The sequence below is a fragment of the Stakelama portus genome (assembly GCF_003171655.1).
Classification (GTDB): domain Bacteria; phylum Pseudomonadota; class Alphaproteobacteria; order Sphingomonadales; family Sphingomonadaceae; genus Sphingomonas; species Sphingomonas portus.
In genome coordinates, this window is the sequence record NZ_QFZL01000001.1 from 515394 (window position 1) to 572828 (window position 57435).

Annotated in this window: 54 protein-coding genes and 1 pseudogene (2 of these 55 running past the window's edge); 42 read left to right on the plus strand and 13 right to left on the minus strand. The window is 64.9% G+C overall.

The genetic code is table 11. The features are described 5' to 3' along the window. The 6 genes from DKB74_RS02315 to DKB74_RS02340 all read left to right on the plus strand — a co-directional run. A protein-coding gene (locus DKB74_RS02315) for a hypothetical protein (protein ID WP_109806478.1) crosses the window boundary here: on the plus strand, positions 1–115 show its 3' portion. Its footprint begins 470 nt before the window's first position; only the last 115 of its 585 coding nucleotides appear in the window; the start codon falls outside the window, past its left edge; the stop codon is at positions 113–115. A gap of 150 nt (positions 116–265) precedes the next feature. Beyond that, positions 266–994, plus strand: a complete 729-nt coding sequence (locus DKB74_RS02320) for an HAD family hydrolase (protein ID WP_145960882.1) — start codon at positions 266–268, stop codon at positions 992–994. After that, complete coding sequence (locus tag DKB74_RS02325) at positions 991–2736, plus strand: thiamine pyrophosphate-binding protein (RefSeq protein ID WP_109806480.1); 1746 nt, start codon at positions 991–993, stop codon at positions 2734–2736. Before DKB74_RS02320 ends, DKB74_RS02325 begins: the two co-directional genes overlap by 4 nt. Next, positions 2736–3728 carry an NAD-dependent epimerase/dehydratase family protein gene (locus DKB74_RS02330; protein WP_109806481.1) on the plus strand — a complete coding sequence of 331 codons (993 nt, stop codon included), beginning with the start codon at positions 2736–2738 and terminating at the stop codon, positions 3726–3728. Before DKB74_RS02325 ends, DKB74_RS02330 begins: the two co-directional genes overlap by 1 nt. A gap of 5 nt (positions 3729–3733) precedes the next feature. Beyond that, a complete protein-coding gene (locus DKB74_RS02335) occupies positions 3734–4750 on the plus strand; it encodes a glycosyltransferase family 2 protein (RefSeq protein WP_161956775.1) in 1017 nt (338 codons plus the stop codon). Beyond that, positions 4750–5142, plus strand: a complete 393-nt coding sequence (locus tag DKB74_RS02340; protein ID WP_109806483.1) for a GtrA family protein — start codon at positions 4750–4752, stop codon at positions 5140–5142. Before DKB74_RS02335 ends, DKB74_RS02340 begins: the two co-directional genes overlap by 1 nt. A 4-nt stretch (positions 5143–5146) precedes the next feature. Here DKB74_RS02340 and DKB74_RS02345 read toward each other — a convergent pair whose 3' ends face one another. From DKB74_RS02345 to DKB74_RS02355, 3 genes are all read right to left on the minus strand, one after another. Next, a complete protein-coding gene (locus DKB74_RS02345; RefSeq protein ID WP_109806484.1) occupies positions 5147–7504 on the minus strand; it encodes a putative bifunctional diguanylate cyclase/phosphodiesterase in 2358 nt (785 codons plus the stop codon). A gap of 79 nt (positions 7505–7583) precedes the next feature. Further along, complete coding sequence (locus DKB74_RS02350) at positions 7584–8735, minus strand: AAA family ATPase (RefSeq protein WP_109806485.1); 1152 nt, start codon at positions 8733–8735, stop codon at positions 7584–7586. Positions 8736–8778: 43 nt separating this feature from the next. After that, complete coding sequence (locus DKB74_RS02355; protein WP_109806486.1) at positions 8779–10548, minus strand: fatty acyl-AMP ligase; 1770 nt, start codon at positions 10546–10548, stop codon at positions 8779–8781. A 146-nt stretch (positions 10549–10694) separates the two neighbouring features. On the opposite strand from DKB74_RS02355, the gene DKB74_RS02360 reads away from it, so the two are divergent. The 6 genes and pseudogenes from DKB74_RS02360 to DKB74_RS18965 all read left to right on the plus strand — a co-directional run. Then, positions 10695–11201, plus strand: coding sequence for a regulatory protein RecX (locus DKB74_RS02360; protein ID WP_239987341.1), 507 nt, complete (start codon positions 10695–10697; stop codon positions 11199–11201). 62 nt (positions 11202–11263) lie between these two features. Beyond that, entirely contained in the window at positions 11264–11848 is a 585-nt protein-coding gene (locus DKB74_RS02365; RefSeq protein ID WP_109806488.1) for a cold-shock protein, read from the plus strand. Between the two features lie 4 nt (positions 11849–11852). Further along, positions 11853–12362, plus strand: a complete 510-nt coding sequence (locus tag DKB74_RS02370) for a DUF192 domain-containing protein (RefSeq protein WP_109806489.1) — start codon at positions 11853–11855, stop codon at positions 12360–12362. A gap of 90 nt (positions 12363–12452) precedes the next feature. Then, positions 12453–13445: an alpha/beta hydrolase gene (locus DKB74_RS02375; protein ID WP_239987342.1), complete on the plus strand. Its 993-nt coding sequence runs from the start codon at positions 12453–12455 to the stop codon at positions 13443–13445. A gap of 58 nt (positions 13446–13503) precedes the next feature. Next, positions 13504–13896 carry an NADH:ubiquinone oxidoreductase subunit NDUFA12 gene (locus DKB74_RS02380; protein WP_109806490.1) on the plus strand — a complete coding sequence of 131 codons (393 nt, stop codon included), beginning with the start codon at positions 13504–13506 and terminating at the stop codon, positions 13894–13896. 191 nt (positions 13897–14087) lie between these two features. Beyond that, a pseudogene (locus DKB74_RS18965) lies at positions 14088–14324 on the plus strand (DUF2155 domain-containing protein); the annotation flags it as partial. A gap of 35 nt (positions 14325–14359) precedes the next feature. Here the strand turns inward: DKB74_RS18965 and aat are convergent. The 4 genes from aat to DKB74_RS02405 form a co-directional block, all read right to left on the minus strand. Continuing rightward, complete coding sequence (gene aat, locus DKB74_RS02390) at positions 14360–15124, minus strand: leucyl/phenylalanyl-tRNA--protein transferase (RefSeq protein WP_109806491.1); 765 nt, start codon at positions 15122–15124, stop codon at positions 14360–14362. Between the two features lie 7 nt (positions 15125–15131). Continuing rightward, entirely contained in the window at positions 15132–15869 is a 738-nt protein-coding gene (locus tag DKB74_RS02395) for a ParA family protein (protein ID WP_109806492.1), read from the minus strand. Positions 15870–16004: 135 nt separating this feature from the next. After that, complete coding sequence (locus tag DKB74_RS02400) at positions 16005–16289, minus strand: hypothetical protein (RefSeq protein ID WP_239987343.1); 285 nt, start codon at positions 16287–16289, stop codon at positions 16005–16007. A 209-nt stretch (positions 16290–16498) separates the two neighbouring features. Further along, the gene (locus tag DKB74_RS02405; protein WP_109806494.1) at positions 16499–17836 is read right to left on the minus strand and encodes a DNA polymerase Y family protein; all 1338 of its coding nucleotides are present in this window, start codon (positions 17834–17836) and stop codon (positions 16499–16501) included. Positions 17837–17972: 136 nt separating this feature from the next. Between DKB74_RS02405 and DKB74_RS02410 the strand changes: the two genes are divergently transcribed. Continuing rightward, positions 17973–18482 carry a hypothetical protein gene (locus tag DKB74_RS02410; RefSeq protein ID WP_145960883.1) on the plus strand — a complete coding sequence of 170 codons (510 nt, stop codon included), beginning with the start codon at positions 17973–17975 and terminating at the stop codon, positions 18480–18482. 61 nt (positions 18483–18543) lie between these two features. Here the strand turns inward: DKB74_RS02410 and DKB74_RS02415 are convergent, their stop codons facing one another. Further along, entirely contained in the window at positions 18544–20133 is a 1590-nt protein-coding gene (locus DKB74_RS02415) for a vWA domain-containing protein (RefSeq protein ID WP_109806496.1), read from the minus strand. A gap of 221 nt (positions 20134–20354) precedes the next feature. Here DKB74_RS02415 and DKB74_RS02420 point away from each other — a divergent pair, with 221 nt between their 5' ends. From DKB74_RS02420 to DKB74_RS02525, 22 genes are all read left to right on the plus strand, one after another. Next, entirely contained in the window at positions 20355–21344 is a 990-nt protein-coding gene (locus DKB74_RS02420; protein WP_109806497.1) for a cysteine synthase A, read from the plus strand. Between the two features lie 188 nt (positions 21345–21532). After that, a complete protein-coding gene (locus tag DKB74_RS02425) occupies positions 21533–21847 on the plus strand; it encodes a hypothetical protein (RefSeq protein ID WP_109807072.1) in 315 nt (104 codons plus the stop codon). Between the two features lie 419 nt (positions 21848–22266). Then, entirely contained in the window at positions 22267–22776 is a 510-nt protein-coding gene (locus tag DKB74_RS02430) for a division/cell wall cluster transcriptional repressor MraZ (protein WP_239987344.1), read from the plus strand. Further along, positions 22773–23711, plus strand: coding sequence for a 16S rRNA (cytosine(1402)-N(4))-methyltransferase RsmH (gene rsmH, locus DKB74_RS02435; RefSeq protein WP_193504342.1), 939 nt, complete (start codon positions 22773–22775; stop codon positions 23709–23711). The genes DKB74_RS02430 and rsmH overlap by 4 nt, the downstream gene beginning before the upstream one ends. Before the next feature lie 22 nt (positions 23712–23733). Beyond that, entirely contained in the window at positions 23734–24294 is a 561-nt protein-coding gene (locus DKB74_RS02440) for a hypothetical protein (protein ID WP_145960884.1), read from the plus strand. Next, positions 24291–25991, plus strand: a complete 1701-nt coding sequence (locus DKB74_RS02445; protein ID WP_109806500.1) for a peptidoglycan D,D-transpeptidase FtsI family protein — start codon at positions 24291–24293, stop codon at positions 25989–25991. The genes DKB74_RS02440 and DKB74_RS02445 overlap by 4 nt, the downstream gene beginning before the upstream one ends. After that, positions 25988–27403 carry a UDP-N-acetylmuramoyl-L-alanyl-D-glutamate--2,6-diaminopimelate ligase gene (locus DKB74_RS02450; RefSeq protein ID WP_109806501.1) on the plus strand — a complete coding sequence of 472 codons (1416 nt, stop codon included), beginning with the start codon at positions 25988–25990 and terminating at the stop codon, positions 27401–27403. Before DKB74_RS02445 ends, DKB74_RS02450 begins: the two co-directional genes overlap by 4 nt. Further along, complete coding sequence (locus DKB74_RS02455; RefSeq protein WP_109806502.1) at positions 27400–28776, plus strand: UDP-N-acetylmuramoyl-tripeptide--D-alanyl-D-alanine ligase; 1377 nt, start codon at positions 27400–27402, stop codon at positions 28774–28776. Before DKB74_RS02450 ends, DKB74_RS02455 begins: the two co-directional genes overlap by 4 nt. Next, complete coding sequence (mraY, locus tag DKB74_RS02460; protein WP_109806503.1) at positions 28776–29843, plus strand: phospho-N-acetylmuramoyl-pentapeptide-transferase; 1068 nt, start codon at positions 28776–28778, stop codon at positions 29841–29843. Before DKB74_RS02455 ends, mraY begins: the two co-directional genes overlap by 1 nt. After that, the gene (gene murD / locus DKB74_RS02465) at positions 29840–31210 is read left to right on the plus strand and encodes a UDP-N-acetylmuramoyl-L-alanine--D-glutamate ligase (RefSeq protein ID WP_109806504.1); all 1371 of its coding nucleotides are present in this window, start codon (positions 29840–29842) and stop codon (positions 31208–31210) included. Before mraY ends, murD begins: the two co-directional genes overlap by 4 nt. A gap of 5 nt (positions 31211–31215) precedes the next feature. After that, on the plus strand, positions 31216–32430 hold the full coding sequence (locus DKB74_RS02470; RefSeq protein ID WP_239987388.1) for an FtsW/RodA/SpoVE family cell cycle protein: 1215 nt from the start codon (positions 31216–31218) through the stop codon (positions 32428–32430). After that, the gene (gene murG, locus DKB74_RS02475) at positions 32427–33578 is read left to right on the plus strand and encodes an undecaprenyldiphospho-muramoylpentapeptide beta-N-acetylglucosaminyltransferase (protein ID WP_109806505.1); all 1152 of its coding nucleotides are present in this window, start codon (positions 32427–32429) and stop codon (positions 33576–33578) included. The genes DKB74_RS02470 and murG overlap by 4 nt, the downstream gene beginning before the upstream one ends. Next, entirely contained in the window at positions 33575–35005 is a 1431-nt protein-coding gene (murC, locus tag DKB74_RS02480) for a UDP-N-acetylmuramate--L-alanine ligase (RefSeq protein WP_109806506.1), read from the plus strand. The genes murG and murC overlap by 4 nt, the downstream gene beginning before the upstream one ends. After that, a complete protein-coding gene (locus DKB74_RS02485) occupies positions 35002–35238 on the plus strand; it encodes a hypothetical protein (RefSeq protein WP_109806507.1) in 237 nt (78 codons plus the stop codon). The genes murC and DKB74_RS02485 overlap by 4 nt, the downstream gene beginning before the upstream one ends. Next, positions 35235–36161: a UDP-N-acetylmuramate dehydrogenase gene (murB, locus tag DKB74_RS02490; protein WP_420822392.1), complete on the plus strand. Its 927-nt coding sequence runs from the start codon at positions 35235–35237 to the stop codon at positions 36159–36161. Before DKB74_RS02485 ends, murB begins: the two co-directional genes overlap by 4 nt. After that, positions 36158–36652, plus strand: a complete 495-nt coding sequence (locus DKB74_RS02495) for a DUF4262 domain-containing protein (protein ID WP_161956776.1) — start codon at positions 36158–36160, stop codon at positions 36650–36652. Before murB ends, DKB74_RS02495 begins: the two co-directional genes overlap by 4 nt. After that, positions 36649–37584 (plus strand): D-alanine--D-alanine ligase, encoded by a 936-nt coding sequence (locus DKB74_RS02500; RefSeq protein WP_275658156.1) that lies wholly within the window; start codon positions 36649–36651, stop codon positions 37582–37584. The genes DKB74_RS02495 and DKB74_RS02500 overlap by 4 nt, the downstream gene beginning before the upstream one ends. Further along, entirely contained in the window at positions 37581–38498 is a 918-nt protein-coding gene (locus tag DKB74_RS02505; protein WP_239987345.1) for a cell division protein FtsQ/DivIB, read from the plus strand. Before DKB74_RS02500 ends, DKB74_RS02505 begins: the two co-directional genes overlap by 4 nt. A gap of 107 nt (positions 38499–38605) precedes the next feature. Beyond that, positions 38606–39865, plus strand: a complete 1260-nt coding sequence (gene ftsA / locus DKB74_RS02510; RefSeq protein ID WP_109806511.1) for a cell division protein FtsA — start codon at positions 38606–38608, stop codon at positions 39863–39865. A 113-nt stretch (positions 39866–39978) separates the two neighbouring features. Then, on the plus strand, positions 39979–41487 hold the full coding sequence (gene ftsZ / locus DKB74_RS02515) for a cell division protein FtsZ (RefSeq protein ID WP_109806512.1): 1509 nt from the start codon (positions 39979–39981) through the stop codon (positions 41485–41487). Between the two features lie 164 nt (positions 41488–41651). Continuing rightward, positions 41652–43442, plus strand: coding sequence for a tetratricopeptide repeat protein (locus tag DKB74_RS02520; protein WP_145960885.1), 1791 nt, complete (start codon positions 41652–41654; stop codon positions 43440–43442). Then, complete coding sequence (locus tag DKB74_RS02525) at positions 43439–44605, plus strand: deoxyguanosinetriphosphate triphosphohydrolase (RefSeq protein ID WP_109806514.1); 1167 nt, start codon at positions 43439–43441, stop codon at positions 44603–44605. The genes DKB74_RS02520 and DKB74_RS02525 overlap by 4 nt, the downstream gene beginning before the upstream one ends. 51 nt (positions 44606–44656) lie before the next feature. On the opposite strand, the gene DKB74_RS02530 is transcribed toward DKB74_RS02525, so the two are convergent. Next, a complete protein-coding gene (locus tag DKB74_RS02530) occupies positions 44657–44959 on the minus strand; it encodes a hypothetical protein (RefSeq protein ID WP_109806515.1) in 303 nt (100 codons plus the stop codon). 249 nt (positions 44960–45208) lie between these two features. Here DKB74_RS02530 and DKB74_RS02535 point away from each other — a divergent pair, with 249 nt between their 5' ends. From DKB74_RS02535 to DKB74_RS02565, 7 genes are all read left to right on the plus strand, one after another. Beyond that, positions 45209–46645, plus strand: coding sequence for a DUF1800 domain-containing protein (locus DKB74_RS02535; RefSeq protein WP_193504345.1), 1437 nt, complete (start codon positions 45209–45211; stop codon positions 46643–46645). A gap of 3 nt (positions 46646–46648) precedes the next feature. Beyond that, positions 46649–47797: a DUF1501 domain-containing protein gene (locus DKB74_RS02540; RefSeq protein WP_109806516.1), complete on the plus strand. Its 1149-nt coding sequence runs from the start codon at positions 46649–46651 to the stop codon at positions 47795–47797. A 68-nt stretch (positions 47798–47865) separates the two neighbouring features. Beyond that, positions 47866–48792: an EamA family transporter RarD gene (gene rarD / locus DKB74_RS02545; RefSeq protein WP_109806517.1), complete on the plus strand. Its 927-nt coding sequence runs from the start codon at positions 47866–47868 to the stop codon at positions 48790–48792. Positions 48793–48877: 85 nt separating this feature from the next. Further along, positions 48878–50605 carry an arginine--tRNA ligase gene (gene argS, locus DKB74_RS02550; protein WP_109806518.1) on the plus strand — a complete coding sequence of 576 codons (1728 nt, stop codon included), beginning with the start codon at positions 48878–48880 and terminating at the stop codon, positions 50603–50605. After that, on the plus strand, positions 50605–51333 hold the full coding sequence (locus DKB74_RS02555) for an SPOR domain-containing protein (protein WP_109806519.1): 729 nt from the start codon (positions 50605–50607) through the stop codon (positions 51331–51333). Before argS ends, DKB74_RS02555 begins: the two co-directional genes overlap by 1 nt. A 156-nt stretch (positions 51334–51489) precedes the next feature. Beyond that, complete coding sequence (nagZ, locus tag DKB74_RS02560) at positions 51490–52497, plus strand: beta-N-acetylhexosaminidase (protein ID WP_109806520.1); 1008 nt, start codon at positions 51490–51492, stop codon at positions 52495–52497. Positions 52498–52636: 139 nt separating this feature from the next. Beyond that, the gene (locus tag DKB74_RS02565; protein ID WP_109806521.1) at positions 52637–53050 is read left to right on the plus strand and encodes a bacteriohemerythrin; all 414 of its coding nucleotides are present in this window, start codon (positions 52637–52639) and stop codon (positions 53048–53050) included. A gap of 19 nt (positions 53051–53069) precedes the next feature. On the opposite strand, the gene DKB74_RS02570 is transcribed toward DKB74_RS02565, so the two are convergent. The 4 genes from DKB74_RS02570 to DKB74_RS02585 all read right to left on the minus strand — a co-directional run. Then, a complete protein-coding gene (locus tag DKB74_RS02570) occupies positions 53070–54596 on the minus strand; it encodes a catalase (protein ID WP_109806522.1) in 1527 nt (508 codons plus the stop codon). Between the two features lie 123 nt (positions 54597–54719). Next, entirely contained in the window at positions 54720–56060 is a 1341-nt protein-coding gene (locus tag DKB74_RS02575) for a DUF2252 family protein (RefSeq protein WP_109806523.1), read from the minus strand. A gap of 166 nt (positions 56061–56226) precedes the next feature. Beyond that, entirely contained in the window at positions 56227–57426 is a 1200-nt protein-coding gene (locus DKB74_RS02580; protein WP_109806524.1) for a sensor histidine kinase, read from the minus strand. Continuing rightward, positions 57416–57435 carry the 3' end of a sigma-54-dependent transcriptional regulator gene (locus DKB74_RS02585; protein ID WP_109806525.1) on the minus strand. The gene runs 1231 nt beyond the window's last position, so only the last 20 of its 1251 coding nucleotides appear in the window; its start codon lies beyond the right edge, outside the window; its stop codon occupies positions 57416–57418. The genes DKB74_RS02580 and DKB74_RS02585 overlap by 11 nt, the downstream gene beginning before the upstream one ends.

Consider the following 57435-nt stretch of genomic DNA (forward strand, 5'->3'; position numbering starts at 1 on the left):
GTTGGGATTGATCGTGCCCTTCATCATAAGCCTGATTGTCCGGATAGTTTCATCTCGTCGCGTATATAAGCTACAGAATGACGCGCCTCTTTCGTCGGCCGGTCCCGCCGCCTGAAATTTCGACGCGGCTTAACCCACCCTCGACGCAATCCCACGAGAACCCGGAGCCGCCGGTTAATTTTGCGTTTACCAATGGCCTTTACCGATGCTGGTGGCGGGTTTGGCACAAGGGCAAGCCGTCGCCGAAAAGCGAGGTGCCAGCGCGATGGACGTAAAGTTTATCCTCGATTTCGACGGGGTTCTCTTCAACAGCGCCTTTGAGGCGTACAGCGTTTGCGAATATGCCACCAAGGGGCAGTCGGGCTTTCGACAGGATGTCGATTTCGATGCCTTCATGGCGTTTCGCCCGGCGGTAACTGACGCCTGGCAATATCATCGCCTGTACAGCGACAGCAGCGCCGTGGCGCCCGATGCGCTTGCATCGATCGAACCGGACGAGGCTGACCGGGCGTTCGCGACGCGCTTTTTCGCTGCGCGTGCCGAGATGATGGCGGATGCCGAATGGGCCAAGGTGATGCCGCCCTATCCCTTTTTCGCGAAGCTGAAGCCGGTGATACTGGCGCATCCGGACCGGTTCGCGATCCTTTCGACGCGCAATGTCGAATCGATCCGTCGCACGCTGGCGTGGCATGGCATCGATGGAATCGCGATATTCGGACAGGAACATGTCCGCGAACAGGGCGGCAAGCTGGGCGTCGCAAAGGCGCAGGGCTGGTGCGACCGCGAACGCCATATGGCGATCTATATCGACGATATGACCGGCCATCTCGCGCCGTTCGAGGGGCAGGTGCTGCTGCCGCTACACGCCGACTGGGGCTATGACGCTGCCACGCCGACCAGCATTTCGCAAGGGCAGGCGATGCGCATCATCACGTCGCTGCTGGTGCTGGCGCAGCAGGTGCCCGAAGCGCGATGGCAGGGCATTGCCGCGTGAAATATGCCGATCAGATCGGCGCCTGGCTTCGGGCCGCCGGTTACACCCATTATTTCTATGTGGGTGGGGGCAATATCATGCACCTCACCGAAAGCCTCGACCGCTATCTGACCGGGGTGCCGGTGGTGCATGAAGTCGCTGCCGGGATCGGCGCGGAATATTTCAACGAAATCGCCGATGGCGCGAAAGCGCTGGCGCTGGTCACTGCCGGGCCGGGGCTGACCAATATCGTCACTGCGATCAGCGGCGCGTGGCTGGAAAGCCGCGAATTGCTGGTGATTGGCGGGCAGGTGAAGACCAGCGATCTGGCGCGCGGGCAAGTGCGTTCGCGCGGGATTCAGGAAATTGACGGCGTTGCGCTGGTGCAATCGACGACCAAGGTCTCGCATCGCCTGGAAGCGCCGGTTTCGGGCGGGGAATTCCTGTCGCTGATCGCGCAGAGCTGGACGCCGCGCAAGGGGCCGGTGTTCGTGGAAATACCGCTCGACGTGCAGGCGGCGAGCGTTGCGGAAACGCCGCTGCCGGCAATCGAAGCGCCGGTGCTGCCGGTTGCGACCGACGACGAAATCGCGCGGATCGCCAATCTATATGCGCAGGCCGAGCGCCCGGTGCTGCTGATCGGCGGCGGTGTCGATCGCCAGACTGCGGATGCGGTGCGTGACGGGCTGGAAGCGCTCGGCGTGCCGGTGATGACCACCTATAACGGCGCCGATCGTATCGATGGCGATGCCGCCAATTATCTTGGCCGTCCCAACACCTGGGGCCAGCGCAGTTCGAACATCGCGATCCAGCAAAGCGACCTGATCATCGCGGTCGGCACCCGGCTGGGGCTGCAACAGACCGGGTTCAACTGGCAGGAATTTGGTCGCGACGCCGCGATCGTGCAGGTCGAGATTGATCCGGGCGAACTCGCCAAGGGCCATCCGCGCGTCGATCACCCGATCCGCGCCGACGCCAATGACTTTCTCACGCGGCTGCTTGCGCATGATCTTCCGCGCAAGGACGCATGGCTGGCGCAGGCGCAGGAAATCCGCGCCGCGGTGCCGCGCGTCGAGGAGGTCAACAACACGGGGCCGGGCTATCTCTCGCCCTATGATTTCATCGTCGCACTCGAAAGCCTGACGACGCCCGACGACCTGATCATCCCCTGTTCGAGCGGCAGCGCCTTCACTTTGTCGATGCAGCTCTACAAGCAGAAGCTGGGGCAGCGGATGCTGACCAACAAATCGCTCGCATCGATGGGCTATGGCCTGTCGGGGGCTATCGGCGCGGCGCTTGCGGGGCAGGGGCGGCGGACGATCCTGATCGAAGGCGATGGCGGCTTTGCGCAGAATATGCAGGAGGTCGGCACCGCCGCGATCAACGGGCTCAACCTAAAGATCTTCATTTTCGACGATCAGGGCCATGCCTCGATCCGCATGACCCAGCAGAATTATTTCGACGGCAAATATCTCGGCTGCGACCGCAAATCGGGGCTTGGCCTGCCGCGTTGGGAAAAATTGTTCGCCGCCTGGGACGTGCCCGTCGTTCGCCTGCCGCTCGATTTTACCGAAGACGCCGAAATCCGCCGCCGTATGGCCGAACCGGGGTTGCAGGCGTTCATCGTGCCGGTCGATCCCGCGCAAACCTATTTCCCCAAGATCAGCAGCCGGATCACCGCCAGCGGATCGATGGAATCGAACCCGATCGACCGGATGACTCCCGAAATCGATTATCTGGCCAAAGCGGGGATCGGGGTCTGATGGGTCAGTTCGCTCCCTTGCCGCCGCTTGCCGAAACGCTGCGTTTCGATCCTGCGGCGCGTGAAGCGATTGCCGCCGATACGCGCCGCATCATCGTCGTCGGAGCGGGCGGCTGGATCGGTCGCATGGCGCTGGCCGGGCTGCACGATGCGCTCGGCGAAGCGGCGATGCACCGCCGCGTCGTCGCGTTCGGTTCTGCAACGCGCGGCATCGATATCGGCCTGGGGCGGTGCGTTACCCAGCATCCGCTCCACCGGCTCGGCGATCTTCCCGAAGCGCCGACGATGTTGTTGCATCTGGCGTTCCTGACCAAGGACAAGGCCGCGGGCATGGCGCCCGACGCCTATTGCGTCGCCAATCGCGCGCTGTCGAAAACCGTGCTCGGCGCGCTCGACCGGATCGGTGTCGACCGGCTGTTTCTCGCCTCGTCGGGCGCCGCTGCCCATGCCGCCGACGTTCAGGCCGATGCGGCGCTGCGCCTCTATGGCGCGCTCAAGGCAGAGGATGAGGCGCGGTTCGGCGACTGGGCGCGGGCGGGCGAGGATCGACGCGCGGTGATCGCCCGCATCTTCAATCTCTCCGGCCCGTTCATCAACAAGCATCAGACCTATGCGCTGGCTAGCTTCATTCGCGATGCGCTGGCGCACCGCCCGATCGAAGTGCGCGCGCCGGTGCGCGTCGTGCGCAGCTATGTCGCGCTGCGTGAATTGCTGTCGCTGGTGCTGGTCAAGCTGATGGCGGAACAATGCGCAGCCGTAACCCGGTTCGACAGCGGCGGCACGCCGGTCGAACTGGGCGAAGTGGCAGTGGAAGTCGCCAGCCGGTTCGGCACCCGCGTCGCGCGCCAGCCGCTCGGCGACGGTCAGGCGAATATCTATGCCGGCGATGGCGATGGCTATGCCCGGCTGCTCGAACGGTACGGCATCACGCCGGTCCCATTTCCCGACCAGATTGCAGAGACGGCGAGCTTCCTCGCCGCATATGCGGAGTAGCCGATATGGCTGAACTATCCCCGATCGATACCCGCCGCATGCTCGAACTGGTCGAGGCGCAACGCGCCGACGGCCTGATCCGCAATCCGGAAGTCACTGTCTGCGTCGCCTGCCGCAACGAAGCGGCGAATGCGCAGGCGATCGCCGCAGCGATCATCGAGAATATGGAGAGCGTCGATGCGGATTTCGACATCATCTTCATCGACAATGAATCGACCGATGAAACGGTCGAGATCGTCAAGGGCATGTGTGCGCGCGACCCGCGGATCAAGCTGATCGTCAACACACGCAATTTCGGCCAGATGCGCTCACCGACGCACGCGATATACGAAGCGGGCGGCCGCGCGATCATTTCGATGTGCGCCGATTTTCAGGATTCACCCGCATTGCTCCCCGAATTCGTCCGTCGCTGGCGCGCGGGGGTGCCCATCGTGCTGGGGGTCCGCGAAAGCGAGAAGAGCGGCATGGCGCTCACGGCCGTCCGGTCGATGTCGTACAAGCTTCAGGAAACCTTCGGCGATTACAAGATCATCCCCAATGCCACCGGCTTCGGCATTTACGATGCTGCGGTGGTCAATGCGATCAAACAGCTGAACGAGCCGGACCCGTTTTTTCGCGGGCTGCTGGTCGAAACCGGCTATCGGATCGAGACGATCCCGTTCAAACGCCCGCCGCGCGCGGGCGGCAAATCGAACAACAACTTCTTCACCTTGCTCGATTTCGCACTCAACGGCCTGGCCGGATCGTCGGCGGGCCTGCTGCGCGCGCCGCTCTATGTCGCCTTTGCCTTTGCGGTGCTGACGGTGATCTGCCTCGGCGGATCGGTGTTCGCTGCCTTTACCGGCCGGTCGGTCCAGCTCTGGCTGTTCGCGGCGATGCTCGAAGGGCAGTTCACGATGCTGTTCCTGTTCCTGGGACTGCTCGGCGTGCAGGTACGGCTGATCGCCGACCGGACGCGCAACCAGCCGCTGGTGCTCGAGCGCGAGCGCATCAATTTCCCCGACGATTACCGGCAGAAATAATGGCAGCCTGGCGCTCGCTCGCCGAATGGCAACGGATCTTCCGCTATTATCAGGCGGGTCTGGTCAACACCGTTTTCGGCTTTGGCCTTTATGCGCTGCTTGTCTGGGCGGGGCTCAACCTGTTCGTCGCGCAGATCCTGGCGCATATCGCCGGAGTGGCGTTCAACTATGTCACCTATAGCCGCTATGCCTTTGCCGGGCATCGCGCGAGCAAGCGCAATTTCGTTGCGTCCTATGCGTTCAATTATCTGCTCAATCTGGGCATTCTGTGGGCGCTGCACCGCGTGATCGCGTCGCCTTATCTGGCCGGCTTCGTCACTATCGTGATCGTTTCGGCGCTCAATTATCTGGTGCTGCGCCGCTTCGTGTTTCTGCGCGGCGAAGCGGCCTGACCGTTCAGGCGGCGACCGAACTGCCGGTCGCGCGGGTCGCCAGCGCGCGGGCTTCCTCGACGGGCAGGGGGCGTCCGAAATAATAGCCCTGGACCTTCGAACATCCCAGCGCCTGCACCAGATGATGTTCTTCTTCGGTTTCGACGCCTTCGGCCGTCGTCGCCATGCCCAGGCTCTGTGCCAGCGCGACGACGGCGCGGATGATCGCGATCGCCTCACGCTCGCCCTTTGACGCGCCCTGCACGAAGCTGCGGTCGATCTTGATCGAGGAAAAACGCGTGCGGCTGAGATAGCCGAGCGAGGAATAGCCGGTGCCGAAATCGTCGAGGCTCAGGCGCACGCCCAGATCGAGGATCTTTTCGAGCACCTGCACCGCCATCGTGCCTTCGTGCATGAAGACGCTTTCGGTGACTTCCAGCTCCAGCCGCTCGGGCGGCAGGCCTGATTGGACGAGCGCCTGTGCCACGAATTTCGCGAAGGCCGGATTGTGAAGCTGTTCGGCGCTGACGTTGACGGCGACGCGGATATTGCTGTTCCAGCGCGCGGCTTCGTGGCACGCAGCGCGCAGCACCCATTCGCCGATCGGCGCGATCAGTCGCGCTTCCTCGGCCAGCGGCACGAATTTGGCGGGGGAGACATTGCCGAATTCGGGATGCGTCCAGCGCAGCAGCGCCTCGAACCCGGTCAACTGGCCGGTTTCGGCGTTCACCACCGGCTGATAATTGAGGTGCATCTCGTTATTCTCGACCGCGCTGCGCAGCGCGATTTCGAGTACGCGGCGTTCCTCGGCGGCGACATGCAGCTTGGGCTCATAGGCGTGGAACACGCCGCCGCCCGCATCCTTTGAGCGATAGAGCGCCAGATCCGCCGAGCGGATGAGCATTTCCGCAGTGCGCCCATCGCGCGGGCCGATCGCGACCCCGACGCTGGCGCCGATATAGAGCGTGTTCTGATCGACTTCATAGGGGCGCGAGATATATTCGATGATCTTGTGCGCCAGCCGTTCGACCGCCGCCGAATCGCTCGCATCCTTGACCACCACGGCAAATTCGTCGCCGCCCAGCCGGCCCACGACTTCATTGGGCGTGCGCAATTGCTCGATCCGTTCGGCAACCCGCCCCAGCAGCCGGTCTCCGACCGGGTGGCCCAGCGTATCGTTGACTGCCTTGAAGCGATCGAGATCGATCATCATGAAGGCGCAGCGCGTACCCCATCTGTCCGCTTCCGCCATCGCGCTGGTCAGCGTTTCCTGAATCATCAGGCGGTTGGGCAGGCCGGTCAGCGCGTCGTACCGCGCCATGCGGTTGATCTGATCGGCGGAGCGGCGCGCTTCGGTAACGTCGGAGCCGACGCCGCGAAAGCCGCGAAAAACGCCGCGATCGTCGAAGCGCGGCGTGGCCGACATTTCCCACCAGCGCACTTCCTGGCCGACATAGACCGGCAGCAGCAATCCGTGAAACGCTTCGCGCCCCTTCAACCGTTCGGCCAGTTCGCGCAGGCCCGCCGCGAAATTCCCCGCTTCCCAGGTGGGGCCGGCCAGCAGCTGAAGGAACGGCATGCCGTTGATCGCCTTGGGATCGACGCCCAGCGACACGGCAAAACGCGGATTGGCGCGGACAACGCGGCGCTGTGCATCGATTTCCCACAGCCAGTCGCCGCTGTCGTCCTCGCATTCGCGCAGCAACAGGCTGACCGTCTCGTCGCGCTCCATCAGGCCGATTTCGCCCGCGCGAATGACCACCAGCGCCTTGCCGCCGCGAAACGTCGCCAGGACCAGCAGCACGGTGAAAAGCGCGGCGGCGGCAACCAGCATCGGCGAGGCGGCAAGCGCCAGCATCGTCATGATCGCGCCGCCGACGATCGTAATGAACACGATCGTTGCGAGCGGCAGCGCCGCCATGGCGACTGCCGACGCCGTCATCAGAAGCGACAGGACGATCCAGAGGCCCAGCGCGATTTCACTGGTCGCGGCGTGCCCGAATGCGAGCGGCGGCACCGACCATATGGCGCCCAGCGCAATGCCGTCGAGCACGGTATCGCGGACATGGCCCAGCGTGGCGGTAACCGCAGTGCGATGGCGCACGTGCAGCCTGCGAAACGCCACTGCCGATGCAACTGCGGCGACCAACGCGCCCCAGCTGGCGAGCTGCCATTGCGGAATCGCGTTGGCGAGCAGCAGCGCGACCATCGCCGCGCCGATCACATTGGCGCCGAGCATGAACAGCGCGAGCTGGCTGCCCGCCTGCATCTGCGCAGCACGAATCGGCCCCCAGTCGGTGGTATCCGCCGGGTCGTACAAGCCAAGCAGGGCGCGCGCATCGATGCGCGGCCGTGCGAATTGGGAAGTGGTCTGACTCGTCACCGCCCCGGCATAGCGCAGCGCAGGTTAGCGAGAGGTTAGGCGCAGCGGCGAAAGCGGTATTTTTCGTCCCGTGTTCGCCCTATCGCGACGGCCATGTCCATCGCGGGCTCTCGCCGCCGGTCGCCAGCGTCTCGCCCAGCCGCTTTTCAAGCTGAATTTCGATCGTCTGTCGATCGCCATGCAGCGATTCGCGCAGCGCGACGCTGTGCGTCACCACGATGATCTGGCTGTGGCGCGATGCCGTGAGCAACAATCGCGCGAGCGGCGGGATCAATGCCGGATGCAGGCTCGATTCAGGCTCGTTGAGCACGATCAGTTCCGAGGGGCGCGGTGACAGCAAGGCAGCGCACAACAACAGATATCGCAACGTGCCGTCGGACAGTTCGGCGGTGCTCAGCGGTCGCAGCAGCCCCGGTTGCCGCATCTCCAGCGCGGCCAGATCCTCTCCGGATATCCGCACCCTCGATCCGGGGAAGGCGTCATCGACGGCCGCACCGAAAGCCGACGCGTCGCCGATCGCCTGAATCGTCAGGATCGCTGCGGCCAGATCGGCGCCATCGGCGGCAAGTTGCGGGGTGAAGGTCGGGACTTGCGGGCGGCGCGCCGGGGCATCGCGATCGGCGCGCAGATTGTCATAGAAGCGCCAGCCGCGCATTCGTTCGCGCAGCATCAGCAATTCGATGCCGTCGCGCGGATCGGCGGCCTGAGTCATCATGCTGTCGAAACTGGCAATATCCTGGTGCACGACGCGCCATTCGCCGCTTTCTTCGCTACGCAGCCGGACCATCGGCCCGCGCCGTTCGGCGATCGCGCCCGAACGCGACAATTCCGGCCCCATCCACAGCGCCTCGGCCTTGATTTCCGGGTCGTGCGCAAACACTGCCGGCGGCACCGGCAACCCCAGATCGACCGCATAGCCATAGTCCGACGTGGAGAAACCCAGGCGCAGGTGAACCGGCGCGGTGCGGACCAGGCCTTGCACCGGGGCTTCGCCCGACAGCATGTCGCGTGAGAATTTCTCGGGCCCGGCCCATAAGGTCGAGGAGAGGCCGCCCTCGCGCGCGATCGATCCGATCAACTGGCCCTGCGCGACTTCGGCGAGCAGCCGCAGCGCCCGATAGAGGCTCGATTTCCCGCTGCCATTGGCACCGGTGATCAGCGTCAGCGGGGCAGGGGCGATCACCAGATCGCGCAACGAGCGATAGCCGGATACGGCAAGGCGCTCGATCACCGGATCGAGCGCCCCGAATTTGCGTCATGCCGCCGCAGCATGATCAGGCTGCGATGCTGTAGGGCTTGATCTCGCCGTTGAGATAGAGGTTGCGCGCCTTGGCCCGGCTGAGCTTGCCTGAACTGGTGCGCGGCAGCGTGCGCGGCGGGACCAGTTCGATGACGCAGTTCATGCCGGTCACTGACCGCACGCGCTCGCGAATTTCGTCGCGCAGGCGGATGCGTTCGCCTTCGTCCGACGTGCGGCACTGGACCAGTACCGCCGGCGTTTCCTCGCCACCCGGAGTGGTGATCGCGAAAGCGGCGATATCGCCTTGTTTGAAGCCGGGAAGCTGTTCCACGGCCCATTCGATATCCTGCGGCCAATGGTTGCGACCATTGACGATGATCATGTCCTTGGCGCGGCCGACGATATAGATATAGCCTTCGGAAATATAACCCATATCTCCGGTGTCGAGCCACCCGTCCTTCATACAGGCGGCGGTCGCTTCCTCGTCGCGGAAATAGCCGACCATGACGCTGAGGCCCTTGCACCACACCTTGCCGATCGCCTTTTCCGGAAGCGGGGTGCCGTCTTCCTCGCGGATTTCGACGATCATGTCCTTGACCGGCTTGCCGCAGTTGACGATCGCGCGGAAGCGCTGCGGACGACCTGCGCCGTGCGACCCGCCGGAAAGCTGCGTTTCCTCGACCAGTTCCACCTGAATGCCTTCGCCCGGCGGCATGATCGACACCGCCAGCGTCGCTTCGGCCAGGCCATAGCTGGGCAGGAACGCCGATGCCTGGAAACCCGCATCGGCAAATGCGTCGACGAACGACTGCATCACGTCCGGGCGAATCATGTCGGCGCCATTGCCCGCCACGCGCCAGCGGCTGAGGTCGAAACGATCGCTCGCCTTGGTCTGGCTCGACATGCGGCGCGCGCAGATATCGTAGCCGAAGGTCGGCGAATAGGAGAGGGTGTTGTCCGGGTTGCGGCTGATCATGTCGAGCCATGCCAGCGGACGCCGGGCGAAATCCTCGGTCTTGAGGTAATCGGTCGAAACCTGATTCGCGACCGGCGACAGGAAACAGCCGACCAGACCCATATCGTGATACCAGGGCAGCCAGCTGACGCAGCGGTCGCCGTCGGTCACGTGCATCCCGTGGCTGTGCGCCGACAGATTGTTGAGCAGCGCCTCATGCGTGATCGCCACACCATGCGGGAAGCGCGTCGAGCCGCTCGAATATTGCAGATAGGCAATATCGTCCTTGGTCGGGCTGGGAAGCTCTGCCGCCGGTGCATCGCGACTGCCAAACTCTTCCCAGTCGATACCCTCGACACCCAGCAGACGGGCGGCTTCGCCGGCCATCGCCGCCAGTTCGGCGGGATAGATCAGCATCTTCGGATCGCAGCTTTCCAGCTGGACGCGAAGCTGATCGATATAGGATTGCGCCCCGCCGAAGCTGGTCGGCAGCGGCAGCGGTACCGGCCATGCACCGGCATAGACCACGCCGAAGAACAGGCTGGCGAATTCCGGGCCGGTTTCGGCGATCAGCGCGATCCGATCCTCGGGTTTCACACCCGCCGCGATCAGGCGATTCGCCTGGGCCAGCGCATCCTCGCGCAGGCGCGCGAAGCTGTACGGCAATTTCAGATTGCCGCGCGCATCGTGAAAATTGAGTCCGCGTACACCGCGCGCCGCATAATCGAGCGCTTCACCGAGCGTGTCGAAATCAGCCAGACGGCGCGGCAAGCTGGCGTCGTCGGTCGGCGTCGGTGCAATCGATGTTGCCGAACTGGCTTCAGGCGATCCCGTAACGTGCAATTCCATCCTAATCCCGTGCCCCTACCGTGGCAGGCCGATTTTCCCCCACGCAGCAAACTACGCTCGGCTCTGCAACGCACTGTCGTTCAAAATCGGATGTCAGTGTGGCACAATCATGGCGCATGCGGCGCAGATCCTCTCAACCCCGTCCCTTGACCAGCCCGGCGCTGGAGCAACTCGCGCTGCGATATGTCGAGCGCTATGCGACGACCCGGGCGAAACTGGCGGCCTATCTGGAGCGTAAGCTCTATGAACGCGGGTGGGAAGGGGCGGACCAGGCCGATCCGCACGGGCTTGCCGAACGCATGGCCGAACTCGGCTATATCGACGATCGCGGCTTTGCCGAAGCGCGTGCCGCCGCGATGGGCAGGCGCGGGCTGGGCGCGCGGCGGGTGGCGGCGGCGTTGCGCCATGCCGGAATCGAAGCCGATGACGCCGATGCGATTGCGCCTGCGATCGAGGCAAATGCCGTCGAAAGCGCGCTCACCTTTGCGCGGAAACGGCGAATCGGGCCCTATTCTGAAGAAGTTGCGGACCGGCAACTGCGTGAAAAGCAACTGGCGGCGATGGTGCGCGCCGGACATGGTTTCGATCTGGCGAGGAAAATCGTCTCGATGACTCCGGGCGAGGAAACCGAAACCCTGCTTTTAGCCCATTAACACAAAGCAATTCCCATTTTCGGTAATAGTGTGTTAATGGTTACCGCTGGGGGAATAGGATAATGCGTGCTGATAGCCAGCAGGCGCGTAACGATTACGCAATCGACGCGTCTGGTTCTGCCAGGTCGGATGTAGCGGTCGAAGAAGAGGGGCAGGCCCTCTCGGGCGTCGTGAAATGGTTCGACGTTACGCGGGGATTCGGCTTTCTCGTTCCGGATGTCGACGGATTCGGCGACGTCCTTATCCATTTCTCGGTTCTGCAGGATCATGGCCGGCGCAGCCTGCCCGAAGGGGCGCGGCTCGATTGTATCGCGGTCCGTCGCGATCGCGGGCTTCAGGCGCGTGAGGTGCTCGCGATCGACCTGACCGAAGCGGTCGAACCGGCGCGGCGCGCGACCGATCGCGGCGAGCGGTTGCGGATGATCGACGATGCCGGCCCCTATGAGTCAGTGACGGTAAAGTGGTTCAATCGCCTAAAGGGCTATGGTTTTCTGGTGCGCGATGCGGCGGACGGGGATATATTCGTCCATATGGAAACGCTGCGCAGCGCGGAAATCGAAGAAGTCGAGCCCGGCCAATCGCTTCGCGCGCGCATTGTGGATGGCGAAAAAGGGCCGCTTGCCGTGGCCGTCGAAAGGACCGACTGAACTCATGATCCGAACCGGTGTAATTCGTTCGGCGCTTGCCGCCGCGATGGTGCTTGCTCTTTCCGCGTGCAGCGGCGATTCGAGCGGAAACGCCTCGGCAGGGACTGCCGCTGCGGAACGGATTTCGGTGACGATCACCTCGGCGGACGGCACCAAGCACCTTTTCAACACCGAACGGGCGATCACGCGCGAGCAACAGGATCGCGGCTATATGTACCGCACCGATATCGGTGCGGATGATGCGATGCTCTTCTATCCCTATCCGGCCGAAGGCGGCGGCCCGCGCGAGGCAAGTTTCTGGATGAAGAACACGCCCACCGCGCTCGACATCATCTTCATCCGTCCCGACGGATCGATCGCGCGGATCGCGGAAAACACCATTCCCTATTCGACCGATCAGGTGCGTTCGGGCGAACCGGTTGCCGCCGTGCTCGAAGTGCTGGGCGGGCGTACCGCGGAACTGGGCATTTCTCCGGGCGACAAGGTCAGCTGGCCGGGGCAGGGCGGCGACTGACATCGCCGCCGCCAGGTCCGGCACCCCACTTGCACATGGCTCTTGCCTGATATAATGATGATATCACATTATATCAGGCAAGGATGTGTCATGCGCATTGCAAAATCTCTGGTGAAGTCGGCAATTCTGGCGGGTGCCGCGGCTGCGGCGATGGTGGGATCGGTGCCGGTTCAGGCCCAGAATGCCGGAAACGAAAGCGAAATAACCGCGCCCGGTCCGATCGGCCCGCTTGCCGGATCGATGATCGATGCCGGACAGGGCACTCCGGTGGTGCTGATTATTCCGGGATCAGGGCCGACCGACCGCAATGGCGACGATCCGATGGGATCGTCGGGCGGCGTCCTGCGCCAGCTGGCGCAGGGGCTGGCCGATGCGGGCGTCAGCAGCGTCCGGATCGACAAGCGCGGCATGTTCGGCAGCGCAGGCGCGGTTGCGAATGCCAATCGCGATTCGAGCATTGCCGGATATGTCGACGACACCAAAAGCTGGATCGGCGTGATTCGCGCCAAAACCGGCGCGCCCTGTGTCTGGCTGCTCGGCCATAGCGAAGGCGGCCTGGTCGCATTGAAGGCCGCGACGACGCTCGACGGCGTCTGCGGCGTGATCGAAGTCGAGGGCGCCGGGCGCAAGCTGGGCGATGTGCTGCGCGCGCAATTCCGCGCCAATCCCGCAAATGCACCGGTGCTCGACCAGTTGCTCTCCATCGTCGACCGCTTCGAAGCGGGCGATACGGTCGATCCGGCAACGCTGCACCCGGCGCTTCGCGCGATCTTCAATGCCGATATCCAGCCTTACTGGATCGACTTGCTGTCGCACGACCCGGCTGCGCTTGCCGCCGCCTATTCGGGACCGATGATGGTGGTGCAGGGGACCAACGATGTTCAGGTCACCCAGGCCGATTCGCAGGCGCTGATGGCGGCGCGGCCCGACGCCACGCTGCTGCTGGTGCCCGACATGACGCATGTCCTGAAAATCGCCCAGGGCGAGGGGCGTGCGGCGAGCCTCGCCACCTATACCGACGCCACGATGCCGATCGCGCCGCAGCTTACCCCTGCGATCGCCGAATTCATAAAGACACATTGATCGCATGAAGTGACGCTCGCCAGTTGCCGGAGGCGCGCTGGCGAGCTAATCGGCGCTCATGGGCATTTTGAAGTCGATCTTCACCTGGTGGGATGGCGCCACCATTGGCACGGGCCTCGCCGCGCGCGGGATGAACAATGTCGGCGAGGATTCGCTCGGCAATGTTTATTATGAAGGGGGCAAGGATACGTCCGGCCGCCCCCGCCGCTGGGTGATCTATAACGGCCCCAATGACGCCAGCCGGGTGCCGCCCGAATGGTTCGGATGGCTGCATCATCAGGTCGACGACGTGCCGGGCGAATCGCTCCCGCCGCGCCGCGACTGGCAACAGCCCGCCGTGCCGAATCTGACCGGCACCGCGCTTGCCTATCGTCCGCCGGGCGCGCTCGATGTGGGCGGCCAGCGGGTTCGCGCGACGGGCGATTATGAGGCCTGGACGCCCGACGCATGACCGTTCGCCCGTCGCTATTCGCCGGCGCGGCGCTGCTGCTTGCGCTGGGCGCCTGTTCCGGCGGCGATGAAGGCGGCAATAACAGCATCGACGAAATCCTGACCGAGCCGCTCGGCAGCGCGGGTTCGTCGGGTGCGGAAATCGTCGATGCGGGGGGCGATCTTGCGCTGGCGACCCAGGGCACGACGCCAATGGCCGAGCGCGAGGCCGTGCTCGGCTTTCTGAACAAGCGCAACGGCGAAACCCGCGAGATCAAGCTCAAGCCCGGTCAGTCGATTCGTATCGGCGAGGATGTCGTGGTGCGGCTGCGCGCGTGCGAACGCACCGCTCCCTGGGAGCCGGAGGAATATACCGGCGCCTTTGTTCAGCTCGACGTGCGCGATTTCGAAGGCAAATGGGGCCGGGTCTTCTCCGGATGGCTTTATAAGGAGCGGCCTTCGCTCAACGTCGTCCAGCACGGCATTTACGATATATGGCCCAAAAGCTGTGCGATGACTTTCCCCGATGGCGGGCCCGACACGGTTTCGGCGTCCTCGGTCGGACGGTCGGGCGCGGCGCCCAGCCGGTCGAGAGCGTCGAACACGCCCGCGCCGTCTCCGGCGCCTTCGGCCTCGCCCGAGCCCCAGGCGGCCGTGGCGCCGGCCACTGCCGAATCGAGCAACCCCAGATAATCGTCACGCGGAATCTCGATCGCGCCGAGCGATTCGAGATGCTCGGTCTGAAACTGACAATCGAGCAGCGTGAACCCGCCCACCTTCAACCGGGCGACCAGCCATGCGAGCGCCACTTTGGAGGCATCGCGGACGCGCGTGACCATGCTTTCCCCGAAAAACGCCCGGCCGAGCGCAAGTCCATAGAGCCCGCCGGCCAGCCGGTCGCCATCCCAGCATTCGATCGAATGCGCCATGCCGCGTCGGTGCAGGTCGATGAAGACGCGCTCGATCGGACCGTTGATCCAGGTGTCGGGCCGGTCCTCCGCCGATTCGGCGCATAGCGCGAGGATGCGTTCGAACGCAGTGTCGGCAGTCACGCGAAACCGTTCGCCGACGATCGTCTTGCGCAGCGAGCGCGAGAGATGAAAGCCATCGAGCGGCAGGATGCCGCGCAGCTTGGGCTCGACCCAGTAAATGCTTTCCGCATCGCGATGGTCGGACATCGGGAAAACGCCCATCGCATAGGCCCGCAGGACCAGGTCGGGATGAAGTTCGAGATTGGGCAGCGGACGCATGGCGATCTCAGCGAAGGTCGCGATCGGCGAGTTTGCGCTCGACCGCTTGCCACAGGGCGGCGAACGCCCGTGCACCCGTGCTGCGGGCGGCGAAGGCACCCACCGGCCGGCGCCGCGCCGACATCGTTTCGACGATGCTCGCCATCGGGATGACCGGCCAGTCGGGATGGCGCGCAATCGCTTCGCCATGCAGCTTGCGGCGGCGATCGACCATCGAATGCACCGGCATCAGCCCCGCCTTGAAGCCGCGCCCGGCGAAATAGGCGGAGACTTCCTCGAATGCGCGTTGCGAGAGCGGGCTGGGGATCACCGGAATGAGGATGATGTCCGCGGCGCGCATCGCCTGTTCGCTGGTTTCGGTGAGCCCCGGCGGGCAATCGAGCAGCAGCCGGTCATAATCGCCGTCGAGCCGTTCGAGCAGCTTTGCCAGCCGCTTCTTCTTGTCGAGTTCGTGAAACAGCTGGTCGAGCGCGCGCAGCGACGTATCGGCGGGGATCAGGTCCAGCTGTGCGATATCGGTCTGCTGGATCAGGTCGACCGGATCGAGGTCGCGCGTGAACACTGCCTGCGCCTTGCGCCTGGCCTTGGGCGCCACACCCAGCAGATAGGTCGAGGCCGCCTGGGGATCGAGATCCCATAACAAGGTCCGGCGCGCCGATTGCGTCGCGGAACACCATGCCAGATTGACGGCAAGCGTGGTTTTGCCGACGCCGCCCTTCAGGCTGTAGACTGCGATCCGCGCCACCGAGGCTCCTTCCGATCGGGAGTTGTGCCTTTCGACAAAGGGTGGCGTTTCGCTCCGACGCTGGCAAGCCCGCGCGCATGAAAAAGGGCCGGCGGAACGTGCCGCCGGCCCCATATGGCTTTGCGAAGAAAGGCCTCAGGCCTTGCAGGTGAGCGTATCGCCGTCCGGCTGCTCGACCGTGACCGAGCTGGGCGTGCCGGTGACGGTATAGCCTTCGCCGGTGAACGGCTGGCCGGCTTCCTCTGCCTTCAGCGTCTTGCCGACCGGTGCTTCGACATCGGTCTTCAGCGTGATCATCTTGTCACCGGTGAAGAAATCGACGGCGACGAGCTTGTTGCCCGGCTGGCAGCGGAAGGTGACCGAGTCCGCGATCGAGGGCGGCGGTTCGACCGGAGTGGCGTTGCGGAGTTCAGCGGCCATGGGATCTGGAGCCCGGCTATCGACTTCTTCGACTTTGTTCTGACAGGCCGAAAGCGAAAGCAGCGCGACCGCGGCGAGGGGGGCGAGTTTGAGATTGTTCATGACGGCGCAGTGCTTCGCGCACGCAGCACGAATCGTCAAGGCTCTGCATGGTCTGCCGACGCGAAGCGTTTTGCACCGCAATGATACGATATAACGAAAAACCCCCGTTATTCGTGAAATTCATGGCGCTCGGGAATGCGTCCGAACGCAATTTTTGTTCCTACCGCATCGACGCGCCCGCCATGGAGCGGGCCCACCGAAACCGCGTTTCGCCCGAATCGCTCATTGAGCCGGTCCATCGCCCGGCTGAGCGCGAGCGACCGCGTTTCGCGTGCCAGCGGGTCGTCGGGATCGCGTTCGGCGAACAGCGATCCCTGTTCGCCCTGCTGCGGTTCGATCTCGGCCAGCGTCACGCCCACCATGCGCAGGCAAAATCCGCCGGGATGGTTGCGGCCAGCATCGACCAGCCGCGGAAAGACCGTGTCGAGCGCCGCAAGCACGGCGAAACTGTCCTGCGTCGCGGGCAACCGGATCGCCGTGCGCCAGCGCGACTTGTCGTCCTCGAACCGCCCGTGCAGCACCAGCAGCCGCGCACGATAGCCTTTGCGTCGCAACCGGCTCGCCGCCTTGAGCGCCAGCCGCCGGGCGGTCAGTCGCACTGCCTCGCGTCCGCGCTTTCGCGGGCTCAGCACATGGCTGTGGCCGATCGACCGGCTGGCACTGGGCTTTTCGGGCAAGTCGACGCCGTGGAGCAGATACCATAGCCGATCGCCGTTGGTGCCGCCCCAGGCCGTGCCTGCGTCGCGCGGACGACGTGCGCAGAGCTGGCGGATGTCGAGGATGCCGTCGCGCGCCAGCCGTCGCTCCATCTTCGCGCCGATCCCGGCAATGTCGCGCAGTTTCAGGTCGAACAATGCGTGCGGCAGGTCCTGTGCTTCGAACACTACCAGCCCGTCGGGCTTTTGCAGGTCGGAAGCCAGCTTGGCGAGCAAGCGGTTGGGCGCGATGCCGACCGAGCTGGTCAGGCAATCGCCGACATGCGCGCGAATGCCCTGTTTGATCCGGTGCGCGATCGCCACCGCCGCCGCGCGGCTGTTTTCATTGTCGAGCAGCCGGCACGCCACTTCGTCGATCGAACAGACCCGCGTCACGGGAATATGCCGCCAGATTTCCGCGACGATCGCTTCGTGAAATTCGACATAGCGTTCGTGACGCGCCGGCGTGACGATCAGTTCGCGGCACCGGCGTTTTGCCTCCCACACCGGGGTTCCGGTGCCGATGCCATAGCGTTTTGCCTGCACCGACGCGGCGATCGCCACGGTGGTATCGGCATCGACCGGCGCGACGATCACCGGCTTGCCGCGCAATTCGGGCTGAAGTTGTTGCTCGACGCTGGCGAAATAGCTGTTGAGATCGAGGAAGAGCCAGCGCAGCGGCCGGCGCGGCAGCGCAAACTCCGGCACAGGCGGGGGCGCGGCGGTCATGGTCCTGGCGACATCGGTCATGGCGCTTCCTGCTCATCGAGTGCATGAGAACAATAGCAGAACATTGCGCGGCAGGACAGCCCGGATGGTTTCGCGGGCGTCGCGAAACTTGCGTCCGAAGGCCGAACCGCGCACCATGGGGCGCGGGAGACAAAACATGCGCAGCATATGCATCGCCGGGCTGCTGGTCGCGCTCACGGCGTGCGGCGGGGGTGAGCCGCCCGAAAATCTGACCAACGAAGCCGCGCAGAATGTCGTGGTGCCCGAAACGGGCCCCGTCATCGGCGGCGTCGATCTGTCCCAGCCGGTTCGGGCATGGGGCACCGAACCCTATTGGTCGCTCGATCTGTTGCCAGGCACCATCTATTTCACCGATCGCAGCGCGCTGTCGGAAGAGCCCGATCAATTCTATTATGTGGCGCCGGAGGCAACCGCCGCGACGGCGGTGTACCGGACACAGGATATCGCAGGGGCCAGCGTGGTCATCACGCTGACGGCGGCGCGGTGTCAGACCGGCGGCAACGCCGATCTGGTCCCGCTCGCGGTCGAAATCCGCCGTGGTGATCAGGTGCTGCGCGGCTGCGCCGATCAGGCGCCGGGCGAAATCGACCTTGGCGACAATGCCAGCGAGGAAAACGGCTCCATCGCGAACATCCAGGGCGAATAGGAAGGGGAAGCGGCTATACGCCGCCTCCCGCTGAGTCCGCGCCCGGGTGCACCATCGCCGATCAGGAGTCGCGCGCGCGCGCTCGTCCGCCGCTCTGCGTTTCGGCCAGGCCGATCAGCTTGATGAATTCCTGCCGCCAGTAATTGTGCGGATTGCCCGCCAGCGTGCGGATATCGGCCCAGCCCATATCGCCCAGCCGTGTGTCGCCGCGCAGCTTTTGCCCGAACGCAGCCACGCTGACGGCGAAGGCCATGTCGCCCTGTGGCGCGCGGGCCGACGCGATCGCCGATGCGGGGATCGGGCGCTCGATCAGCCGCGACCGTTCCTCGCCCGGAAGCTTGTAGCGCAGCTTGACGAAGGCGAGTTCGTCGCCCCCGGCACCCACAGCCGGGCGATTTGCTTCATAGCGGCGCCCGGGCAGCCATCCCTGCGCCCCGGCGGGCACGATTTCGTAAATCGCGGTTACCTGATGCCCGGCGCCGATTTCGCCGGCATCGACCTTGTCATTGTCGAAATCCTCTTCGCGCAACACGCGATTCTCATAACCGATCAGGCGATATTCGCTGACATGGGCCGGGTTGAACTCGACCTGGATCTTCACGTCGCCGGCGATGGTGAACAGCGTGGAGGAGAGTTCCTCGCCCAGCACCTTCTGCGCTTCCATCGCGCTGTCGATATAGGCGTAGTTGCCGTTGCCCAGATCGGCGATCGATTCCATCAGCGCTTCGTTGTAATTGCCGGTGCCGAAACCGAGCGTGGTCAGCGTGATGCCGCTGTCGCGATTGCGCTCGACCATGTCCTCCAGCTGGCGCTGATCGGTGACGCCGACATTGAAGTCGCCATCGGTCGCGACGATGATCCGGTTGATGCCGTTTTCGATGAAGCTTGCCCGCGCGGTGGCATAGGCGAGCGCGATCCCCTGACCGCCCGCAGTCGATCCGCCCGCTGCCAGTTCTTCCAGCGCGGCCTTGATCTTTGCCGGGTCGTTGGTGGGTTTGAGGACGACGCCCGCCGCACCGGCATAGACGACGATCGAAACCTTGTCCTGCGGGCGAAGGCCATCAGCGAGCATCGACAGCGCGGTCTTGACCAGCCCCAGCTTGTCGGGTGTCGCCATCGATCCCGACACGTCGATCAGAAATACCAGGTTCGCCGCCGGGCGCTCGTCATAGGAAATGTCATAGCCGCGCAGGCCGATGCGGAGCAGCCGGGTGTTGGGGTTCCACGGCGTCGTCGAAACATCCGTGGTCACGCTGAACGGCTGGCTGCGATCGGTCGGCAGGGGATAATCATAGCGGAAATAGTTGATGAACTCTTCGGTGCGCACGGCATCCTGCGGCGGCATCGCGCCCTGTGTCAGGAACCGGCGCGCATTGGCATAGGCGCCGGTATCGACATCGATCGAAAAGGTCGAAACCGGCGCGTCGGCAACCGACAGAACTGGCGATACCTCGTTTTCCGCATAGCGTTCGCGATCCTCCGATTGCGGCACGGCCACGCGGTTCGCCGTGACGGCGAATTCGGCAGACGGCATGTAAACGGGGGACGCGAGCGGCGGGGGATTGGGACCATAATCCGCTGACTTGTCTGCCGGGGAGCATGCGGAAATCAGGGCCGCAAGCATCGTTCCGGTCAAAAGCTTCTGGCGCATCCAAGTCTCCTATGCCTTAATTGCGCCACATTGTTGCCATGTTTTCTTTCGGCAGCGCAAGCGATTTCCCATTTTTGGAGTGGGAATTAGGAACCGGCCCGAAAACTCTGGACAGACCAAAGCTGGCGCCGCACGCATGAACGCCAAATGAAGCGGGGGGAGTGGCGGCGCCAAGCAACGCTTGCTTGCCGGCTATGGCCCGGCGCACCTATCTATCGGCCATGATTGCAACCAAAGACACGCTCTCGCTGATCGGCAACACGCCGCTCGTCCGCCTGAACGGGCCGAGCGCGGAATGCGGCGGCGAGATTTACACCAAGTGCGAATTCGCCAATCCCGGCGCGTCGGTAAAGGATCGCGCCGCGCTGTTCATCGTCGAGGATGCCGAGGAGCGGGGGCTGATCGCGCCCGGCGGCACCATTGTCGAAGGGACGGCGGGCAATACCGGCATCGGCCTGGCGCTGGTCGCCAATGCCAAGGGGTATAAGACGATCATCGTCATGCCCGAAACGCAGAGCCGCGAGAAAATGGACACGCTGCGCGCGCTGGGCGCCGAACTGGTGCTCGTGCCCGCCGCGCCTTATTCGAACCCCGGCCATTTCGTGCACACCAGCCGCCGCATCGCCGAGGAAACCCCCAATGCGATCTGGGCCAACCAGTTCGACAATATCGCCAACCGCAAGGCGCATATCGTCGGCACGGCCGAGGAAATCTGGGAGCAGATGGAGGGCCGCATCGACGGCTTTACCTGCGCTGCGGGCACCGGCGGCACGATCGCGGGCGTGGGTCTGGGCCTCAAGGGCAAGGACGAAAATGTGACGATCGCGCTCAGCGATCCGCACGGCGCCGCGCTGTACGAATATTATGCCTGTGGCGAATTGAAGTCCGAAGGGTCGTCGGTTGCCGAAGGGATCGGGCAGGGGCGCATTACCGCCAATCTGGAAGGCGCGCCGATCGACACCCAGTTCCGCATTTCGGACGAAGAGGGGCTCTATTGGGTCCGCCGCCTGCTTGCCGAAGAGGGGCTGTGCCTTGGCCTGTCCTCGGGCATCAATGTTGCCGGTGCGGTGGCGTTGGCAAAACGGCTCGGGCCGGGCAGCCGCGTCGCGACCATCCTGTGCGATACCGGCTTTCGCTATCTTTCGACGCTGTACAATCGCGAATGGCTCGAAGCGAAAGGGCTGAGCGTGCCGGAGTGGCTCAGGAAATAGCCGCGCGACCCCGGTTTGGGAGCGTCAGCCAGCAGCGCGTTCCGCCGAAAAACCGGTCATTTGCGAGTAGATGCGTCATGCCGACTTTATCGGCTTGCCGACTCATGCGGTGATCGACAAGCTGTGTCCGCCGTCTTACATCGCTTGTTGTCGCCATGAAAACTGTCTCGCCCGATACGGCGCAAGCCATGCAGCGGGTCCGCGTCGGGATGACCGGGCTGGCGATGGTGCTGACTTTGATCGGTCTGGCCAGCGCGATCTTCAGTTCGGCCAATCGTGACGAGCCGGTCGATGCGGTCGGCGCGCCCAAGGCGGATGTCGTCGCCAACATGACCGACGAGATGGGCAACGCCATGGTCGCCAAGCCCAAGCCCGATGAGCCGCTCGCCGAACTGGGCGTCGCACCGAGCACCGCGTCGCAGGAACCGGTCGATGCGGCGGCGGTGGCGCGGCGGATCGAGGCGCAGCGCCAGGCGGAAGTCGCGAAACCCGACGCGCAATAGCAGCAGCGCGGAAGCGGGTTAACCATCGCGTTTAAAGCGTCGACTCGCCGCAAATCCGCGATTCCTTGCCGCCTCGCGCTGTCGTTTGGCGCCGGAATCGGCTAAACTCAGCCACTTGTGAGGGTATAGCGGCGAACCATCGCCGCCCGATCCGTCAAAACAATATTTCGCAGGCATCGATCAGGCCGCCCGAAAATCGCTTCGGGCGGAAAAACGAAAAATTGGATCAAATACGGAACAGACCATAAAAATTACTTGAACATAGGTTCCAAATGGGGTCTAGTGGTGGCTAATCCCCATTTCAGGCATTGCTTCCCATCGTCTATACTGTTACCGAACATGGTAACGGGGGCACGACCCGTACTCGTCGATCATCAGCAAACCGGGATGCGGTCAGGGCCGTTTCTCCAGGCGGGTAGGTGCGTGCCTCGAAATGGGGCAGTGCGTTGCAGGATCGGGACCTCTACGAAGGATTTGCGCTCCAGGCGGTCGACGAAAAAGGTCGTGTCGCCATACCCGCAGACCTGCGCAGCGCCGCCGAACGCAATTCCGACGTTCGCCAGGTCGTTGTGGGCGTGCACCCCTTCGACCCCTGCCTTTCGGTTCATGATCTTGGCTGGTCGCAAACCAAATATGCGCGCGTCGATCGCGAGGAATCGCCGTTCGAGGGCGATGGCAGCACCGTGCGCGCCAAGCGTCGCGCCTTTGGCGCTGTCGAGCGTGCGCAGTTCGATGCCAGCGGGCGGTTCGTGATCCCGCCCTTTTTCCGCAAAAAGGCAAAGATTGCGCGCCTGGCCTTCTTCAATGGCGCCGGCGAGACGTTCGACATCTGGGCGCCCGAAGTGCTGATGGCGGACACCGATCCGGCCAATGCCGACATTCGCGAAATCTGCGAATTCCTTCTCGAACAAAAGGGCGTGACGCTGTGACTGCGGGCGCGCCGCATATCCCCGTGCTTCGCGACGAAGTCGTCGAAGCGCTCGCCATCGTGCCCGGCGAGCGCCATGTCGACGCGACGTTCGGAGCCGGTGGCTACACCCGGGCAATCCTCGAGCGGGGTGCCGAGGTGGCCGCTTTCGATCGCGACTCCCGGGCGATCGAAGGCGGCCATGATCTTGTCGCTGCAAGCGGCGGGCGGCTGATCCTGATCGAAGCGCCATTCTCTGCGCTCGACAGCGAGCTCGAACGGCGCGGTTTCGTGCCGGTCGACGGCGTGACGATGGATATCGGGGTTTCCTCGATGCAGCTCGATCAGGCCGAGCGCGGCTTTTCGTTTCAGCAGGACGGGCCGCTCGACATGCGAATGGCGCCCGAAGGGCTGACTGCGGCCGAATGGCTCAACAGCGCCGACGAGGTCGAAATCGCCGATATTCTCTATCGGTACGGCGAAGAACCGCGCTCGCGGCGCGTCGCCAGGGCGATCGTCTCCGCACGACCCCTTACGCGAACTTCCGAACTGGCAAATGTGGTTAGGAAGGCGTTAGGACATCGTCCGCACGACAAGAAAGACCCGGCGACCCGGACCTTTCAGGCGGTGCGCATCCATATCAATCGCGAGCTGGACGAGCTGGCGGAAGGGCTTGCCGCGGCGGAACGCGTGCTGAAGCCGGGCGGTCGGCTGGCAGTGGTGACGTTCCACAGCCTTGAGGATCGTCTGGTCAAGCGCTTCCTGCGCGAACGCAGCGGCGCGATGCCCGGTGGATCGCGGCATCGCCCCAGCGAGGCGCCGCGTGCCGCCCCCAGTTTTGAGTCTCTGCAACGGGCCGTTCGCCCGGGCGAGGCGGAAGTTGCCCGCAATCCCCGGGCCCGTTCGGCCACGCTGCGCGTCGCGCGGCGTACCGATGCGGCGCCCTGGTCGTCATGAGTATGAGTAAGGAGTTGAAATGATGGCAGGCTATGGACTGAAAGGCTTCGGCTGGTTCCTGTGCGGCGTCGTCGTGGCGCCCGCATGCTATATGGTGACCAGCCAGGTAGCGGCCGAGCGCGTTCAGCTTGAGGCGATGGATCGTGCGATCGCGCAGGCGCACAAGGATATCCGCTCGCTGGAAACCGAGTTCAACACGCGCGCGAGCATGGCGCAGATCGAACGCTGGAACGGCGATTTCCTGGCGCTGGCTTCGCCCGCCCCGGACCAGTTTCTGAGCGATGAGAACCAGCTTGCCAGCCTCGACGCCACCATGGGCGGCGAAATGCAGCATGCTTCGATGATTGTGCCCAAGGGCGGAAGCCAGGGCCGCGACGTCGTTGCGCCCGAATCCGCTTCGGCGCCGGTCGCCACGGCTTCGGCAGCGCCGACCGCTGCGCCGCGTGCCGATGCCGCCGCTGCTTCGCAGAGCGCGCGCGGTGGCAGCGATCAGGTTGCGATGCTCGACACGCGCCTCCTCTCCAGCTCGACGATGGAGGATCTGCAGCGTCGCGCGAATATCGAGCGGCTGGCACTGCGGTGATCGTCCTCGTCGCCCCGCCGGCGGAATCGCGCCGGGCCGGCAATGGGCGGCAGGCGATGGTTGCGGTCGCGCAGGTGCGGCTGATGATCCTGCTGCTCGCGTTCGGCGCGGGCATTTTCGCGATTCTGGCGCGGCTTGCCGTGCTCGCCATCTGGGCCGAGCCGGCATCGGCGCGCAATGCGGTCGCGGTGGTCAAGCCGTTGCGCGGCGACATTGCCGACCGTAATGGCGAACCGCTGGCGCGGACGATCGACGCCTGGACCATCGGCGTGCACCCCGAAAAGATCATCGGCGACCGGCAGGAGCTGGCGCGCAAGCTGGCCGAACTGATGCCCGAACGCAGTGCCGCGGAATATTTCCAGCTGCTCAACGCCAAGGGCTTTCGCTATCTGAAGCGTCGCGCGCGTCCCGAACTGGTCAGCGCGGTCAATGCGCTGGGCGAGCCGGGCATCGGCTTCAATCGCGAGCCCGAGCGGCTTTATACCCAGGGCGACCTTGCCGCCTATGTGCTCGGGCATCTTCACTATGACGGCTATGGCGTGCGCGGCATGGAGCGGGTGCTCGAAAAGCGCCTGACCGATCCGGCCCAGGCCGGAACCCCGGTCGAGCTTTCGATCGACGTGCGGGTGCAGGCGGCGCTGCGCAGCGAGCTTGGCGAAGCGATGGAATCGTTTCAGGCCAAGGGCGCGGCCGGGCTGATCCTCGATGTCGATACCGGCGAAGTGCTGGCGATGGTGTCGCTGCCCAGCTTCAATCCCAATGATGTGAACGGGACGATCCCGCCCAATAATGTGACGCAGAGCGTCTATGAGCTTGGGTCGACCTTCAAGCCGATCACTGCCGCCGCCGCGATCGACCGCGGCGTGGTCACGTCGATGTCGCGCCGTTTCGACGCGACCGAGCCGCTGCGGATCGGCCGGTTCAGCATCGGCGACGATCACCCCCAGCGCCGCTGGCTCAACATCCCCGAAACGCTGATCTATTCCTCGAACATCGCCACTGCGCGGATCGGCGAGGAACTGGGGCAGGAGGGGTTCGAGGATATTTTCCGCAAATTCCATTTCGACGAGCGCGCGCCGATCGATCTGGAAGGCGGCGGAACGCTCTGGCCGCATTATTGGGGCCGGGCGACGACAATGACCGTCGGCTATGGCCATGGCATCGCCGTTACGCCGCTGCATCTCGCGCTTGCCTATGCCGCGATGGTCAATGGCGGCGTGTGGCGCCCCGCGACGATGCTGAAGGTCGAGCCGGGCCATGCCGTACCCGGCGAACGCGTGCTTTCCGAAGCGACCAGCGCGCGGATGCGCCAGCTGCTGCGGCTGATCGTGACCGACGGCACGGGCAAGAACGCGAACGTCGCGGGCTATCGCGTCGGCGGCAAGACCGGGACGGCGGAGAAGCCGGGCGATCACGGATATTCGGCCACCAAGAATGTTTCTACCTTCGCAGCGGCTTTCCCCATGGACGCACCGCGCTATGTGGTGATTGCCATGCTCGATTCGCCTATCGGAAACGCCCAAAGCTACGGCCAGCGCACTGCCGGCTGGACCTCGGTTCCCCTTGTCGGCCGCGTGATTCAGCGCACCGGCCCGATGCTCGGCGTCATTCCCGACGCCAATCGCGACGTGGATCTTTCCGAATTCGCGTCGTTGATCTGGCACGGTTCGCAGGATCACGAGGCATCGGACCAATGAAGCTGGGCGCCTTGACCGGCGGCGCGGAGGCGGCCGTCGTCACCGGGTTCGCCATCGACCATCGCAAGGTCGCGCCCGGCACCATTTTCGGTGCGTTTCGCGGTGCGCGGTTCAACGGCGAGGATTTCATCGCCGATGCGGTGAAGAGCGGCGCGATCGCGATTGTCGCCGCACCCGATGCGAAGGTGGAAGGCGCGGTGCATATCGCCGCCGAAAATCCACGCGAGAAATTCGCGCAGCTTGCCGCCAGATTCTTTGCGCCCTTCCCGGCGACGGCGGTCGCGGTTACCGGCACCAACGGCAAGACGTCGACGGTCGAAATGACGCGGCAATTGTGGCGGATGGCGGGCGAACATGCCGCGTCGATCGGCACGCTCGGCGTCACCACGGCGGACGAAAGCGTCTATACCGGGCTCACCACCCCCGACATCGTCACGTTCCTTTCCAATGTCGCGGGGCTTGCACGCGAGGGCGTGACGCATCTGGCGTTCGAGGCGTCGAGCCACGGCCTGACCCAATATCGTACCGAAGGGATTCCGGTCGCGGCGGCGGCGTTCACCAATCTCAGCCGCGATCACCTCGATTATCATGGCGACATGGCCGCTTATTTCTGTGCCAAGCTGCGGCTGTTCGCCGATGTGCTCGACGCCGATGGCGCTTCGGTGATCTGGATGGACGATCCCAATGCCGATCGCGTGATCGATCTGGCGCGGGTGCGCGGCAATCGCATCGTCAGTGTCGGCGAACATGGCGATACGCTGCGCCTCGTTTCGCGCGATCCGACGTTGCTGGGGCAGGGGCTGGTGATCGAGGCCGAAGGTGCGCAGCACAAGGTGATGCTGCCGCTGATCGGCGCCTATCAAGCCGCCAATGCGCTGGTCGCGGCGGGGCTGGTGATCGCCACCGGCGGGGACGTGGCAACGACGCTCGCCAATCTCGCCCGGCTGCAGCCGGTTCGCGGACGGCTCGAACGCGCCGTCATCACGCGCAGCGGCGCGCCGGTCTATGTCGATTATGCCCATACGCCCGACGCGCTGGAAGCGGCGATCGCGGCGCTGAAGCCGCATGCCAAGGGTCGTCTGATCGTCGTGTTCGGCGCGGGCGGGGACCGCGACACCGGCAAGCGCGAACCGATGGGCACGGTTGCGCGGCAGGGGGCCGATCTCGCCATCGTCACCGACGATAATCCGCGTACCGAAGATCCCGCGTCGATCCGTGCCGAAATCCTCAAGGGCTGCCCCGATGCTCGCGAAGTCGCCGGCCGCCGCGAAGCGATTGCGCTGGCGATTGCCGAGGCCGGGCCGGAAGATATCGTGCTGATCGCCGGCAAGGGGCATGAGCAGGGGCAGATTGTCGGCGAACTGGTGTTGCCGTTCGACGATGTCACGGTCGCGCGCGAGTGTGCGGCATGAGCGCATTATGGACTTCCTCCGAAATCGCTGCCGCCACCGGCGGTACGGCATCGGGGGCATTCGCGGTTTCGGGCGTCACCTTCGACAGCCGCGAAGTCGGGCGGGGCGACTTGTTCCTTGCGCTGAAAGGCGAGGCGACCGACGGCCATCGTTTTCTGGACCAGGCATTTACCCAGGGCGCGGCCGGTGCAGTGGTGAGCGCCGATACGCCGCACGCCCATGTCCGCGTCGCCGATACGATGGCTGCGCTCGAGGATCTGGGCCGGGCATCGCGCGCGCGGATGCAGGGCAGGGTGATCGGCGTAACCGGGTCGGTCGGCAAGACCGGCACCAAGGAAGCGCTGTTCGCCGCGCTCGACCGCCCCGAACCGGGCCGGGCGCATCGCTCGGTCAAAAGCTATAACAACCATACCGGCGTGCCGCTCAGCCTTGCCCGCATGCCGCGCGAAACCCGCTTCGGCGTGTTCGAAATGGGAATGAACCATGCCGGCGAACTCGCCGCGCTGACGCAAATCGTGCGGCCGCATGTCGCGATCGTCACCGCCATCGCCCCCGCGCATACCGAATTCTTCAGGGATGAAAGCGCGATTGCCGATGCCAAGGGCGAGATTTTCCAGGGGCTGGAATCGGGCGGCACTGCGATCGTTCCGTTCGACAGCCCGCACCGCGACCGGCTGATCGCTGCGGCGCAGCCGCATGCCGCGCGGATCGTCACCTTCGGCCTTGGCGAAGGGGCCGATGTCCGCGCGATCGAAACGATGCGCACGCGCACCGGCGGCACGTTCGTCACCGCGCGGCTGGGCGAGCGCGAACTCAGCTTCACATTGTCGCAGCCGGGCGAACATTGGGTTGCCAACGCGATGGCGATCCTTGCCGCTGTCGATGCGGTGGGCAGCGATCTGGAACTTGCCGGGCTGGCGCTGGCCGAAATGGGCGGGCTGCCCGGGCGCGGCGCGCGGTTTCTGGCGAAAGTCGATGGCGGCGAAGCGCTGGTGATCGACGAAAGCTATAACGCCAATCCCGCGTCGATGCGTGCGACGCTGGCCGTGCTGCGCGCCGAACCGGCCGATGCGCGGCGGATCGTCCTGCTCGGCGAAATGCGCGAACTGGGTGCGGAAAGCGATGCCTATCATGCCGCGCTTGCCGATCCGATTCGCGCCGCCGGGGTGAGCCGTGCCATTTTGGTGGGTGAAGGGATGGCGGCGCTTGCAAAGGCGCTTGAGGGCCAGATTGATTTCGTCCATGTGCCCGACGCCGCATCCGCGCGGGCGAGCCTGGAATCCATGCTTGCGCCCGGCGATGCGGTCCTCGTCAAGGGATCGAACGCAGTGGGGCTGGCGAGCGTTGTCGCATCGCTGGCGGGAAGGGGCTAATGCTTTACTGGATCGCGGAGCTGCTGGATTTTACCGGCGCTTTCAATCTCTTCCGCTATCTTTCCTTCCGCACCGGCGGCGCGGTGGCGACGGCGCTGCTGCTCGGCCTGATCGTCGGCCCGCGTTTCATCGGCTGGCTGCGCGTCCGTCAGGGCAAGGGGCAACCGATCCGCAGCGACGGCCCGCAAAGCCATCTCGCCAAGCGCGGAACGCCGACCATGGGCGGGCTGATGATCCTGACCAGCCTGATGGTGTCGCTGATCCTGTGGATGGACCTCAGCAATCCCTTTGTCTGGGCGTGCATGTTCGTGACGTTCGGTTTCGGAATGATCGGGTTCCTCGACGATTATGACAAGGTGCGCAAGGCAAGCACCGCAGGCGTTTCGGGCAAGGTGCGCCTCGCGGGCGAGTTCCTGATCGCCGGCGTCGCGGCGTGGATCATTACCCAGCAGAACGGGACCGAACTTTACCTGCCGTTCGTCACCCATCGCATCGATCTGGGCCCCTTCTATATCGTCTTCGCCGCTTTCACGATCGTGGCGTTCGGCAATGCCGTGAATTTGACCGACGGGCTCGACGGCCTCGCGACCATGCCGGTGATCATCGCCAGCCTGGCGTTCATGATGATCGTCTATCTGGTCGGCCGCGCGGACTATGCCAGCTATCTTGGCATTCCGCATGTTCCGGGCGCGGGCGATCTTGCCATTTTCTGTGGCGCGATGATCGGGGCAGGGCTTGCGTTCCTCTGGTTCAACGCCCCTCCGGCCGCGGTGTTCATGGGCGATACCGGCAGCCTCGCATTGGGCGGCGCGCTCGGCGCGATTGCCGTTACTTCGCACCATGAAATCGTGCTCGGCATCATCGGCGGCCTGTTCGTGATCGAAGCGATGAGCGTCATCATTCAGGTCTTCTTCTACAAACGGACTGGCAAGCGCGTGTTCCGCATGGCGCCGATCCACCATCATTTCGAACAACTCGGCTGGAGCGAACCCACGGTGGTGATCCGTTTCTGGATCATTGCCTTTGTTCTGGCGCTGGCGGGGCTTTCCACACTCAAGCTGCGATGATCACGAGCACGACCTGGAGCGGAAAACGCTACGCCGTGCTGGGGCTGGCACGCTCCGGGCAAGCGAGCGTGGCTGCGCTGCTGGCAAGCGGGGCGCGGGTTGTTGCGTGGGACAATAGCGAGGAACGGCGTGAAGCCACCCGTTCGTCCCGAGCGCAGTCGAGGGACGGGGCGCACGGCCAACGTGTCTCGACTTCGCTCGACACAAACGGTTCGTTGGAGCTTGCCGACCCACTCGAAACCGATCTCTCCGGCTTTGCGGGCGTCGTCGTTTCCCCCGGCGTGCCGATCAATCGCCACCCGATTGCCGCGCATGCCGCAGCAGCAGGCGTTCCGCTGATCGGCGACATCGAGCTCTTCGCACAGGCGCGCGCCGAACTCCCGGCGCACAAGGTCGTCGGTATCACCGGCACCAACGGCAAATCGACCACGACCGCGTTGATCCACCACATCCTCGACAGCGCCGGCATCTCCGCACGGATGGGCGGCAATATCGGCCTGCCGATCCTCGGACAGGAGCCGCTGACGCCAAATGACAACGGCGCCGGCGTCTATGTCCTCGAACTGTCGAGCTATCAGATCGATCTGACCCAGAGCCTCGATTGCGATGTCGCGGTGCTGACCAACATCACCCCCGATCATCTCGATCGCTACGCCGGATTCGACGCCTATGCCGCGTCCAAGGCACGGCTGTTCGCGATGCAGTCGCCCGATCATGCCGCGATCATCGGCATCGGCGACATCCCCTCGGCCAATATCGCGCGAAACCTCGCAAAATCTGGCCGGTCGGAGGCGCTGACCAAGATCGCGCCCGGCGTCTGTATGGATCAGTCGCGCTGGCCGAGCCTGCAAGGGCCGCACAACGCGCAGAACGCACTCGCTGCGATCGCCGCGTGCGAAGCGTTGGGCCTGTCGCGCGACGCGATTGATGCAGGGCTGGAAAGCTTCCCCGGCCTGCCGCACCGGATGGAGCGGCTCGGCGTCCATAAGGGGCTGCTCTGGGTCAATGACAGCAAGGCGACCAACCCGACCAGCACCGCGCCCGCGCTGCAGGCCTTTGGTCGCATCCACTGGATCCTGGGCGGGCAGGCCAAGACGGATGATCTGGAGGCGTGCCGCCCCGGCTTCGGTAATGTGGTACAGGCCTATACAATCGGCGAAGCCGCCGAATTGTTCGAAACGCTGCTGCGCCCGGAAATGCCGGTGGCGCGCGTCGATACGCTCGACGCAGCGGTGCATGCGGCGCTGACCGTTGCGCAGCCCGGTGATACCGTGCTGCTCTCGCCCGCCTGCGCCTCGTTCGACCAGTTTCGCGACTTCGAAGCGCGCGGCGATGCGTTTCGCGCGCTGGTGGAGGGGCTGGAGTGAGCGATATGGCGGAACAGGCACCCAAGGGCTTTCGCAGCCGTGTCGCCCAGCAAATGGGCCGCACCGGCCGCTCGCCTGCGGGCATGTGGTTCTGGGAAATCGATCGCGTGCTGCTGCTGCTGGCGCTGTCGCTGATGGCGATCGGCCTGATCGCGGTTGCGGCGGCTTCGCCTGCCACGGCGCATCGCTATTCGGGCGGATCGGTGACGATTCCGCCGATGTATTATTTCTGGCGACAGGTGGCCTGGGTGGCGGTGTCGGTGCCGGTGATGCTGATCGTTTCGATGCTGCCGATCCGCTTTGCGCGGCGCTGCTCGCTGATCGGCGCCGCGATCTTCTTCGTGCTGCTCGCCGCGACGCCGTTTCTGGGTGCGGAAGTCAATGGCGCGAAACGGTGGATCGATCTTGGCGTGTCCGAGCTTCAGCCGTCCGAATTTCTGAAACCGCTGTTCATTGTCGCGATTGCTTGGCTGTTGTCGTTCCGGGCAAAGGATCCGCAGCTTCCCGTGCTGTTCATCACCGGCGCTCTAACCGCGTGTATCGCCGCGCTGTTGATGATGCAGCCCGATTTCGGCCAGACGATCGTGTTCGTCCTGGTCTGGCTGGTGCTGCTGTTGCTTTCGGGGGTTTCGGCCACTGCGATCGCAGGGCTGATGGCCAGCGGGGTCGGCTGCGTCGTCGCCGCCTATCTGTTTTACGATACTGCCCGGATCCGCATCGACAGCTTCCTTTTTCCCGACAAGGAAAAGGCGCTGGCCGAACATTATCAGACCGATATGGCGCATGCGACGCTGACGGCGGGCGGGGCGACGGGCACCGGGCCGGGCGGCGGGACGTTCAAATTCCGTCTCCCAGAGGCACATAATGATTATATTTTCTCGGTCGTAGGCGAGGAATTCGGGCTTATCACCTGTGGGGTGATTGCGATTCTCTATCTCGCCATCGTCGTGCGGGTGGTGATGAAACTCATTGACGAGGAAGACGCTTTTCGCCTTCTCGCCGCTGCCGGCCTTGCCGCGCAGTTCGGCGTGCAGGCGCTGATCAACATGGCGGTGAACACGGGGCTTGCGCCGTCCAAGGGCATGACGCTGCCGTTCATCAGCTATGGCGGCTCTTCCATGATCGCGCTGTCGGTCGGGTTCGGACTGCTGCTCGCATTCACGCGCAGGAACCCGTATCTGACGCGCTCACCCTATACCGTGCGCGGGAGCGGTTCATGACACGATCGAAGAATTACGTCCTCGCCGCCGGTGGTACCGGTGGGCATATGGTACCCGCGGCGGCGCTGGCGGCCGAACTGATCGAGCGCGGCCATCGCGTCGCGTTGGTCAGCGACGATCGCGGCGTGCGCTTTCCCGGACTGTTCGAGGATATCGAAACCCATGTGCTTCCGGCCGGGCGGCTGGGCGGCGGTCCGCTCGGGTGGCTGCGTGCGGCGCGCGAAGTGATGGCGGGGCGCAGGATGGCGCTGCGCTTCTTCCGCGAATATCGCCCGGCGGCCGTGATCGGTTTCGGCGGTTATCCGGCAATGCCGTCGCTGATGGCGGCGTTCCGCGCGGGCATTCCCACCGTGATTCACGAACAAAATGCAGTGCTGGGCCGCGTCAACCGCCATGTCGCGAACAAGGTCGATGCGATCGCCACGGCATATGCAAATGTCGAACGGCTTCAGGACAAGTGGAAGGCCAAGACCACGTTGGTCGGCAATCCGGTCCGCGAAGCGGTGCTCGCGCTGCGCCAGCGGCCCTATCCGATGCTGGAGGAAGACGGGATTTTCCGCGTGCTGGTAACCGGCGGCAGCCAGGGCGCGTCGATCCTCAGCCAGGTCGTGCCCGATGGCCTCGCGCTGCTTCCCCCTCATTTCCGCCGCCGCATGCAGGTTACGCATCAGGCGCGGCCGGAGGATATCGATCGCGTCCGCCAGAAATATTCCGAACACGGCATTCCCGCCGAAATCGCGACCTATCTGGCCGACATGCCCGAACAACTCGCCTGGGCGCATATTGTCATCGCGCGCGCGGGCGCTTCGACCATTGCCGAACTGACGGCAGCGGGCCGTCCGGCGATTCTGGTTCCCTATCCCAGCGCCGCCGACGATCACCAGACCGCCAATGCGCGCGAAATGAGCGAAGCGGGCGGCGCGCGGACGATCAAGCAGACCGGCTTCACGCCCACCGAACTCGCCAAGCAGATTCAGCGGCTCGGCCTCGATACCGAAGGGCTGGAGGCCGCTGCCGCGCGCGCCAAGAGCTGTGGCCGGCCCAACGCCGCGCGCGATCTCGCCAATCTGGTCGAAAGCGTCGATGCGCCGTGGGAATCCGCAGGGCTGGGCCTTGCCAAACAGGCCGTGGAGGGCAGCGCGGCATGAAGGGTGTTGCCACTGACATCGGCACGATTCACTTCGTGGGCATCGGCGGCATCGGCATGTCGGGCATTGCCGAAGTGATGCACAATCTGGGCTATCAGGTTCAGGGGTCGGACATCGCCGAAGGCTATGTCGTTCAGGGCCTGCAAAAGCGTGGCATTCCCGTGCTGATCGGGCACAAGGCCGAAAATCTGGGCGATGCTGCGGTGGTCGTGGTTTCCACGGCGATCCAGCGCGGCAATCCGGAAGTCGAGGCGGCGCTCGAACGCCGCATCCCGGTGGTGCGCCGTGCCGAAATGCTCGCCGAGCTGATGCGCCTCAAATCCACGGTCGCGGTGGCGGGTACGCATGGCAAGACGACGACGACGTCGATGATCGCGGCGTTGCTCGATGTCGGCGGAGTAGATCCCACCGTCATCAATGGCGGCATCATCAACAGCTATGGTTCGAACGCCCGGCTCGGCGCCTCGGACTGGATGGTGATCGAAGCCGATGAGAGCGACGGCAGCTTCCTGCGGCTCGACGGGACGATCGCGGTCGTCACCAATATCGATCCCGAACATCTCGATCATTATGGCAGTTTCGACCGGGTGAAGGACGCCTTCATCGAATTCGTCGAAAATGTGCCTTTCTATGGCGCGGCCTTGCTCTGCCTCGACCATCCCGAGGTGCAGAACATCATCCCGCGCGTGCGCGACCGGCGGATCGTCACTTATGGTTTCGCCGCCAGCGCCGATATTCGCGGCATCAACGTGACGCCGCATACCGGCGGCAATCGTTTCGACGCGGTGATCCGCGCGCGCGACGGCGCCACCCGGACGCTCGAAGGGATCGAATTGCCGATGCCCGGCCGCCACAATGTCCAGAACGCGCTCGCCGCGATCGGTGTGGCGCTGGAACTGGGTATCGAGGATAAGACGATCATCACCGGCTTTGCGAAGTTCGGCGGGGTCAAGCGGCGCTTCACCACGGTCGGCGAAGTCGCTTGCGAAGGCGGCAAGGCGATCGTCATCGACGATTACGGCCATCACCCGGTGGAAATCCGCGCCGTCCTGTCCGCCGCGCGCGAAAGTGCGCAGGGCCGCGTCATCGCCGTGATGCAGCCGCATCGTTATTCGCGGCTCGGCAATCTGATGGATGAGTTTTCCCAGGCGTTCAACGATGCCGATATGGTGTTCGTGACGCCCGTCTATCCGGCGGGCGAAGCCCCGATCGAAGGCGTCGATGCGCGCGCGCTGGCGGACAAGGTGAAGGAACGGGGGCATCGTTCGGCAGCGACCGTGGACGATGCTGCGGCGCTGGCGCAGACATTGGCCGGAACGATCCGGGGTGGCGATCTGATCGTGTGCCTGGGCGCCGGCGACATTACCCGCTGGGCAGCCAATCTTGCCCCGGCGATTACCGAGGCAGTTGCGGGAGCGGACGCATGACGGACTGGTTTGCCAAGGCCACCGAGATGCAGCGCGAACTCTATCGCGCGCAGCAATCGCATATGGAAACCGTCGAACGGATGATGCGCGCGCAACAGGCGCAGTTCGAAGACGCGCAGAAGATGTTCGATCCGGGCAAGCAGATGGAAGAGATGCGCAAGGCAGGCGAAGCCGCTGCCGAAGCCAATCTCGACGCGTGGAAGGCATGGGCAAAATTCTGGGGGTGGGAGTGAGCGAACACGACACTGCCACAGCGCTGGAGACGATTGCCGAGCTGCCCGAAGTGACGGGCAAGGTCGAACATCATGGCAGCCTGGCCGACTTCATCTGGTTTCGTACCGGCGGCCCGGCCGAATGGCTGGTGCGGCCCGACAGCGTCGATGCGCTTTCCGAATTTCTGAAGGCGCTGCCGCGCGATGTGCCGGTGCTGCCCGTCGGCGTCGGATCGAACCTGATCGTCCGCGACGGCGGCGTGCCGGGCGTGGTCATTCGCCTGCCCAAGGCGATGGCCAAGCTGCAGGTCGAACCGGGCAACCGCATTCGCGTCGGCGCCGCGGCGATGGGCATCACCGTCGCCAGCGCGGCGCGCGATGCGGGGATTGCGGGGCTTGAATTTCTGCGCGGCATTCCCGGCACGGTTGGTGGGGCGGTGCGGATGAACGCAGGCGCCTATGGCCGCGAAACCGCCGATATCCTGATCGAAGCGATGGTGGTCGAGCGCGACGGCACGATCCGCACCTGGTCGCGCGAACAGCTTGGCTTCACCTATCGCCATTCGGCGCTGCCCGACGGTGCAGTGGTGATCGGCGCGCTGTTCGAAGGGACAGCGGGCGATCGGGCAGAAATCGGCGCGGAAATGGACCGCATCGCCGCCGAGCGCGAAGCCAGCCAGCCGCTGCGCAGCCGCACCGGCGGTTCGACGTTCAAGAACCCGCCGGGCGAAAAGGCGTGGCAGCTGGTCGATGCCGCCGGATGTCGCGGCCTGCGCATCGGCGATGCGCAGGTTTCGGAAAAGCACACCAATTTCCTGCTCAATCTCGACAAGGCGACCAGCGCCGATATCGAAGCGCTCGGCGAAGAGGTTCGCACCCGGGTAAAGGCGAATTCGGGGATCGAGCTGGAATGGGAAATTCAGCGCGTGGGGGTCAGCAAGTGATCTGGCGCAAATCCCTCAATCGTGCCGAACGCAAGATCGTCGATACTGTCGCGCGCACCGGATGCCATATCAATGTCGTCTGGGATCCTGACAGCGATGGTTCGGCATGGGCATATTCGGTCGGCTTTCCCGAAACCGTCGATCAGCCCGAAGTGATCGTGATCGGTCTGGACGGCCAGTTGATGGGGGCCATGATCAACGACACGATGCAGCTGTGCAAGAACGGCTTAACCCTCTCTGATGGTGTGGAAATCGACAGCCTTTTGCAGGACCATGTTGTCGTCGTTCGTTCGGTTCCGACTGAGAATATCGTCCCTGACTATCTCAATTCCGCGATCTGGTATGAAAAGCGGCGCACGGGCCAGGCGCTGAGCCGCGTTGTTCAGTTGGTCTGGCCGGATCTGAACGGGCGGTATCCCTGGGATGCCGATTGCGACGCCGCTGTGATGAAAGCACAGCCCGCCCTCTACGAACGGAGTTTGAATTCGTGACTCCCCTTCACATTGCAGTGCTGATGGGCGGGTGGTCCGCCGAGCGCGACGTGTCACTGATGTCGGGCAAGGGCATCGCCGAGGCGCTGGAATCGCTCGGGCATCGCGTCACGCGCATCGACATGGGCCGTGACGTCGCGGCAAAGCTGGCCGAGGCGAAACCCGATGTCGTGTTCAATGCGCTCCACGGTACGCCGGGCGAAGACGGCACGGTGCAGGGCATGCTCGACCTGATGGGGCTGCGCTATACGCATAGCGGCCTCGTCACGTCGGTGATCGCGATCGACAAGCAGCTCACCAAACAGGCGCTGGTGCCGCATGGCATACCGATGCCCGGCGGGCGCATCGTCCGGACCGAAGGGCTGTACGAAGCCGATCCGCTGCCGCGCCCCTATGTGCTCAAACCGGTCAATGAAGGGTCGTCGGTCGGGGTCGCGATCGTCACCGACGAAGCCAATTACGGCAATCCGATCAGCCGCGATGCAAAGGGTCCGTGGCAGGAATTCGACGAACTGCTCGCCGAGCCGTTCATTCGCGGCCGCGAACTGACCACGGCAGTGCTCGGCGACAAGGCGCTGGGCGTCACCGAACTGAAGCCCAAGGCGGGCTTTTACGACTATGACGCCAAATATACCGATGGCCTGACCGAACATGTCTGCCCCGCGCAGATTCCCGATGAAATCACGCAGGCATGCATGGCGATCGCTGTCGAGGCGCATCGCCTGCTGGGCTGCAAGGGCGCCTCGCGCACCGATTTCCGCTGGGACGACAATCAGGGCGTCGCGGGGCTGTTCGTGCTCGAAGTGAACACCCAGCCGGGGATGACGCCGCTCAGCCTCGTCCCCGAACAGGCAAAGCATATCGGCATGACCTATCCGCAGCTGGTGCAGGCGATTGTCGAGGAAGCGATGAAGGAGGATGCCAGGGGGTGAGCAAGCGCCCGACCACGCGCAAATCTCCCGCCCGGCGGCCGCAGACCAGGAAGCGGCCGACGCAGAAGGGCCGCGTGCGCAAGAAACAGCCCGGTTTCCTCGAGCGCAGCATTGCGTCGCTGCCGATCAGCGAAGCGACGTTGCGGCGGATCATGACATGGGCAATCGTGCTGTTCGTCGGGGCAGTGGCGCTGGCGATCGGTGCATGGTTCGGCGTGCCGCAAAAGGCCGGCGTCGCCGTTGCCGAAGGCGTCGGTCGCGCGGGCTTTCGCGTCCAGCAGATCGAAATCACCGGGCTCAAGCGGATGGACCGCATGTCGGTCTATGCCCAGGCGCTCGACCAGCAATCGCGGGCGATGCCGCTGGTCGATCTCGATGTCGTGCGCCAGCGGCTGACTGCCTATAGCTGGATCGCCGATGCCAGTGTTTCGCGGCGTCTGCCCGACACGCTCGCGATCCACATTACCGAGCGTGAGCCCGCCGCAGTATGGCAGAATAATCGCCAGCTGATGCTGGTCGACCCGTCGGGCGAACTGCTTGAGCCGGTGGCGCGCGAAAAAATGCCCGATCTGCCGCTGCTGATCGGCGAAGGCGCCAATAGCGAGGAAATGGCGCGACGCCGGCTGATGGAAGCGGCGCCCGCGCTCAATCCGATGGTGCGCGCGTGGAGCTGGATCGGCAATCGCCGCTGGGATCTGCTGTTCGACAGCGGCGAACGGCTGCAGCTTCCCGAAGGCGAAGCCGCAGCCGCGACTGCGCTGGCGAAATTCGCGCGACTGGATGCGACACAAAGATTGCTGGGCAAGGGCTATGTCGGGTTCGACATGCGCGACCCGGAAAAACTGGTGATCCGGCGGCAGGGGGGCGCGGAGGAATCGCGCGCGACAGGGCTTGCCACGCGGAGCGATATTTGATTCACCATCGCAAAGGCTCCGTGGTTTACCGGGTCTTTGCAGCGTTGGTTAACTGCATCATGGGGTTGATCGGGCCGTGGCGGCGCGATCGGTTGGAGTACAGGGAAATGGCGAAGGCGGCACCCGAAGGCTTGATTACCGCGCTCGACGTGGGTTCGTCGAAAGTCTGTGCGCTGATCGCGCAGCGCGGCGATGGCGGCGAACTGATCGTGCTCGGCACCGGACAGCGCGAAAGCAAGGGCGTGAAGCGCGGCTATGTCGCCGACATGCAATCGACCGAACTGGCGATCCGCGAGGCAGTGGAACAGGCCGAGCGCATCGCCGGGACCAATATCGAGGATGTGTGGGTCAGCTTTTCCGCAGGCGGACTGATCTCGGACATCGTCAAGCTCGAAGTCGATCTGGGCGGGCATCGCGTCGAACAGGGCGATATCGACGCGCTGCTGCGCGCCGGCCGCGACGCGATCGACCCGATGGGCCGCATGGTGCTCCATGCCCAGCCGACGCGCTATACGCTCGACGGGCTTGCCGGCGTGAAGCGCCCGCTCGGCCTCCATGCCGACCGGCTCGGCGTCGATGTGCATATCGTCGCTACCGAAGGGTCGCCGGTCCGCAATCTCGACATGTGCGTCCGCTCCGCGCATCTCGAAGTCAAATCGATCATCGCCGCGCCGGTCGCGACCGGGCTTGCCTGCCTGTCGGAGGAGGAGCGCGAACTGGGCGTCGCATTGGTCGAGATCGGCGCTGCCGTCACCAATGTTTCGGTATTCGAAGGCGGGGTACTCGCGGGGCTCGCGTCGATCCCGATGGGGTCGGCGGACATTACCGACGATGTCGCTTCGGCGTTCGGCACGCGTCGCACCTGGGCCGAGCGCACCAAATGCTTCCACGGTTCGGCAAATATGACGCCGCGCGACAATCACGACATGATCGATGTCGTGCCTGTCAATGCCGAGGACGGGGCCGAGGGCAATCGCATCACCAAGGCTCAGCTGATCGCGGTTATCCGCCAGCGGCTCGACCGGCTGATGCAGGAAATCCAGAAGGAGCTGGTCAAGCTCAAATTCGAAGATCCGGTCGGTCGCCAGATCGTGCTCACCGGCGGCGGTGCGGAGCTGAAGGGGATCGCCGATTATGCGCAGACGGCGCTGGGATGCGCGGTGCGCGTCGGTCGTCCGCGCGGGCTGACGGCGCTGCCCGACGCGCATTCGGGTCCGGCCTTTGCCACGATGGCGGGTCTGGCCCGGTTCGCGGCGAGCGATCCGGTCGATCTGCGCGCGCTGGAATCGCCGCATCAGCTGGTGACCCGGACCAGCCCGATGGCCATGTTTCACCGCCTTATGGCGGCGTTTCGGGCGAATTATTAAAGAAATGCGACGATTGTCCGTCTTTGCACTAGAGTCGCTCCGAAGGTTCGTGCAAAACAGCCGGTAATTTTACGCGCTCCGGCGTTCCGGGAGCGCGAGGGGAGAACAAGGCGATGAGTATCGATTTCCTTCCGCCCGATGTGGACGAGCTGACACCGAAGATCACGGTGATCGGCGTCGGCGGTGCCGGCGGCAACGCGATCGCGAACATGATCCGTGCCGATGTGCAGGGCGTGGAGTTCCTGGTGGCGAACACCGACGCACAGGCGCTCAAGCTTTCCGAAGCGGGGCATCGCATCCAGCTGGGTGCGAAGATCACCCAGGGTCTGGGTGCCGGTTCGCGGCCCGAAATCGGCCGCGCGGCCGCCGAGGAAACGATCGAACAGGTGCAGAAGGCACTGGATGGATCGCACATGGTGTTCCTCGCCGCCGGCATGGGCGGCGGCACGGGAACCGGCGCGGCCCCCGTGATTGCCAAGGCGGCCCGCGATATGGGCATCCTGACCGTCGGCGTCGTCACCAAGCCGTTCGCATTCGAAGGCAAGCGTCGCGCCCAATCGGCCGAGCGCGGGATCGAAGAGCTGCAGCAATATGTCGATACGCTGATCGTCATCCCCAACCAGAATCTGTTCCTGATCGCCAATGCGAACACGACCTTCAAGGAAGCGTTCGAAATGGCGGACGAGGTGCTGCAACAGGGCGTTCGCGGCATCACCGATCTGATGGTCATGCCGGGCCTCATCAACCTCGACTTTGCCGATGTCCGTTCGGTGATGCAGGAAATGGGCAAGGCGATGATGGGCACCGGCGAAGCCGAAGGCGACACCCGCGCCATCGACGCCGCGCAAAAGGCAATTGCCAACCCCCTGCTCGACGGCGTCAGCATGAACGGTGCCAAGGGCGTGATCGTGTCGATCACCGGTGGCGAGGACATGCGCCTGCTGGAAGTCGACGAAGCCGCGAACCATATCCGCGAGCTGGTCGATCCCGACGCCAACATCATCTGGGGTTCGGCGTTCAATCCCGAGCTGGAAGGCCGGATTCGCGTGTCGGTGGTCGCCACCGGTATCGAAGCCGATGCCGAAGCGCAGCCTGCCGCGCCGGCAGCCGCGACCGAACAGCCGCGCGTCTTCTCGTTCAACACGCCGCGTCGCCCCGCCGCCGCGCCGGGATTTACCAGCGCGCCGGCCGCCGATGAAACGGCTGCTCCGGTGCCCGAGGAATATGCGCCCGAGGCCGAAGCCGCTGCCGAACCGGCGCCCGAACCCGAAGCACCGGTCGAAACCAGCGTGGCGACCGAAAGCGACGAGCTGGTGCTCGGCAGCGATGCCGAAGTGCCGGAATCCGCTGCTTCCGAACCGGCTCCTGTGGTCGTGCCCGAGCCCGAAGCTCCGGTGACGCCCGCCGCACCCGAATTCGGAAGCCGCCGCCGCTGGCTGACGTCCGAAGACGATGAAGCGCAGCCCGAAGCCGAGGCTCCGGCGCCCAAGCCCGCACGCAAGTCGGGTGGCACCCTGTTCGAACGGATGGCCTCGGCGTCGCGCGGATCGCGCGGTGATGAGGATGAGGACAAGGACCCGCTCGACATTCCGCGCTTCCTGCACCGCCAGAATAATCAGTAAGCCGCTTGTCGCCCATCGGCCCCGGTTGACCGTGACCGGGCCGATGGTTCATTGCCCGTTATGCCAAAGCGCGGTGTAACGCCGCTTTCGCATGCGTGACCGGTGTCACCCATGCGATTGCCACGACGCGGTGGACGGAAACCGGTTCCGTCCGGAAAGGATTCATGACTCCCTGGCTGCCGTTTCGGACCATGGCCGTTTCGTTCGCGCTTGCCGCGACGGCGAACGCGCTGCCGGCCATGGCGCAACAGGTTCCCGGGGAAGTCGTCGCGCCGCCCAGTCCGCTGGCGGACGAACTGGGCGACCAGATCCGCATCCTCACCAATGAACCGCGCAATGTCGAAGCGCTGATCCGCGCCGGCAAGCTCAGCGTCCGGCTCGACGATCCGGTCGCTGCGCTGGCCTTTTTCTCGCGCGCGGACGAAGAGGCGCCCGATGACCCGCGTGTTGCGGCGGGCCGGGGGGCGGCCTTGGTCCTGCTCGGCCGTCCGGGCGAAGCGCTCGGCCTTTTCGCCAGGGCGGAACAGGGCGGCCTCGCGCTTTCGGACTATGCCGCCGATCGCGGCTTTGCCTATGATCTTCTCGGTGCGCCCGAACTTGCCCAGCGCGATTATCGCGTGGCGATGTCGGGCCCCCATGACGATGAAACAACGCGCCGCTACGCCCTGTCGCTCGGCATCACGGGCAAGGTCGAAGCGGCGATGGCGCAGCTCGAACCGTTGTTGCGCACCTCCGATCGTGCGGCATGGCGCGCGCGGGCATTCATCCTGGCGATGAACGGCGATGTTCCCGGTGCCGAACGGATCGCCGAGAATATGATGCCCAACAATATGGGCGGCGCGCTTGCCCCCTATTTCCGGCGGTTGCAGACGATGTCCGCCGTCGATCGCGCCTTCGCAGTGCATTTCGGCCAGCTTTCGCCGACGCCCGAACGCATTGCCGATGCCGAGCTGGCGCCGCCGCTGCCCCGCACGACCGAAGTTGCCGCGCCGGTACAAACCGCGCAGGTTCCGCCGCCGGCACCGCCCCGAACCGATCGCCGGACGCGGCGCGAGGAAGAGCGCCGTCGCACGGCACAGGAAGCTGCTGCGCGGCGTCAGGCCGAGGATGCGGCGCAGCGGGAGGCCGCGCAAACCGCGCAGCGCGAGCGCGAGGCTGCTGAGGCCGCCCAGCGCGAGCGCGACGCTGCTGAGGCCGCCCAGCGCGAACGTGCCGCTGCCGAAGCCGCGCAACGCGAACGTGCCGCCGCCGAAACCGCGCAACGCGAACGCGAGGCCGCGCAAGCCGCCCAGCGCGAGCGCGAAGCCGCAGAAACTGCGCAACGTGAGCGCGACGCTGCCGAAGCTGCGCAACGCGCGCGGGACGCTGCCGCCGCAACGCCGGCGCCGGTCCCGCAACCGCGCGAGCAAGCGGCATCGGTCGACACGGTTGCGCAGCCGCCGGCCGATACGCCGCCTGCATCGGTGCCGATCGTCGCCAGCCAGCGGGTCGAAAGCCCCGCGCTCGACGCCATTGTCGGCAGCATCACAATCCCTGCGTCCGAGCTCGGTGTCGCGCCGATGCCCGGCCAGACCCCGGCAAGCGCCACTGCCGAACCCGATCCCGCGCCTGCGCAAAATGTGGCGCCCGCACCGGCGGCAACGAACCGAACCACGCCGCGCTCCGACCCGGCCGCCGCCGAACCGGCGCGCCATTGGGTGCAGGTCGCGGGCGGATCGGACGCGTCGGCGCTGCCCTTTACCTGGCGCCGCCTGGCGGAACAGGCACCCGATCTGTTCAAGGGCAAACAGGCGTGGACGACGCCGCTGCGCTTTACCAACCGGTTGCTCACCGGGCCGTTCGACAGCAGCAGCGCGGCGCAGGAATTCGTCAACGCGCTCGCTGCCGAGGGTATCGACGCCTTTGCCTGGACCAGCGAGGCGGGGCAGCAAATCCGTCGGCTCGAGGTGCGATGAGCGTGCGTGCGCCCTGGGCGTGCGAACCCGATCACAGCCGCGGCCGCCTGTATGAAGAACAGAAGGGGCCCGAGCGTGGTCCGCGCGATGCGTTTCAGCGCGATCGCGATCGCATCATCCATTCGATCAGCTTCCGGCGCCTGCGGCACAAGACGCAGGTGTTCCTGGCACCCGACGGCGATCATTTCCGCGTCCGCCTGACGCATAGTCTCGAAGTCGCGCAGATCGGGCGAACCGTGGCGCGTGTGCTGGGCCTGAACGAAGATCTGACCGAGGCTTTGTGCCTGGCGCATGACATCGGCCATCCGCCGTTCGGCCATGCCGGCGAAAAGGCGCTCGACGAAGCCTTGGCGGGGCGGGGCGGGTTCGATCACAACGGCAATACGCTGCGCGCGCTGATGGTGATCGACAGCCCCTATCCGCGCTGGGACGGGCTCAACCTCACCTGGGAAACGCTTGAGGGGCTGGCCAAGCATAACGGGCCGGTCGGCGATCCGGGCTGGGCGCTGGCCGCCGCCGATACTGCGTTCCCGCTCGAGCTGCGGCAGTTTTCGTCGCTGGAGGCACAGGTCGCGGCGATCGCCGACGATATCGCTTATGACAATCACGACATTGACGACGGGATCCGCGCCGGGCTGCTGACGCTCGAACAATTGCTCGATCAGCCGATGGTCGCCGATGGCTGGCGGCGCGTGGAAAGCAATTTCCCCGGCGTATCGCGCAAGCGGCTGATCGGCGAACTCACCCGGTCGCAGATCGGGGCGATGGTCAATGATCTGATCGATCAGACGCGCAGGAACATCGCCGAGGCCGGAATAGAAACCGCGGCGGATGTCCGCGCGGCGGGGGTTCAGCTCGCGCAATTCTCGCCCGCGATGCAGGAATCCGAACGCCGCCTGAAACGCTTCATGTACGCCAATCTCTATCACCACCCGCATCAGCTGGAGGCGGCGGATCTGGCGCATGGCGTGGTCGCGGGTCTGTTCGCGGCCTATGCCGCCGATCCCGCGCTGATGCCCGACAAATGGAGTGAGACGATCCCGGCGGACGAGCCCTGGCGCAGCCGCCATATCGCCGATTTCATTGCGGGGATGACCGATCGCTATGCGATTGCCCGTTATCGCGAATGCGTCGGCCCGATCGACCTGCCCGACGGGTTCTGATCCGACGGGACAGGGCGGAGCGCCGCTTCGGCCACTCCGCCCTGCAACGGGTCAGCGCGCGGCGACGACTGCCTCGCCCATTTCGACACCCAGTGCCTGCGAATCGGCAACGGGAAAATTGACCTGGTGGCCGTTGAACTTGCCGCGCACGCGGCCATGGGCGACGACCAGACGGAAGCGCGAACCGCGCGACGTCGATCCGCGATACACCGTGCCGTGATCGGTTTCGTCGACCGAATAGGTGTAGCTGATGCCTTCATGGGAAAATTGCCGGACCTCGGGGTCCTTTGCGGCGGCCGGGGTAGCGGCCAGGCCCAGAGCGAAAGCGGCGGCGAAGAAGAGCTTGTTGGTCACGATCTTTCTCCTTGATCGATTCAAGAAAGCCAGATCGGCATCCCGTTATGTTGTCGTCCCGGACGTTATGTTGCGGTGCAGCATGACGCAATTGCCCGGATTGCGATCCCATGTGCAAAGCGCGCAATCGCGACCGCAGTCGGCGAACCGGCCAGTCCGGTGGTTTTTGACGACGGCCCGGGGGCATGACAAACTATTGCGACAAATTGGCGCCATTCCGATATCCCGGAACCGCCAGGGAGAAATGCGATGGGAGCAGTATCTGTCGCACTGAATCGCTTCGGCTATGGCGCCAGGCCGGAAGAGGCCCTGCCGGAAGCGCCGCGGAAATGGCTGCGCGACCAGCTGGATCGATATGACCCATCCCCCCGGATCATCGCCGATCAACCCCCGACGCGCGATGCCGCCGCGCTGCTCGCCGACTATAACCGACAGACGCGGATGGCGCGGCAAGACGCCGCGGCGTCACCCATGCCGGCCGCCGATACGGCATCGGATGCCGATCCGGTTCGCGAAGCCCGACGCCGCGCCGGTCAGCAGATGCGGCAATTCTATATCGGCGCAGTCGCCGCGCGTACCCAGGCCACATTGTCGACGCCCGCTCCGTTCGTCGAGCGGCTGGTGCATTTCTGGGCCAATCACTTCGCCATTTCCGCCGACAAGCTGACGGTGACCGGATTTGCCGGCGCATTCGAATTCGAAGCGATCCGGCCGCATGTGCTCGGCAGCTTTGGCGACATGCTGCACGCGGTCGAACGCCATGCCGCGATGCTGCTTTATCTCGATCAGGCGCAATCGGTGGGTCCGGCCAGCCGCGCAGGCATTGCGGCGCGCAGAAACGGCCGGAATATCGGCCTCAACGAAAACCTCGCGCGCGAAATTCTCGAACTTCATACGCTGGGCGTCCGCTCGGTCTATACGCAGCAGGATGTTGGCGAGCTGGCCCGGGCGATGACCGGCTGGACAGTGGCGGGGCTGGGGCGCGGCGCCGGCCGACGGGCTGGCGCAGGGCAGGCGGTGCCGGGAAGCTTCCTGTTCGCCGATCGCCTGCATGAGCCCGGCACGCGCACGCTGCTGGGGAAGAACTTCGCGCAGGCGGGCGAAGCCCAGACCGGCGCGATCCTCGACATGCTGGCGACGCATCCCGCGACGGCCCGGCATGTCGCGACCAAATTGGCGCGGCATTTCGCGGGCGATCATCCGCCCGAGCCGCTGGTCGCGCGGCTCGAGCATAATTTCCTCGAAACCGGCGGCAATCTGCCCGAACTCTATCGCGTGTTGATCGCGGCGCCCGAATGCTGGGGGGACGCGCCGGTCAAATTCCGCACGCCATGGGAATGGACGGTGGGCGCCTATCGCGCGCTCGGCATGCGCGACGTTGCGCAACCGCGTGCGCTGGTCAATCAATTCGTCCAGCTCGCCCAGCCGGTCTGGCGCCCCGGCGCTCCGGCCGGGTTCGACGATATCGCGGCAAGCTGGAACGGACCGGATTCGCTGTTGCGCCGCGTCGAACTCGCCGAACGCTTCGCCGCGCGCAGCCGCGATCGGATCGACCCGCGGGCACGCGCGGCGAAGCTGTTCCCCGATGCGCTGAGCGCGGCCACGCAACAGGCGATTGCGCGCGCCGAAAGTCCGGGCCAGGGTGTCGCCCTGTTGCTCGTCGCTCCCGAATTTCTGCGGAGATAGTCCATGATCAGCCGCCGTAATTTCGTTTCCGCCGGAGCCGCCACGATGCTCGGCTCCACGCTCGGCGCACGCATGGCGTTCGCGGCGGCGCCGACCGACAAACGCTTCGTCTTCATCATTCAGCGCGGCGCAGCCGACGGGCTCGGCACAGTCGCGCCGGTCGGCGATCCGGCATTTGTGCGGCAGCGCGGCGTTCTGGCAGAGGATTTCGCCGACGCGCCCCGGCTCGACACGCTGTTCGCGCTGCATCCGCAGCTTGCGGCAGTGGGGTCGCTTTATGAAGCGGGGCAGGCGTTGTTCGTCCATGCCGCGGCGTCGGCCTATCGCGACCGGTCGCATTTCGACGGCCAGAACGTGCTCGAAACCGGCGGTTCGCGGGCCTATGCGCTCCATGATGGCTGGATGAACCGCATGTTGTCGCTGCTGCCCGCTAACGACGCACGCGGTATCGCAGTGGCGGCGAGCGTGCCGCTGGCAATGCGCGGTCCGGTATCGGTGGCTTCCTATGCACCCTCCAACCTGCCCGATGCGTCGGAGGATCTGATGACGCGCGTCGGCATGCTCTATGCCGGCGATGTCGAGCTCGATGCGGCGTGGCGACAGGCGACGGCCACGCGCGCGGTTGCGGGCGATGCAGGCGCCCGGCGCAATGCCCAGGCGACCGGAGAACTCGCCGCGCGGCTGCTCGCCGATCCGGGCGGCAGCCGCGTCGCGATGATCGAAACCGGCGGTTGGGACACCCATGCCCAGCAACGCGGCAGGCTGGGCGCGCAGCTCGGCAATCTCGACCGGCTGATCGGCGCGCTGCGCGACGGCCTCGGGCCGCTATGGGACGATACGCTGGTGGTCGTCGCCACCGAATTCGGGCGCACGGTGCGCGTCAACGGCACAGGCGGCACCGATCATGGGACGGCGTCGTGCGCGATGCTGCTCGGCGGCGGCGTCGCCGGGGGCCGCGTGCTTGCCGACTGGCCGGGGCTTTCCGACGGCGCGCTCCATGAAAATCGCGACCTGCGTCCGACGACCGACCTCGCGACGATTCTGACAGGCACGGTCAGCGCGCATTATCGCGTCGATCCCGCGCTGGCGATGCGCGCGATGTTCCCCGATGCCCGATCCGGGCCGGCGGTCGAAGGGCTGATGCGCGGCTGAAGCTCCGCTTCGCACCGAACAATCGCGGCTGCTTTGACGCCGCACCGGCGGCCCGCTACCGGGCGGCGATGAACGCGCCGCAGCCCCTGTCGACCAAAGCCGCTGCCGCGCCGGATCGGGTGGGCCTCGCCCAGGGTGTCGGCGCCTATATCATCTGGGGTCTGCTGCCGCTGTTTTTCGCCGCGCTCAAAAGCGTCGGTGCGGCGGAGGTGGTGGCGCATCGCGTGCTGTGGTCACTGCTGTTGCTGGCGGTCGTGATCGTCGTGGGACGTCGCGGCGGCGCGTTGCTGGCGGCGACGCGCAATCCCCGCGCGCTCCTCATGCTGGCGGGCAGCGCGACGCTGATCTCGGTCAACTGGATCACCTATATCTGGGCAGTGACCAACCAGCATGTGCTGGCGGCGAGCCTGGGCTATTTCCTCAATCCGCTGGTCAATGTCCTGATCGGCGTCGTGCTGCTCGGCGAGCGGCTGACGCGGGTGCAGACGGCGGCGGTCGGGCTGGCGGGCGTCGGCGTGCTGGTGCTTGCGGTGGCGGCGGGCGCGGGGCTGTGGATCAGCCTGGTGCTGGCCTTCACTTTCGCCTTTTACGGGCTGATCCGCAAAGTCGTGCCGGTCGGATCGATCGAGGGGCTGACGGTGGAAACGGTGCTGCTCGCGCCCTTTGCCGCCGCGTTCCTGATCTGGCTGGGCCCGGCCAACAGCTTTGGCGAAACGCCCGGCCTTTCGCTGCTGATCGCATCGACCGGGATCATCACTGCGACGCCGTTGCTGCTGTTCGCCGCCGCCGCGCGCCGGCTGCGCTATGCGACGCTGGGCCTGCTGCAATATATCGCGCCGACGCTGCAGTTCCTCTGTGCGGTATTGGTGTTCGGCGAACGGATGACGACGGCGCATATGGCATGTTTCGCCTTCATCTGGTCGGGACTCGCCCTCTATGCCGTGCATGGCGGCGTAACCGCAGGGGCAGCCCGACGACGCGCGGCCACAAACTGAGAACGCCGTCGATTCGCGCTTGCCCGTTCCAAGCCGCGTCGAAATCCGTTACCGGGCAACGCTCCATCGATTAATCGGAACCGCAATGACTCTCTACGCACGTTTTGCCGCGCATCTTGACGATGTGCTCGACACCCTGATCGCCGACAATGTGCTGGTGCCGGGGATCGAGCGACGCGCCGTGACGGTCGAGCCGCCGCGCGATCCGAGCCATGGCGATCTCGCCACCAACGCCGCGATGGTGCTGTCGAAGGCGGCGGGGATGAAACCGCGCGACCTGGCCGAAAAAATCGCGGCCGAGCTGGAAAAGCGCGACGAAGTCGCTTCGGTTTCGATCGCGGGGCCGGGCTTCATCAACATGACGCTGACCGACGCCACCTGGCGCGGCGAGCTTTCGGCGATCCTCGATCTGGCCGATGATTATGGCCGCGCGACGCTGGGGCAGGGGAGGCGGGTCAATATCGAATATGTCTCGGCCAACCCGACCGGCCCGATGCATATGGGCCATTGCCGCGGTGCCGTCGTCGGCGATGCGCTGGCGAGCCTGCTCGAATATGTCGGCTATGCCGTCACGCGCGAATATTATGTCAACGATGCCGGCGGGCAGGTCGATGTGCTCGCCCGCTCGGCGCATCTGCGCTATCGCGAGGCGCTGGGCGAAGACATCGGCGAGATCCCCGAGGGGCTGTATCCGGGCGATTATCTGAAGCCGACCGGACAGCGGCTGGCGCATGAATATGGCGACCGTTTCCTCGGCAAGCCCGAAAGCGAGTGGCTGAGGCTGTTCCGTACCGAGGCGGTTGCGGACATGCTGGTGATGATCAGGCGCGACCTCGCGCTGCTCGGCATCCACCACGACCTGTTTTCGTCCGAAGCCGAGCTTCAGGCGGCGGGCAAGCCCGAAGCCGCCGAGAAATGGCTGCGCGAACGCGACCTTGTCTATGACGGCGTGCTCGAAGCGCCCAAGGGCGAAACGCCCGAAGATTGGGAGCCGGTCGAGCTGCCGCTGTTCCGCGCGACCCAATTCGGCGACGATCAGGATCGCCCGATCAAGAAATCGGACGGCAGCTGGACCTATTTCGGCGCCGACCTCGCCTATCATTTCCAGAAGGCGCAGTCCGCCGACGAACTGATCGACATCTGGGGCGCCGATCATGCCGGTACGGTGAAGCGCATTGTCGCGGCGGTGCAGGCGCTGACCGAAGGCAAGACCCGGTTCGACGTCAAGCTGGTGCAGATGGTGCGGCTGCTGCGCGGCGGCGAGCCGGTCAAGATGTCGAAGCGCGCCGGCAATTTCGTCACGCTCGCCGATGTCGTGCGCGAAGTCGGCAAGGATGTCGTCCGCTTCACCATGCTGACGCGCAAGGCCGATGCGCAGATGGATTTCGACTTTGCCAAGGTGGTCGAAGCGTCGAAGGACAATCCCGTCTTCTACGTCAACTATGCCCATGCCCGCGTCGCTTCGCTCCATCGCAAGGCGGCGGAGGCGGGCATTGTCTGCGACAGCGCCGATCTGTCCCTGCTTGATACAGAGGAACTGGCGCTGGTGAAGCGTGCGGCACAGTTTCCGCGCGTGGTAGAGGGCGCCGCCGCGGCCCGCGAACCGCATCGTATCGCCTTTTACCTCTATGATCTTGCAGGGGAATTTCACGCGCTCTGGAATATGGGCAATGACCGGCCCGAACGCCGCTTCCTGCTGCCCGATCAACCTGCGTTAACCTGTTCGCGGCTTTTCTTGGCCCGTGCGATCGGGCAGGTTATCCATAACGGTTTGGCCCTCATGGGTGTGGAGGCCGTTCAGGAGATGGCGTGATGGGTACGGGTGCCGGCGGGCCGGGATATGGCGACGACGATCGGCTTCCCTGGCTGGAATCGGTGGACGACGATTATTCGGAGGGTTCGTCCTGGGGACGGATCCTCCTGCTCGTCCTGTTGCTGCTCGCCGTGGTCGGCGCGGGAGCGTTCGGCTGGTTCTGGTACCAACGGCATCAGGGTTTCACCGGCAATGGCGAACTGATCCGCGCCCAGGAAGGCGATTACAAGGTCAAGCCGCAGGAACCCGGCGGGATGGACCCGGAAGGCGTGGGCGACGCCGCCTATGCCGCCAGCGAAGGCGAAGTGACCAATGCGTCGGTCAACATGGCCGACCGCCCCGAAGATCCGGTGGCGACTCCGGTCGCTCCGGCCAAACCGTCGCCTTCCGCCACCGGATCGGCGACCGCAACCGTTCCCGTGCCCCGGAGCGGCGGCACGCTTCAGGCGCGCAATCCGGTGCCCCAGCCGACGATCCGCGCCGGCGGCGGCGGTGGCGGGCTGATTCAGCTCGGCGCCTATCCCGATGCCGATGGCGCGAACGGTGCCTGGCGGACGCTGTCGGGCAAATATGACTTTCTCTCCCCGCTCGGCCATTCGGTCGAGCAGGCACAGCGCAACGGCGGCACCGTCTATCGCCTGCGCGTCAATGCCGGCAGCTTCGACCGCGCAAAGGAACTGTGCGACCGGCTGAAGGCCGCTGGCGAAAGCTGCTACGTAGCGAATTGAGGTTGACGGGTCAGTCCAAATGTTCGGGCTGAGCCGCTCGACTATGCTCGGGACATGGCTGTCGAAACCCGTTCCTGCTTCTGCGCTTGCAAAAGGAGAACAGCCCTTCGACAAGCTCAGGGCAAATGATTGTAGATCCTCCGGCGGTTACCACCCATGAAGCCCGTAATTTTCGGCCTGTCCGGCCACAGCCTTACCGCCGACGAGCGCGATTTCTTTCGCGACGCCGATCCGATCGGCTATATCCTGTTCAAGCGCAATTGCGGCGATCGCGCCCAGCTGCGCGCGCTGACCGACAGCCTGCGTGCGCTGTCGGGGCGCGACGATCTGCCGATCCTGATCGATCAGGAGGGTGGGCGCGTCGCACGGATGCAGCCGCCCGAATGGCCCGCATTTCCCGCGCCCAACGTCTTTGACAAACTCTATGACATCGCCCCGGTTTCCGCGATCGAGGCGGCGCGCGCCAACGCCCATGCGCTCGCGCTGATGCTGGCGCAGGTCGGCGTCAATGTCGATGCGCTGCCGCTGCTCGATGTGGTCCGTCCGGAAACCAGCAATGTCATCGGCGACCGTTCCTATGGCGCCGAACCGATGCGCGTCGCGGCGCTCGGCCGCGCGACGATCGAGGGGCTGCGGCGCGGCGGCGTTGTCGGCATCGTCAAACATATGCCCGGCCATGGCCGTGGCGTCGTCGACAGCCACAAGGAATTGCCGGTGGTCAAGGCGAGCGAAGCGGAACTGGCGGTCGATATCGAACCGTTCGCAACGCTGCGCGACGCGCCGATGGCGATGACTGCGCATATCGTCTTCACCGCATGGGATGCGGATCGCCCCGGCACGCTGTCGCCAAAGGTGATCGGCGATATCATCCGCACGCGGATCGGCTTTGACGGCCTGTTGATGAGCGACGATATCGACATGAAGGCACTGACCGGCACTGCGGGCGAGAAAGCGGCGGCTGCGGTTGCGGCGGGCTGCGACGTCGCGCTCGATTGCTGGGCGCGGATGGACGAGATGGTCGAGATTGCCGGGAAGCTGGGCGATGCGCCACAGAAGACGCTCGAAAGGCTCGACCGCGCGATGGCAACCGTGAAAGGCACGCCGCACGCCGACGCCTTTGCCGATCTGATCGACAAGCGCGACAGCCTGCTCGCGCTCGTCTGATCGCAAATATCCGCGTCGAATCGGCGCTTTACTGCCGAAATCGGGGCGTTCGGTGTCGGCATCGCCGCCGCTGACCAGCCTGCGCGCCTATAATGAACCGGTCGGGCGGTGTGTCGCCGCCGTGTTGGAGTTATAATCAATGCCGCTGATGAACTGGTCGCCCGAACTCGATGTCGGGGTCGAGGCGATGAACCACGAACATCGCCAGATTCTCGATGCCATGAACGATGTGTTCGATTCCGATGCTGCCGGCGTAACCGGGGCCACAATGATGGCGAAGATCGCCAGGCTCGGCGAGGTTACCACGCGCCACTTTGCCGACGAAGAGCGATATATGGACAGCATCGCCTATCCCGGGCGCGACGGGCACAAGACGATCCACGCCAAGCTGCTCAGCGATTTCGCGAAGCATAGCGGTGCGATCGAAGCCGCGGACGGCAAATGCACCCGCGAATTCTTTCAGTTCCTCAATCTGTGGCTGTCGGCGCACATCAAGCATATCGATCGCAAATATGGCGATCACGCCAATCGCGGCGGCGTGAAGGCGGCATAGCCGCCTCCACGTACACGACCTAGCTGGTGGGTTCGGCCTCGCGTGTCGATTGCGCCGATGCCATGCCCGGCTGGTCGGATTTGCCGCCCAGCTTTTCGCGGACGCCTTCCTCTACCTTGCGGCCGGTTTCGGTGTCGATATTGCGCCAATATTCGAACGCGCGCTGCAGCACCCTTTCGCTGACCCCGTCGCTCAGATGGCCGACGATGTTGCTGACCAGCCGGTCGCGCGCGGCATCGTCCATCACGTCGTTGATCAGCGCGCGCGGCTGGCTGAAATCATCGTCATCCGCGCGCAGCGTATAGGCATGGCGCACCATGTCGCCATCGCTGTGCCACAGCCCCGCTTCGCCGTCATAGGGCTGTGCCGCCGGCCCGCCATAGCTGTTGGGCGCATAGACCGGATCGGTGGCATTCTCGGTCCGCATCGCGCCGTCCTTCGAATAGCTGTGGACCGGGCTGTGCGGCTTGTTCACCGGGATCTGCTTGTAATTGACGCCCATCCGCGCGCGGTGCGCATCGGCATAGGCAAAGCCGCGCGCCAGCAGCATCTTGTCGGGCGACAGGCCAATACCCGGCACCATATTGTTCGGTTCGAACGCGGCCTGTTCGATTTCGGTGTGAAAATCGGTGGGGTTGCGGTCGAGCGTCATCTTGCCGACTTCGATCAGCGGATAATCGTCATGCGGCCAGATCTTGGTCAGGTCGAACGGATTGATCCGATAGGTTTTGGCGTCCTCGAACGGCATGATCTGCCAATACAGCGTCCAGCTCGGGTGATTGCCGTCGCGGATCGCGTTGAACAGGTCGCGGCGGTGATAATCGCCATCCGATCCCGCCAGCCTGTCGGCCTCATCCTGGCTCAGATAGGCGTTGCCGTCGCCCTGATCGGTCTTGAAGTGGAATTTCACCCAGAACATCTCGCCCGCCGCATTGACCAGCGAATAGGTGTGGCTGGAATAGCCGTTCATTTCGCGCCAGCTTTTCGGAATGCCGCGATCGCCCATCAGATAGGTCACCTGATGCGCGCTTTCGGGCGACAGCGTCCAGAAATCCCATTGCATGTCATGGTCGCGCAGGTCGTTGTCGGCGCGGCGTTTCTGGCTGCGGATAAAGTTCTGAAACTTGATCGGGTCGCGGATGAAGAAGATCGGCGTATTGTTGCCGACCATGTCGAAATTGCCCTCTTCGGTATAGAATTTGAGCGCAAAGCCACGCGGGTCGCGCCAGGTGTCGGGGCTGCCCCGTTCGCCCGCGACAGTCGAAAACCGTGCGACCATGTCGGTCTTCGCACCGGGCTGAAACAGTTTCGCCTTGGTATAGCGCGACACATCGTTGGTCACTTCGAACCGGCCGAACGCACCGCCGCCCTTGGCATGCGGCTGGCGCTCGGGAATCCGCTCGCGATTGAAATTCGCCATCTGCTCGATCAGGTAATGATCGTGGAGCAGGATCGGGCCGTTGGGGCCGACCGTCAGCGAATGTTCCTCGCTCTGAACGCGGATGCCGGCATCGGTGGTAATGGGGGGAAGGGATTTGTCGGCCATGGCGGGCCTCCTGTTGGCTGTGCGGAGAAGTTGCAGGAGATACGAACGCCGCCGCACGCCAGTTCCCGCCGGGCCACACGATCAAGCGCGGAAATATCGATCACCGCCGCCCCGCCCGACGATTTACCCGCCGGACGCCCGCATCGCGCAATATAGCTCCCAATCGGCAATCACCCGCTCGGCATAGCTGCGCGCCGCTTCGATCAGTGCCGCGCCATCCTGTCGCAGCGCCAGCCCCATCGCGGTTTCGAACCGCACCGATCGATTGTCGGCGCGCGAATGGGCGAGCGCCAGTGCCTCGCCGCATGCCTGCGCATAATGCGCCAGCCGGATCCCCGCATCGCCATCCGACAGACAGATTTCCTCCGGCTCGGCGCTGACGCGTGCATGGTGGCGCGATCGCACCAGCCAGCTTTCGCCGTCCCAATCGGCCTGATCGAGCAACAGGTCCGGCTCGCGCTGTACCCGCCGCTGGATCATCACCGTCAGATGCGCCGGCCCCAGCGTGTTGCGCGGATCGAGATCGGGAAATTCGTGGAGCGGCGCGGCGCGGCGCTGCTGCTTCACTTCGACCACCTGGCACATGGTCAGTTCGGCGCTGGTCGCCGCGCCCTCCGGCCCGACCAGCAGATAATAGCGCGGCAGGTCGAGCGACCCGGTCCCCTGGCCGATCCTCCGCACGACATCGAGGATCGCATCGTCGACATAGGGGCGGAATGCCGCGCGCACTGCCGCTTCGGCGGGTTCGTCGAGCCGCCGATAGCGCCGCCGGTCGCGAAAGCGCAGCCCCGCCGGATCGATCGCGACGGCCTTGCCAAGTGAGCTTTTGCGCTCGAACTTCGCGCCGCCGATCGCACGTTTGCGCGCTTTCTTCAGGAACCGGCGCAGCGGATGGCCGATCGCAAAATCATCGAGCGTCCGCCGCCGCACCGCGGGGTCGATCGTCACTTCGTCGCAGATCGCGATATAGCGGTCGACAAAGGCCTGTGCCCCCGCCAGCGCTTCGTCCGGTTCGGGCGGCGCCAGCCCGGCGACATCGTCGAATTCGTCGGTGGTATAGCGCCCCTCGGCAATCCCGGCGGCCAGCTCGCAACTCAGGAACAGGCTGGTGACGAACCGCGCCAGATCCCACGCCGCCGGGCCGATACAGGCATCGTCGAAATCATCGGGGCCAAAGATGATGTGCCGCCCATGCGACCCCTTTTCGGTGACGAAGCCGAAATTGGACATGTGGCAATCGCCCACCACTGCGCTGTACAGGGCAGGGTGGGTCAGCCCCTGCGGCAGGTGCAGCGCCCCGCTGGCCAGATCGCCATAGATCAGCTGTGCCGACCCGCGCAGAAAGCAATAGGGGTTGCGCGCCATCTTGGCATGCTTGGCCGAATGCGACCCGGCGTCGGGCGCAATCCCGTCCACCCGCGCAATCTCCGCGGCAATCCACGCACTGCGCTCGCCATCGTCCATATGGTCGCCCCTCAATCGCGGCAGAGCATGCCGCGTCTAGGCAACTGGCGAACGGGGGATTTGATCCGGGGTGGGGCGCTATTTGCGGGGCAACGGCGCGCGCAACGTGATCGCCTCGTCCGCTTGTGGGCCGGTTGCCCGACGGCGCCCTTTATGGGCTCGCGACCTAGCGCAGCGGCAACCACCCCCCGAACACGGCGCCGCCATGCGTCGTGTGGTGCAACACGAGATCGCCGCCATGCGCGCGGAATATCTGACGGGCGAGGGTTAGTCCGATCCCGCTGCCGCCGCTCTTTTGCGAAAAGAACAAGTCGAAGATCGCATCCCGATTTTCCGGCGCCACGCCCGGCCCATTGTCGGCTATCCGAATCCGCAGCGCAGCGGAATCGGCGGATAGCGTCAGTCGGACCTGTCCCGGTTCGGTGGCGACTTCGGCGGCGTTCTGCAGCAACGCCCATAGCGCGGCATGGAGCTGATTGGCATCGGCGACGATATGTTGGGGCACATGGTCTCGCTCCAGCGACAGCGCTACATGCTCTTTCCAATGTGTGGAAAATAGCCGCTCCAGATCGTCGAGCAGCGGGGCGAGCGCGAAGCGCCGCAGCTCGGGCGGCGGCAATCGCGCCATGTCGCGATAGGCAAGGATGAAGCGCTGTAGCCCCTCGGTGCGGGTGGCGACGGTGCCGATCGCGTCGCGGGCATGGTCGAGATCGGGCACGGGATCCGCGAGGATATCGACTGCGGTGCGGCTGAGCGAGGCGACCGGCGTGAGGCTGTTCATGATCTCGTGGCTCAGCACCTGCATCAGCTCGCGCAGCGTGGCGGCTTCGACGGCTTTCATTTCTGCCTCGACATCGACCAGCGCCGCGATCCGCGTGCCGCCCGCGCCCGAAGAGGCCAGATCGGCGACGGTGAGCGCGAAGATGCGTTCAGCGGTGTCGAGCGTCAGGCGCAACGTCGTCCCCTTGCCGGGAAGGGCGTCGCGAATCGCCGCCATCAACGCTGCGGGCGGCGCTTCGATTCGATCGTCGACGCCGAACAATCGCCGCGCCGCGCGGTTGATCGCCCACAGCCCGCCATCGGGTTCGTGCGCGAGCAGCGGTGCGGGCGAAAGGTCGAGCAGGCTGCGCAGCCGCCGCTGTTCGCGCGCATCGGCAATGGCTGTGGTCGCAGGTGCGCGGTCCGCTGCTTGCGCGACGGCGACGCGCTGCAGCAGCGTGTTGAGCCCTGCGGTCAACAGCACCAGCACCAGTAGCGCGATTGCCGCATTGGCATAGAGCCCGTGCGTCAGCGCGATCGCGCCGCCGGCACCGGCCGCGACGAGCAGCGCCGCGCTGAGCAGCATGCGGGGCGTCTCAGAGCCCATATTTGGCCA

Coding starts and splice junctions, on each gene's coding strand:
- DKB74_RS02320 (WP_145960882.1), top strand. CDS start 266: ATGGACGTAAAGTTTATCCTCGATTTCGACGGGGTTCTCTTCAACAGC.
- DKB74_RS02330 (WP_109806481.1), top strand. CDS start 2,736: ATGGGTCAGTTCGCTCCCTTGCCGCCGCTTGCCGAAACGCTGCGTTTC.
- DKB74_RS02335 (WP_161956775.1), top strand. CDS start 3,734: ATGGCTGAACTATCCCCGATCGATACCCGCCGCATGCTCGAACTGGTC.
- DKB74_RS02340 (WP_109806483.1), top strand. CDS start 4,750: ATGGCAGCCTGGCGCTCGCTCGCCGAATGGCAACGGATCTTCCGCTAT.
- DKB74_RS02355 (WP_109806486.1), bottom strand. CDS start 10,548: ATGGAATTGCACGTTACGGGATCGCCTGAAGCCAGTTCGGCAACATCG.
- DKB74_RS02365 (WP_109806488.1), top strand. CDS start 11,264: ATGCGTGCTGATAGCCAGCAGGCGCGTAACGATTACGCAATCGACGCG.
- DKB74_RS02370 (WP_109806489.1), top strand. CDS start 11,853: ATGATCCGAACCGGTGTAATTCGTTCGGCGCTTGCCGCCGCGATGGTG.
- DKB74_RS02375 (WP_239987342.1), top strand. CDS start 12,453: ATGCGCATTGCAAAATCTCTGGTGAAGTCGGCAATTCTGGCGGGTGCC.
- DKB74_RS02380 (WP_109806490.1), top strand. CDS start 13,504: ATGGGCATTTTGAAGTCGATCTTCACCTGGTGGGATGGCGCCACCATT.
- aat (WP_109806491.1), bottom strand. CDS start 15,124: ATGCGTCCGCTGCCCAATCTCGAACTTCATCCCGACCTGGTCCTGCGG.
- DKB74_RS02400 (WP_239987343.1), bottom strand. CDS start 16,289: ATGGCCGCTGAACTCCGCAACGCCACTCCGGTCGAACCGCCGCCCTCG.
- DKB74_RS02405 (WP_109806494.1), bottom strand. CDS start 17,836: ATGACCGATGTCGCCAGGACCATGACCGCCGCGCCCCCGCCTGTGCCG.
- DKB74_RS02410 (WP_145960883.1), top strand. CDS start 17,973: ATGCGCAGCATATGCATCGCCGGGCTGCTGGTCGCGCTCACGGCGTGC.
- DKB74_RS02415 (WP_109806496.1), bottom strand. CDS start 20,133: ATGCGCCAGAAGCTTTTGACCGGAACGATGCTTGCGGCCCTGATTTCC.
- DKB74_RS02420 (WP_109806497.1), top strand. CDS start 20,355: ATGATTGCAACCAAAGACACGCTCTCGCTGATCGGCAACACGCCGCTC.
- DKB74_RS02425 (WP_109807072.1), top strand. CDS start 21,533: ATGCAGCGGGTCCGCGTCGGGATGACCGGGCTGGCGATGGTGCTGACT.
- DKB74_RS02440 (WP_145960884.1), top strand. CDS start 23,734: ATGGCAGGCTATGGACTGAAAGGCTTCGGCTGGTTCCTGTGCGGCGTC.
- DKB74_RS02450 (WP_109806501.1), top strand. CDS start 25,988: ATGAAGCTGGGCGCCTTGACCGGCGGCGCGGAGGCGGCCGTCGTCACC.
- DKB74_RS02455 (WP_109806502.1), top strand. CDS start 27,400: ATGAGCGCATTATGGACTTCCTCCGAAATCGCTGCCGCCACCGGCGGT.
- mraY (WP_109806503.1), top strand. CDS start 28,776: ATGCTTTACTGGATCGCGGAGCTGCTGGATTTTACCGGCGCTTTCAAT.
- murD (WP_109806504.1), top strand. CDS start 29,840: ATGATCACGAGCACGACCTGGAGCGGAAAACGCTACGCCGTGCTGGGG.
- DKB74_RS02470 (WP_239987388.1), top strand. CDS start 31,216: ATGGCGGAACAGGCACCCAAGGGCTTTCGCAGCCGTGTCGCCCAGCAA.
- murG (WP_109806505.1), top strand. CDS start 32,427: ATGACACGATCGAAGAATTACGTCCTCGCCGCCGGTGGTACCGGTGGG.
- murC (WP_109806506.1), top strand. CDS start 33,575: ATGAAGGGTGTTGCCACTGACATCGGCACGATTCACTTCGTGGGCATC.
- DKB74_RS02485 (WP_109806507.1), top strand. CDS start 35,002: ATGACGGACTGGTTTGCCAAGGCCACCGAGATGCAGCGCGAACTCTAT.
- ftsA (WP_109806511.1), top strand. CDS start 38,606: ATGGCGAAGGCGGCACCCGAAGGCTTGATTACCGCGCTCGACGTGGGT.
- ftsZ (WP_109806512.1), top strand. CDS start 39,979: ATGAGTATCGATTTCCTTCCGCCCGATGTGGACGAGCTGACACCGAAG.
- DKB74_RS02520 (WP_145960885.1), top strand. CDS start 41,652: ATGACTCCCTGGCTGCCGTTTCGGACCATGGCCGTTTCGTTCGCGCTT.
- DKB74_RS02525 (WP_109806514.1), top strand. CDS start 43,439: ATGAGCGTGCGTGCGCCCTGGGCGTGCGAACCCGATCACAGCCGCGGC.
- DKB74_RS02535 (WP_193504345.1), top strand. CDS start 45,209: ATGGGAGCAGTATCTGTCGCACTGAATCGCTTCGGCTATGGCGCCAGG.
- DKB74_RS02540 (WP_109806516.1), top strand. CDS start 46,649: ATGATCAGCCGCCGTAATTTCGTTTCCGCCGGAGCCGCCACGATGCTC.
- rarD (WP_109806517.1), top strand. CDS start 47,866: ATGAACGCGCCGCAGCCCCTGTCGACCAAAGCCGCTGCCGCGCCGGAT.
- argS (WP_109806518.1), top strand. CDS start 48,878: ATGACTCTCTACGCACGTTTTGCCGCGCATCTTGACGATGTGCTCGAC.
- DKB74_RS02555 (WP_109806519.1), top strand. CDS start 50,605: ATGGGTACGGGTGCCGGCGGGCCGGGATATGGCGACGACGATCGGCTT.
- nagZ (WP_109806520.1), top strand. CDS start 51,490: ATGAAGCCCGTAATTTTCGGCCTGTCCGGCCACAGCCTTACCGCCGAC.
- DKB74_RS02565 (WP_109806521.1), top strand. CDS start 52,637: ATGCCGCTGATGAACTGGTCGCCCGAACTCGATGTCGGGGTCGAGGCG.
- DKB74_RS02570 (WP_109806522.1), bottom strand. CDS start 54,596: ATGGCCGACAAATCCCTTCCCCCCATTACCACCGATGCCGGCATCCGC.
- DKB74_RS02575 (WP_109806523.1), bottom strand. CDS start 56,060: ATGGACGATGGCGAGCGCAGTGCGTGGATTGCCGCGGAGATTGCGCGG.
- DKB74_RS02580 (WP_109806524.1), bottom strand. CDS start 57,426: ATGGGCTCTGAGACGCCCCGCATGCTGCTCAGCGCGGCGCTGCTCGTC.